Source organism: Bacillus sp. MSP13 (assembly GCF_000815295.1).
Lineage (GTDB): Bacteria > Bacillota > Bacilli > Bacillales > Bacillaceae > Bacillus > Bacillus vallismortis.
Genome location: NZ_JXAQ01000016.1, coordinates 1 through 56368 on the forward strand (window position 1 = coordinate 1; position 56368 = coordinate 56368).

Annotated in this window: 71 protein-coding genes and 2 other annotated features (1 of these 73 cut by a window edge); of the genes, 70 read left to right on the plus strand and 1 reads right to left on the minus strand. The window is 42.7% G+C overall.

Annotated features, from left to right (window positions below):
• Positions 1-248: 248 nt before the first annotated feature.
• From ctsR to rpsI, 68 genes are all read left to right on the plus strand, one after another.
• Entirely contained in the window at positions 249-713 is a 465-nt protein-coding gene (gene ctsR / locus SC79_RS18645) for a transcriptional regulator CtsR (RefSeq protein WP_010327701.1), read from the plus strand.
• A 13-nt stretch (positions 714-726) separates the two neighbouring features.
• The gene (mcsA, locus tag SC79_RS18650; protein WP_039076372.1) at positions 727-1284 is read left to right on the plus strand and encodes a protein-arginine kinase activator protein McsA; all 558 of its coding nucleotides are present in this window, start codon (positions 727-729) and stop codon (positions 1282-1284) included.
• On the plus strand, positions 1284-2375 hold the full coding sequence (locus SC79_RS18655; RefSeq protein ID WP_039076373.1) for a protein arginine kinase: 1092 nt from the start codon (positions 1284-1286) through the stop codon (positions 2373-2375). Before mcsA ends, SC79_RS18655 begins: the two co-directional genes overlap by 1 nt.
• On the plus strand, positions 2372-4804 hold the full coding sequence (gene clpC / locus SC79_RS18660; RefSeq protein ID WP_039076374.1) for an ATP-dependent protease ATP-binding subunit ClpC: 2433 nt from the start codon (positions 2372-2374) through the stop codon (positions 4802-4804). Before SC79_RS18655 ends, clpC begins: the two co-directional genes overlap by 4 nt.
• 91 nt (positions 4805-4895) lie before the next feature.
• A complete protein-coding gene (gene radA / locus SC79_RS18665) occupies positions 4896-6275 on the plus strand; it encodes a DNA repair protein RadA (RefSeq protein ID WP_039076375.1) in 1380 nt (459 codons plus the stop codon).
• Positions 6276-7358, plus strand: a complete 1083-nt coding sequence (gene disA, locus SC79_RS18670) for a DNA integrity scanning diadenylate cyclase DisA (protein WP_039076376.1) — start codon at positions 6276-6278, stop codon at positions 7356-7358. It abuts the gene before it with no gap.
• A gap of 114 nt (positions 7359-7472) precedes the next feature.
• Positions 7473-8573 carry a PIN/TRAM domain-containing protein gene (locus SC79_RS18675; RefSeq protein ID WP_010327707.1) on the plus strand — a complete coding sequence of 367 codons (1101 nt, stop codon included), beginning with the start codon at positions 7473-7475 and terminating at the stop codon, positions 8571-8573.
• A 14-nt stretch (positions 8574-8587) separates the two neighbouring features.
• Positions 8588-9286 (plus strand): 2-C-methyl-D-erythritol 4-phosphate cytidylyltransferase, encoded by a 699-nt coding sequence (gene ispD / locus SC79_RS18680; RefSeq protein ID WP_039076377.1) that lies wholly within the window; start codon positions 8588-8590, stop codon positions 9284-9286.
• Positions 9279-9755 (plus strand): 2-C-methyl-D-erythritol 2,4-cyclodiphosphate synthase, encoded by a 477-nt coding sequence (gene ispF / locus SC79_RS18685; RefSeq protein ID WP_010327709.1) that lies wholly within the window; start codon positions 9279-9281, stop codon positions 9753-9755. Before ispD ends, ispF begins: the two co-directional genes overlap by 8 nt.
• A gap of 89 nt (positions 9756-9844) precedes the next feature.
• Positions 9845-11296: a glutamate--tRNA ligase gene (gltX, locus tag SC79_RS18690; protein ID WP_039076378.1), complete on the plus strand. Its 1452-nt coding sequence runs from the start codon at positions 9845-9847 to the stop codon at positions 11294-11296.
• A 2-nt stretch (positions 11297-11298) separates the two neighbouring features.
• Positions 11299-11529: a binding site (T-box leader), on the plus strand.
• Between the two features lie 70 nt (positions 11530-11599).
• Positions 11600-12253, plus strand: coding sequence for a serine O-acetyltransferase (gene cysE, locus SC79_RS18695; protein WP_039076418.1), 654 nt, complete (start codon positions 11600-11602; stop codon positions 12251-12253).
• On the plus strand, positions 12250-13650 hold the full coding sequence (gene cysS, locus SC79_RS18700) for a cysteine--tRNA ligase (protein WP_010327712.1): 1401 nt from the start codon (positions 12250-12252) through the stop codon (positions 13648-13650). Before cysE ends, cysS begins: the two co-directional genes overlap by 4 nt.
• Positions 13651-13654: 4 nt before the next feature.
• Positions 13655-14086, plus strand: a complete 432-nt coding sequence (locus SC79_RS18705) for a mini-ribonuclease 3 (RefSeq protein WP_039076379.1) — start codon at positions 13655-13657, stop codon at positions 14084-14086.
• Entirely contained in the window at positions 14070-14819 is a 750-nt protein-coding gene (gene rlmB / locus SC79_RS18710) for a 23S rRNA (guanosine(2251)-2'-O)-methyltransferase RlmB (protein WP_039076380.1), read from the plus strand. The genes SC79_RS18705 and rlmB overlap by 17 nt, the downstream gene beginning before the upstream one ends.
• 6 nt (positions 14820-14825) lie before the next feature.
• Positions 14826-15338, plus strand: coding sequence for a ribosome-dependent mRNA decay endonuclease Rae1/YacP (gene rae1 / locus SC79_RS18715; protein WP_010327714.1), 513 nt, complete (start codon positions 14826-14828; stop codon positions 15336-15338).
• 62 nt (positions 15339-15400) lie between these two features.
• A complete protein-coding gene (gene sigH / locus SC79_RS18720; RefSeq protein WP_010327715.1) occupies positions 15401-16057 on the plus strand; it encodes an RNA polymerase sporulation sigma factor SigH in 657 nt (218 codons plus the stop codon).
• Between the two features lie 93 nt (positions 16058-16150).
• A complete protein-coding gene (gene rpmG / locus SC79_RS20295) occupies positions 16151-16300 on the plus strand; it encodes a 50S ribosomal protein L33 (protein WP_003156421.1) in 150 nt (49 codons plus the stop codon).
• A 32-nt stretch (positions 16301-16332) separates the two neighbouring features.
• Positions 16333-16512 (plus strand): preprotein translocase subunit SecE, encoded by a 180-nt coding sequence (gene secE, locus SC79_RS18725; RefSeq protein WP_039076381.1) that lies wholly within the window; start codon positions 16333-16335, stop codon positions 16510-16512.
• Between the two features lie 176 nt (positions 16513-16688).
• Positions 16689-17222, plus strand: a complete 534-nt coding sequence (gene nusG / locus SC79_RS18730; protein WP_010327717.1) for a transcription termination/antitermination protein NusG — start codon at positions 16689-16691, stop codon at positions 17220-17222.
• A 167-nt stretch (positions 17223-17389) separates the two neighbouring features.
• A complete protein-coding gene (gene rplK / locus SC79_RS18735; RefSeq protein WP_003156430.1) occupies positions 17390-17815 on the plus strand; it encodes a 50S ribosomal protein L11 in 426 nt (141 codons plus the stop codon).
• A 94-nt stretch (positions 17816-17909) separates the two neighbouring features.
• The gene (rplA, locus tag SC79_RS18740) at positions 17910-18608 is read left to right on the plus strand and encodes a 50S ribosomal protein L1 (protein WP_039076382.1); all 699 of its coding nucleotides are present in this window, start codon (positions 17910-17912) and stop codon (positions 18606-18608) included.
• Positions 18609-18653: 45 nt separating this feature from the next.
• Positions 18654-18794: a sequence feature (ribosomal protein L10 leader region), on the plus strand.
• Positions 18795-18859: 65 nt separating this feature from the next.
• Positions 18860-19360 carry a 50S ribosomal protein L10 gene (rplJ, locus tag SC79_RS18745; protein WP_039076383.1) on the plus strand — a complete coding sequence of 167 codons (501 nt, stop codon included), beginning with the start codon at positions 18860-18862 and terminating at the stop codon, positions 19358-19360.
• 45 nt (positions 19361-19405) lie between these two features.
• The gene (gene rplL / locus SC79_RS18750; RefSeq protein ID WP_039076384.1) at positions 19406-19777 is read left to right on the plus strand and encodes a 50S ribosomal protein L7/L12; all 372 of its coding nucleotides are present in this window, start codon (positions 19406-19408) and stop codon (positions 19775-19777) included.
• Positions 19778-19866: 89 nt separating this feature from the next.
• Positions 19867-20472: a class I SAM-dependent methyltransferase gene (locus SC79_RS18755; protein WP_039076385.1), complete on the plus strand. Its 606-nt coding sequence runs from the start codon at positions 19867-19869 to the stop codon at positions 20470-20472.
• 245 nt (positions 20473-20717) lie between these two features.
• The gene (gene rpoB / locus SC79_RS18760) at positions 20718-24299 is read left to right on the plus strand and encodes a DNA-directed RNA polymerase subunit beta (RefSeq protein ID WP_039076386.1); all 3582 of its coding nucleotides are present in this window, start codon (positions 20718-20720) and stop codon (positions 24297-24299) included.
• A 61-nt stretch (positions 24300-24360) separates the two neighbouring features.
• Positions 24361-27960, plus strand: a complete 3600-nt coding sequence (rpoC, locus tag SC79_RS18765) for a DNA-directed RNA polymerase subunit beta' (protein WP_039076387.1) — start codon at positions 24361-24363, stop codon at positions 27958-27960.
• Between the two features lie 176 nt (positions 27961-28136).
• Positions 28137-28385, plus strand: coding sequence for a 50S ribosomal protein L7ae-like protein (locus SC79_RS18770; RefSeq protein ID WP_039076388.1), 249 nt, complete (start codon positions 28137-28139; stop codon positions 28383-28385).
• A gap of 113 nt (positions 28386-28498) precedes the next feature.
• Positions 28499-28915 carry a 30S ribosomal protein S12 gene (gene rpsL / locus SC79_RS18775; protein WP_003156445.1) on the plus strand — a complete coding sequence of 139 codons (417 nt, stop codon included), beginning with the start codon at positions 28499-28501 and terminating at the stop codon, positions 28913-28915.
• 41 nt (positions 28916-28956) lie between these two features.
• A complete protein-coding gene (rpsG, locus tag SC79_RS18780) occupies positions 28957-29427 on the plus strand; it encodes a 30S ribosomal protein S7 (protein WP_003156447.1) in 471 nt (156 codons plus the stop codon).
• Between the two features lie 51 nt (positions 29428-29478).
• Positions 29479-31557, plus strand: a complete 2079-nt coding sequence (gene fusA / locus SC79_RS18785; RefSeq protein ID WP_039076389.1) for an elongation factor G — start codon at positions 29479-29481, stop codon at positions 31555-31557.
• Positions 31558-31676: 119 nt separating this feature from the next.
• A complete protein-coding gene (gene tuf, locus SC79_RS18790; protein WP_039076390.1) occupies positions 31677-32867 on the plus strand; it encodes an elongation factor Tu in 1191 nt (396 codons plus the stop codon).
• Between the two features lie 99 nt (positions 32868-32966).
• Positions 32967-33923: an alpha/beta fold hydrolase gene (locus SC79_RS18795; protein ID WP_039076391.1), complete on the plus strand. Its 957-nt coding sequence runs from the start codon at positions 32967-32969 to the stop codon at positions 33921-33923.
• A gap of 236 nt (positions 33924-34159) precedes the next feature.
• A complete protein-coding gene (gene rpsJ, locus SC79_RS18800) occupies positions 34160-34468 on the plus strand; it encodes a 30S ribosomal protein S10 (protein ID WP_003156464.1) in 309 nt (102 codons plus the stop codon).
• A gap of 39 nt (positions 34469-34507) precedes the next feature.
• Entirely contained in the window at positions 34508-35137 is a 630-nt protein-coding gene (rplC, locus tag SC79_RS18805) for a 50S ribosomal protein L3 (RefSeq protein WP_039076392.1), read from the plus strand.
• Between the two features lie 27 nt (positions 35138-35164).
• Positions 35165-35788 (plus strand): 50S ribosomal protein L4, encoded by a 624-nt coding sequence (gene rplD / locus SC79_RS18810; RefSeq protein WP_039076393.1) that lies wholly within the window; start codon positions 35165-35167, stop codon positions 35786-35788.
• Positions 35788-36075, plus strand: a complete 288-nt coding sequence (gene rplW, locus SC79_RS18815) for a 50S ribosomal protein L23 (RefSeq protein ID WP_003225793.1) — start codon at positions 35788-35790, stop codon at positions 36073-36075. The genes rplD and rplW overlap by 1 nt, the downstream gene beginning before the upstream one ends.
• Positions 36076-36106: 31 nt before the next feature.
• Positions 36107-36940, plus strand: coding sequence for a 50S ribosomal protein L2 (rplB, locus tag SC79_RS18820; protein WP_039076394.1), 834 nt, complete (start codon positions 36107-36109; stop codon positions 36938-36940).
• A 57-nt stretch (positions 36941-36997) separates the two neighbouring features.
• On the plus strand, positions 36998-37276 hold the full coding sequence (gene rpsS, locus SC79_RS18825) for a 30S ribosomal protein S19 (protein ID WP_039076395.1): 279 nt from the start codon (positions 36998-37000) through the stop codon (positions 37274-37276).
• A 16-nt stretch (positions 37277-37292) separates the two neighbouring features.
• Positions 37293-37634: a 50S ribosomal protein L22 gene (gene rplV, locus SC79_RS18830; protein ID WP_014662532.1), complete on the plus strand. Its 342-nt coding sequence runs from the start codon at positions 37293-37295 to the stop codon at positions 37632-37634.
• 3 nt (positions 37635-37637) lie between these two features.
• Positions 37638-38294, plus strand: coding sequence for a 30S ribosomal protein S3 (gene rpsC, locus SC79_RS18835; protein ID WP_003242001.1), 657 nt, complete (start codon positions 37638-37640; stop codon positions 38292-38294).
• Position 38295: 1 nt separating this feature from the next.
• A complete protein-coding gene (gene rplP / locus SC79_RS18840) occupies positions 38296-38730 on the plus strand; it encodes a 50S ribosomal protein L16 (RefSeq protein WP_003225801.1) in 435 nt (144 codons plus the stop codon).
• Positions 38720-38920 (plus strand): 50S ribosomal protein L29, encoded by a 201-nt coding sequence (gene rpmC / locus SC79_RS18845; protein WP_003156482.1) that lies wholly within the window; start codon positions 38720-38722, stop codon positions 38918-38920. The genes rplP and rpmC overlap by 11 nt, the downstream gene beginning before the upstream one ends.
• A 22-nt stretch (positions 38921-38942) precedes the next feature.
• Positions 38943-39206: a 30S ribosomal protein S17 gene (rpsQ, locus tag SC79_RS18850; RefSeq protein ID WP_003225804.1), complete on the plus strand. Its 264-nt coding sequence runs from the start codon at positions 38943-38945 to the stop codon at positions 39204-39206.
• A 40-nt stretch (positions 39207-39246) separates the two neighbouring features.
• Positions 39247-39615 (plus strand): 50S ribosomal protein L14, encoded by a 369-nt coding sequence (rplN, locus tag SC79_RS18855; RefSeq protein ID WP_003156485.1) that lies wholly within the window; start codon positions 39247-39249, stop codon positions 39613-39615.
• Positions 39616-39651: 36 nt separating this feature from the next.
• Entirely contained in the window at positions 39652-39963 is a 312-nt protein-coding gene (gene rplX, locus SC79_RS18860; RefSeq protein WP_003156486.1) for a 50S ribosomal protein L24, read from the plus strand.
• 26 nt (positions 39964-39989) lie between these two features.
• On the plus strand, positions 39990-40529 hold the full coding sequence (gene rplE / locus SC79_RS18865; protein WP_039076396.1) for a 50S ribosomal protein L5: 540 nt from the start codon (positions 39990-39992) through the stop codon (positions 40527-40529).
• A 22-nt stretch (positions 40530-40551) separates the two neighbouring features.
• Entirely contained in the window at positions 40552-40737 is a 186-nt protein-coding gene (rpsN, locus tag SC79_RS18870; protein WP_003156488.1) for a 30S ribosomal protein S14, read from the plus strand.
• Positions 40738-40768: 31 nt separating this feature from the next.
• Entirely contained in the window at positions 40769-41167 is a 399-nt protein-coding gene (rpsH, locus tag SC79_RS18875) for a 30S ribosomal protein S8 (protein ID WP_003241998.1), read from the plus strand.
• Positions 41168-41196: 29 nt separating this feature from the next.
• Positions 41197-41736, plus strand: a complete 540-nt coding sequence (gene rplF / locus SC79_RS18880) for a 50S ribosomal protein L6 (protein ID WP_039076397.1) — start codon at positions 41197-41199, stop codon at positions 41734-41736.
• Positions 41737-41768: 32 nt separating this feature from the next.
• The gene (gene rplR / locus SC79_RS18885; protein WP_039076398.1) at positions 41769-42131 is read left to right on the plus strand and encodes a 50S ribosomal protein L18; all 363 of its coding nucleotides are present in this window, start codon (positions 41769-41771) and stop codon (positions 42129-42131) included.
• 24 nt (positions 42132-42155) lie between these two features.
• Positions 42156-42656 carry a 30S ribosomal protein S5 gene (gene rpsE / locus SC79_RS18890; RefSeq protein ID WP_003328273.1) on the plus strand — a complete coding sequence of 167 codons (501 nt, stop codon included), beginning with the start codon at positions 42156-42158 and terminating at the stop codon, positions 42654-42656.
• Between the two features lie 13 nt (positions 42657-42669).
• Positions 42670-42849 (plus strand): 50S ribosomal protein L30, encoded by a 180-nt coding sequence (rpmD, locus tag SC79_RS18895; RefSeq protein WP_003156497.1) that lies wholly within the window; start codon positions 42670-42672, stop codon positions 42847-42849.
• A 30-nt stretch (positions 42850-42879) separates the two neighbouring features.
• A complete protein-coding gene (gene rplO / locus SC79_RS18900; RefSeq protein WP_003225819.1) occupies positions 42880-43320 on the plus strand; it encodes a 50S ribosomal protein L15 in 441 nt (146 codons plus the stop codon).
• 1 nt (position 43321) lies between these two features.
• Complete coding sequence (gene secY, locus SC79_RS18905) at positions 43322-44617, plus strand: preprotein translocase subunit SecY (protein ID WP_039076399.1); 1296 nt, start codon at positions 43322-43324, stop codon at positions 44615-44617.
• Between the two features lie 54 nt (positions 44618-44671).
• Positions 44672-45325, plus strand: coding sequence for an adenylate kinase (locus SC79_RS18910; RefSeq protein WP_019713058.1), 654 nt, complete (start codon positions 44672-44674; stop codon positions 45323-45325).
• Positions 45322-46068, plus strand: a complete 747-nt coding sequence (gene map, locus SC79_RS18915; protein WP_039076400.1) for a type I methionyl aminopeptidase — start codon at positions 45322-45324, stop codon at positions 46066-46068. The genes SC79_RS18910 and map overlap by 4 nt, the downstream gene beginning before the upstream one ends.
• A 312-nt stretch (positions 46069-46380) precedes the next feature.
• Complete coding sequence (gene infA / locus SC79_RS18920; protein WP_003156508.1) at positions 46381-46599, plus strand: translation initiation factor IF-1; 219 nt, start codon at positions 46381-46383, stop codon at positions 46597-46599.
• Between the two features lie 33 nt (positions 46600-46632).
• A complete protein-coding gene (gene rpmJ / locus SC79_RS18925) occupies positions 46633-46746 on the plus strand; it encodes a 50S ribosomal protein L36 (RefSeq protein ID WP_003156543.1) in 114 nt (37 codons plus the stop codon).
• Between the two features lie 22 nt (positions 46747-46768).
• The gene (gene rpsM / locus SC79_RS18930; RefSeq protein WP_003156545.1) at positions 46769-47134 is read left to right on the plus strand and encodes a 30S ribosomal protein S13; all 366 of its coding nucleotides are present in this window, start codon (positions 46769-46771) and stop codon (positions 47132-47134) included.
• A 20-nt stretch (positions 47135-47154) separates the two neighbouring features.
• Positions 47155-47550, plus strand: a complete 396-nt coding sequence (gene rpsK / locus SC79_RS18935) for a 30S ribosomal protein S11 (RefSeq protein WP_010332782.1) — start codon at positions 47155-47157, stop codon at positions 47548-47550.
• Between the two features lie 176 nt (positions 47551-47726).
• The gene (locus tag SC79_RS18940) at positions 47727-48671 is read left to right on the plus strand and encodes a DNA-directed RNA polymerase subunit alpha (protein WP_003225835.1); all 945 of its coding nucleotides are present in this window, start codon (positions 47727-47729) and stop codon (positions 48669-48671) included.
• A gap of 75 nt (positions 48672-48746) precedes the next feature.
• Positions 48747-49109, plus strand: a complete 363-nt coding sequence (rplQ, locus tag SC79_RS18945; protein WP_003225836.1) for a 50S ribosomal protein L17 — start codon at positions 48747-48749, stop codon at positions 49107-49109.
• A gap of 131 nt (positions 49110-49240) precedes the next feature.
• The gene (locus SC79_RS18950) at positions 49241-50086 is read left to right on the plus strand and encodes an energy-coupling factor ABC transporter ATP-binding protein (protein ID WP_039076401.1); all 846 of its coding nucleotides are present in this window, start codon (positions 49241-49243) and stop codon (positions 50084-50086) included.
• The gene (locus tag SC79_RS18955; protein ID WP_039076402.1) at positions 50062-50931 is read left to right on the plus strand and encodes an energy-coupling factor ABC transporter ATP-binding protein; all 870 of its coding nucleotides are present in this window, start codon (positions 50062-50064) and stop codon (positions 50929-50931) included. The genes SC79_RS18950 and SC79_RS18955 overlap by 25 nt, the downstream gene beginning before the upstream one ends.
• Positions 50928-51725 carry an energy-coupling factor transporter transmembrane component T family protein gene (locus SC79_RS18960; RefSeq protein WP_039076403.1) on the plus strand — a complete coding sequence of 266 codons (798 nt, stop codon included), beginning with the start codon at positions 50928-50930 and terminating at the stop codon, positions 51723-51725. The genes SC79_RS18955 and SC79_RS18960 overlap by 4 nt, the downstream gene beginning before the upstream one ends.
• A gap of 10 nt (positions 51726-51735) precedes the next feature.
• Positions 51736-52479 (plus strand): tRNA pseudouridine(38-40) synthase TruA, encoded by a 744-nt coding sequence (gene truA, locus SC79_RS18965; RefSeq protein ID WP_039076404.1) that lies wholly within the window; start codon positions 51736-51738, stop codon positions 52477-52479.
• Between the two features lie 161 nt (positions 52480-52640).
• On the plus strand, positions 52641-53078 hold the full coding sequence (rplM, locus tag SC79_RS18970; RefSeq protein ID WP_003225844.1) for a 50S ribosomal protein L13: 438 nt from the start codon (positions 52641-52643) through the stop codon (positions 53076-53078).
• Between the two features lie 20 nt (positions 53079-53098).
• A complete protein-coding gene (gene rpsI, locus SC79_RS18975; RefSeq protein WP_003225846.1) occupies positions 53099-53491 on the plus strand; it encodes a 30S ribosomal protein S9 in 393 nt (130 codons plus the stop codon).
• Between the two features lie 92 nt (positions 53492-53583).
• Here rpsI and SC79_RS18980 read toward each other — a convergent pair whose 3' ends face one another.
• Entirely contained in the window at positions 53584-54324 is a 741-nt protein-coding gene (locus SC79_RS18980; protein ID WP_039076405.1) for a gamma-glutamyl-gamma-aminobutyrate hydrolase family protein, read from the minus strand.
• 150 nt (positions 54325-54474) lie between these two features.
• Here SC79_RS18980 and SC79_RS18985 point away from each other — a divergent pair, with 150 nt between their 5' ends.
• On the plus strand, positions 54475-56052 hold the full coding sequence (locus tag SC79_RS18985) for a glutathione ABC transporter substrate-binding protein (RefSeq protein WP_039076406.1): 1578 nt from the start codon (positions 54475-54477) through the stop codon (positions 56050-56052).
• A 91-nt stretch (positions 56053-56143) separates the two neighbouring features.
• Positions 56144-56368, plus strand: partial view of a glutathione ABC transporter permease GsiC gene (gene gsiC, locus SC79_RS18990; protein WP_039076407.1) — the 5' portion only. The gene runs 699 nt beyond the window's last position; 225 of the gene's 924 nt are visible here — the first part of the coding sequence; it begins with the start codon at positions 56144-56146; the stop codon falls past the right edge of the window.

The following is a 56368-nucleotide window of genomic DNA, read 5'->3' on the forward strand; positions in this document are numbered from 1 at the left end:
CAAGTAATTGAAAAAGAGCAGCTCATCAGAGCTGCTCTTTTTTGTATTCTGGTTTGTTGTATCATAAAATTTGATTTGATTGTATAATATAATAACTTTACCCTGAATTTTAAAACGGCAATCAGGTTTTATAGGCCGGTAAAGTGGAAATAATAAAGGATAGAGCGAGAAAGTTGAAAATTCTCGAGAAACGCCTTATAGTAAGATTAAAGTCAAATATAGTCAAAGTCAGTAAAGGAGGGGGTTGAGTGGGACATAATATTTCTGACATCATTGAGCAATATTTAAAACGCGTGTTAGATCAAAATGGCAAGGAAATTTTAGAGATTAAACGAAGCGAAATTGCAGATAAATTTCAATGCGTTCCTTCCCAAATAAATTATGTCATCAACACCAGATTTACAAGCGAGAGAGGATATATTGTTGAGAGCAAACGCGGGGGCGGCGGTTATATCAGAATCATTAAGATTAAAATGAATAGTGAAGTTGTCCTGATCAATAATATTATTTCTCAAATTAATACCCATTTGTCTCAAGCAGCCTCTGATGATATTATTTTAAGGCTATTAGAAGACAAGGTGATTTCAGAAAGAGAAGCAAAAATGATGGTCAGCGTGATGGACCGCTCGGTTTTACACATTGACTTGCCTGAACGTGATGAATTAAGAGCGAGAATGATGAAGGCTATGCTGACTTCTTTAAAATTAAAATAAGCAGGTGAAAAGATTGATTTGTCAAGAGTGCCACGAGAGACCAGCCACTTTTCACTTTACAAAGGTTGATAACGGAGAAAAAAAGGAAGTTCATATTTGTGAACATTGTGCCAAAGAAAATAGTGATTCATATGGTATAAGTGCAAATCACGGTTTCTCTATTCATAATTTACTTTCGGGTTTGCTGAACATGGATTCTTCGTTCCAAAAAGCAGGAACTCAAATGTTCAGTCAATCGGAACAAATCTCTGCTTGTCCAAAATGCGGAATGACCTTTCAGCAATTTAGAAAAACGGGCCGTTTTGGATGCTCTGAATGTTATAAAACATTTCATAGCAACATTACACCTATCTTACGTAAAGTGCACAGCGGAAACACCATTCATGCTGGAAAAATACCGACACGTATCGGAGGCAATCTTCATGTCAGACGGCAGATTGACATGCTGAAAAAAGAATTAGAATCCTTAATACATCAAGAAGAATTTGAAAACGCAGCTCATGTGAGAGATCAAATTCGTTCATTAGAACAATCACTCAAGAGTACAGATAGTGAGGAGGAACAGGGGTAATGTCGCTAAAGCATTTTATTCAGGACGCACTGAGCAGTTGGATGAAGCAGAAAGGACCTGAAAGTGACATTGTACTCAGCAGCCGCATACGTTTAGCAAGGAACTTTGAACATATACGGTTCCCTACGCGGTATTCCAATGAAGAGGCCTCATCCATCATACAGCAGTTTGAAGATCAGTTTTCAGAACAAGAAATTCCCGGAATCGGCAAATTCGTTTTGATTAGAATGCATGAAGCACAGCCTTTAGAAAAGCGTGTGCTTGTTGAAAAACATCTCATAAGCCCCAACCTGACAGAATCTCCATTTGGAGGTTGTTTGCTTTCTGAAAATGAGGAAGTAAGCGTCATGTTAAACGAAGAGGACCATATTAGAATTCAGTGTCTTTTTCCCGGCTTTCAGCTATTAGAAGCGATGAAAGCCGCAAACCAGGTTGACGACTGGATTGAAGAGAAAGTTGATTATGCATTTAATGAACAAAGAGGGTACTTAACCAGCTGTCCTACAAATGTAGGTACGGGTTTAAGGGCTTCAGTCATGATGCATCTGCCGGCATTGGTTTTGACTAGGCAAATAAATCGAATTATACCGGCAATAAATCAATTAGGCTTAGTTGTTAGAGGAATTTATGGGGAAGGCAGCGAAGCAGTAGGGAATATCTTTCAAATTTCAAATCAGATCACGCTTGGTAAGTCAGAGCAGGATATTGTAGATGACCTTAACAGTGTTGCTGCACAGCTGATTGAACAAGAACGTTCTGCCCGAGAAGCCCTTTATCAAACCTCTAAGATTGAACTTGAGGATCGTGTGTATCGTTCTTACGGGGTCTTGTCCAATTGCCGGATGATAGAAACGAAAGAGACTGCAAAGTGCCTTTCAGATGTCCGATTAGGCATAGATCTAGGCATTATTAAAGGACTTTCAAGCAACATACTTAATGAACTAATGATTTTGACACAGCCAGGATTTTTACAGCAGTATTCGGGAGGCGCTTTGCGTCCAAATGAAAGGGACATTCGAAGAGCAGCTCTCATCAGAGAACGGCTTCACTTAGAAATGAACGGGAAAAGACAGGAGGATGAATCGATATGATGTTTGGAAGATTTACAGAACGAGCTCAAAAAGTATTGGCGCTTGCACAGGAAGAAGCACTTCGATTAGGTCATAATAACATTGGCACTGAGCATATTTTATTAGGACTGGTACGAGAAGGAGAAGGGATTGCTGCTAAAGCTCTAGAAGCACTTGGACTTGGTTCAGATAAAATTCAAAAAGAAGTTGAAAGTTTGATCGGTCGCGGACAGGAAATGTCCCAAACGATTCATTACACTCCTAGGGCTAAGAAAGTCATTGAGCTTTCAATGGATGAGGCAAGAAAACTCGGTCATTCTTATGTTGGAACAGAACATATTCTTCTTGGGCTGATTCGCGAAGGAGAAGGTGTTGCTGCAAGAGTTCTGAATAATCTTGGTGTCAGCTTAAATAAAGCAAGACAGCAAGTCCTCCAGCTTCTTGGAAGCAATGAAACAGGATCATCAGCGACAGGAACAAACAGCAATGCGAATACGCCTACGCTTGACAGCTTGGCAAGGGACTTAACTGCTATTGCGAAGGAAGACAGCCTAGATCCTGTAATCGGCAGAAGCAAGGAAATTCAGCGTGTGATCGAAGTGTTAAGCCGCAGAACGAAAAACAACCCTGTACTCATTGGTGAGCCAGGTGTAGGTAAAACGGCAATCGCGGAAGGGTTGGCACAGCAAATTATTAATAACGAGGTTCCAGAAATCTTACGTGATAAACGTGTGATGACATTAGACATGGGAACAGTTGTTGCCGGCACTAAATATCGCGGTGAATTTGAGGATCGCCTGAAGAAAGTCATGGATGAAATTCGCCAGGCAGGAAACATCATTTTATTCATCGATGAACTCCATACCTTAATCGGAGCGGGTGGAGCAGAGGGTGCCATTGATGCGTCTAACATTTTAAAACCTTCACTTGCTCGCGGCGAACTTCAATGTATCGGAGCGACGACTCTTGATGAGTACCGTAAATATATTGAAAAAGATGCAGCATTGGAACGCCGTTTTCAGCCGATCCAGGTTGATCAGCCATCTGCAGATGAAAGTATTCAAATTTTACAAGGTCTGCGTGACAGATATGAAGCCCACCACCGCGTTTCTATCACTGATGAAGCCATTGAAGCTGCGGTTAAGCTTTCTGACAGATATATTTCTGACCGCTTCCTTCCAGATAAAGCAATTGACTTGATTGACGAAGCGGGCTCAAAGGTTAGACTCCGCTCATTTACAACACCTCCTAACTTAAAAGAGCTTGAACAGAAGCTTGATGAGGTTCGTAAAGAGAAGGATGCGGCCGTCCAAAGCCAAGAGTTTGAAAAAGCGGCTTCCTTGCGTGATACTGAGCAGCGCTTGCGCGAGCAAGTAGAGGATACGAAAAAATCATGGAAAGAGAAGCAAGGGCAGGAAAACTCAGAGGTTACTGTTGATGATATTGCGATGGTTGTAGCCAGCTGGACTGGGGTGCCTGTATCTAAAATCGCCCAAACGGAAACCGATAAGCTTCTCAATATGGAGAGCATCCTTCACTCCCGTGTCATCGGCCAGGATGAAGCGGTTGTCGCCGTTGCAAAAGCAGTCAGACGCGCAAGAGCAGGGTTAAAAGACCCTAAACGCCCAATCGGCTCATTCGTTTTCTTAGGCCCTACAGGTGTGGGGAAAACAGAGCTTGCGCGAGCACTTGCTGAATCTATTTTCGGTGATGAAGAAGCCATGATCAGAATTGATATGTCGGAATACATGGAAAAACACTCTACTTCAAGACTTGTCGGTTCACCTCCAGGATATGTGGGATATGATGAAGGCGGCCAATTAACAGAGAAAGTCAGAAGAAAACCTTACTCTGTCGTGCTTCTTGATGAGATTGAAAAAGCACACCCTGATGTCTTCAATATTCTGCTGCAAGTTCTTGAAGATGGGCGATTGACGGATTCTAAAGGACGTACAGTCGATTTCCGCAACACGATCCTGATTATGACGTCAAACGTCGGGGCAAGTGAGCTGAAACGCAATAAATATGTCGGCTTCAATGTTCAGGATGAGACGCAAAATCATAAAGACATGAAAGATAAAGTGATGGGTGAACTGAAACGCGCGTTCAGACCGGAGTTTATCAACCGGATTGATGAAATCATCGTCTTCCATTCACTTGAGAAAAAACACCTGACTGAAATCGTTTCATTAATGTCTGATCAATTGACGAAACGCTTGAAAGAGCAGGACCTTTCTATCGAATTGACAGATGCTGCAAAAGCAAAAGTAGCGGAAGAGGGTGTTGATCTGGAATACGGTGCCCGTCCGTTAAGAAGAGCTATCCAAAAACATGTCGAGGACCGTTTATCTGAAGAACTCCTAAGAGGAAATATTCATAAAGGACAGCACATCGTTCTCGATGTAGAAGACGGCGAATTTGTCGTAAAAACGACTGCTAAAACGAATTAATATAGAAGACGAAAATGAGGCATACAGCATGTAAGTGTATGCCTCACTTTCATATCATGAAATAGAACAAGGGAGAGGTCTTACACTATATATGGCTAAAACAAAATCGAAATTCATCTGCCAATCCTGCGGTTACGAGTCTCCAAAATGGATGGGGAAATGTCCGGGCTGCGGTGCTTGGAATACAATGGTGGAAGAAATGATGAAAAAGGCACCTGCCAATCGAAGAGCGGCTTTTTCTCATTCTGTTCAAACTGTACAGAAACCTTCACCTATTACAACAATCGAAACATCAGAAGAACCCCGTGTTAAAACCCAGCTTGGCGAATTTAACAGGGTGCTCGGCGGGGGGGTCGTTAAAGGCTCACTCGTGTTAATCGGCGGTGATCCCGGTATCGGAAAGTCCACGTTGTTACTGCAAGTTTCAGCTGAATTATCAGATTCATCGAACAGTGTGTTGTACATTTCGGGAGAAGAATCGGTTAAACAAACGAAACTGAGAGCAGATCGTCTCGGCATTAATAATCCGTCGCTGCATGTTTTATCTGAAACCGATATGGAGTATATTTCGTCTGCTATAGAAGAGATGAATCCAGCGTTTGTCGTTGTTGACTCTATTCAAACGGTTTACCAAAGCGATATCACATCGGCTCCCGGCAGTGTGTCACAGGTCAGAGAGTGTACGGCTGAGCTGATGAAAATTGCCAAAACAAAAGGCATTCCGATCTTTATCGTAGGACACGTAACAAAAGAAGGGTCTATTGCAGGGCCGAGATTGCTGGAGCATATGGTTGACACTGTTTTATACTTTGAAGGAGAACGTCACCATACTTTTCGTATATTGAGAGCAGTAAAAAACCGTTTTGGTTCTACAAACGAAATGGGTATTTTCGAAATGCGTGAAGAGGGACTCACCGAGGTTTTGAACCCTTCAGAAATTTTCTTGGAAGAACGCTCAGCAGGATCTGCTGGCTCTAGCATAACTGCCTCTATGGAAGGCACGAGGCCGATTCTCGTTGAAATTCAGGCGCTCATCTCGCCGACAAGTTTTGGAAATCCGCGGCGTATGGCAACGGGTATAGACCATAACAGGGTTTCGCTGTTAATGGCTGTGTTAGAAAAAAGAGTTGGGCTGCTGCTGCAAAATCAGGATGCCTATTTGAAAGTAGCTGGCGGCGTAAAGCTTGATGAACCGGCAATTGATCTTGCCATTGCGATCAGCATCGCGTCCAGTTTTAGAGACACACCCCCAAATCCTGCTGATTGTTTTATAGGTGAAGTGGGATTAACCGGAGAAGTCCGGCGGGTTTCTAGAATTGAACAGCGTGTGAAAGAAGCGGCTAAGCTTGGTTTCAAACGCATGATCATACCCGCGGCAAATCTGGAAGGCTGGACAAAACCAAAAGGGATTGAGGTTATCGGAGTAGCAAATGTTGCAGAGGCGCTTCGTACTTCATTAGGAGGATCATAGATGGAAAAAGAGAAAAAAGGGGCGAAACAAGAGTTAGACCTGTCATCTATATTGCAGTTTGTTGCTCCGGGTACACCGCTCAGAGCGGGTATGGAAAACGTTTTGAGGGCAAATACAGGCGGTCTGATTGTTGTTGGATATAATGATAAAGTAAAAGAAGTGGTGGACGGCGGTTTTCACATAAACACGGCTTTTTCTCCTGCTCACTTATATGAGCTGGCTAAAATGGATGGAGCGATCATTTTAAGTGATTCCGGGCAAAAAATCCTTTATGCCAATACACAGCTAATGCCTGATGCCACAATTTCTTCGTCAGAAACAGGAATGCGGCACCGTACTGCCGAAAGAGTAGCTAAGCAAACCGGCTGTCTCGTGATCGCCATTTCTGAAAGAAGAAATGTTATAACCTTATATCAGGAAAACATGAAGTATACATTAAAAGACATAGGATTTATTTTAACCAAAGCGAACCAAGCAATACAAACACTTGAAAAGTATAAGACAATCCTCGACAAAACGATAAACGCACTGAATGCATTGGAATTTGAGGAGCTTGTTACCTTCAGTGATGTCTTGTCTGTCATGCATCGTTATGAAATGGTGCTGCGAATCAAAAATGAAATCAACATGTATATCAAAGAGCTGGGAACAGAAGGCCATTTGATCAAACTGCAAGTCATTGAATTGATTACGGATATGGAAGAAGAGGCCGCTTTATTTATCAAGGATTATGTGAAAGAAAAAATTAAAGATCCATTTGTTCTCTTGAAAGAGCTGCAGGATATGTCCAGTTATGATCTGCTGGATGATTCCATTGTTTATAAACTCCTCGGCTATCCAGCTTCTACAAATCTTGATGATTATGTATTGGCTAGAGGATACAGGCTGTTAAATAAAATTCCGCGTCTTCCAATGCCGATTGTTGAAAATGTTGTAGAAGCGTTTGGTGTTCTCCCAAGGATTATTGAGGCGAGTGCAGAAGAATTAGATGAAGTAGAGGGAATCGGTGAAGTACGAGCCCAAAAGATTAAAAAAGGATTAAAACGGCTGCAAGAGAAGCATTATTTAGACAGACAGCTGTGATTTCGGTTAAAACCTTATGAATACGGGTATATTACTGTTGGTTTTTGTTTATTCTGATATTCGTAGGATGCATAAAGCCTTGTGAAAATAAAATGTTAAAAAGGAGGTGGGGGTATGTTAAAACGAATAGTTCAGGCGTTCTTCATTATTTTCGGCGGCGTTGTTGGTATATTTTTAATACCTGAATTGTTTGTACTGTTAAGTATACAGGACATACCTTTAATAACAAACGCATATACGTCTGCGGCAATAGGAGCAATTATCTTTTTTCTCATCAGTATATGGGGTACAGATTATGTTGTGAACTGGATGAAGTGGGTAGAGGATTCATTGTTAAAGGCGCCGGTTCCAGATTTGTTGTTTGGAAGCCTTGGCCTGGTTTTTGGACTTATAATCGCTTATCTTATCGTAAATGTTATCCCTTTAGACAATATACCTTACCGCATATTCAGTACAATCATCCCTGTGTTTTTGGCTTTCTTCCTCGGGTATCTAGGCTTCCAGGTGGGCTTTAAGAAGAAGGATGAATTGATCAGCCTGTTTTCCATTTCCGCCAGAATGCAAAAGAAAAAAGGAACAGCAGATGAAGAACATGAGGTTCAGGACAAGAAGCTGAAAATTTTGGACACAAGTGTTATTATTGATGGGAGAATTGCGGATATTTGTCAGACTGGGTTTTTAGAGGGAATTATTGTGATTCCGCAGTTTGTCCTTGAGGAATTACAGCATATTGCTGATTCTTCAGATGTTCTAAAACGGAACAGAGGACGCCGCGGTCTTGATATCCTGAACCGCATTCAGAAAGAATTAGACATTGAAGTTGAAATTTATGAAGGCGACTTTGAAGATATACAAGAGGTTGACAGCAAGCTCGTCAAACTCGCTAAGCTGACATCCGGGGTCGTCGTGACGAATGATTTTAATTTAAATAAAGTATGCGAGCTTCAGAAGGTAGCGGTATTAAACATTAATGACCTTGCCAATGCGGTCAAGCCTGTCGTGCTTCCTGGCGAGGAAATGAATGTTCAGGTCATTAAGGACGGGAAAGAGCATAATCAGGGAGTTGCCTACTTGGATGACGGTACGATGATTGTCGTTGAAGAAGGACGCAATTATATCGGCAAGCATATTGATGTACTCGTTACAAGTGTGTTGCAGACAGCAGCGGGACGAATGATTTTTGCCAAGCCCAAGCTGTTGGAGAAGGCGCTGTAAAGGGAGAAAAAACAATGAGTTATGATGTGGTGATTCTTGCGGCCGGACAGGGAAAACGGATGAAGGCAGGGAGAAATAAACTGTTCATTGAGCTGAAAGGAGACCCTGTGATCATACACACGTTAAGGGTGTTTGACAGCCACCGGCCATGCGAAAAAATCATTTTGGTGATTAACGAGCGGGAGCGGGAGGATTTTGAGCAATTGCTGACCAATTATCCGTTTCAAACCGCTATTGAGCTTGTTGCAGGCGGAGATGAGCGTCAGCACAGTGTTTATAAGGGGCTGAAAGCCGTGAAACAAGAAAAGATAGTCCTCGTTCACGACGGCGCCCGGCCTTTTATAAAGCATGAACAAATTGACGAACTGATCGCTGAAGCGGTACAGGCAGGAGCGGCCATCCTTGCTGTTCCGGTAAAAGATACGATTAAACGCGTTCAAGATTTACAAGTCAGAGAGACGATTGAACGTTCAAGCTTGTGGGCTGTCCAAACTCCACAAGCTTTTCGTCTTTCTTTATTGATGAAGGCGCATGCTGAGGCCGAACACAAGGGATTTTTAGGGACGGATGACGCCAGCCTCGTTGAAGAGATGGAAGGCGGTTCGGTCCGTGTTGTAGAAGGCAGCTATACAAATATTAAGTTGACGACGCCAGACGACTTGACGTCAGCTGAAGCGATCATGGAATCAGAAAGTGGGAATAAATATGTTTAGAATCGGACAAGGATTTGATGTGCATCAATTAGTGGCGGACCGTCCTCTGATAATTGGCGGAATCGAAATCCCATATGAAAAAGGGCTGCTCGGCCATTCTGACGCAGATGTCTTGCTGCATACCGTTGCTGATGCCTGCCTCGGAGCTGTTGGAGAAGGCGACATCGGCAAGCATTTTCCTGACACTGATCCCGAGTTCAAGGACGCTGACTCTTTCAAATTACTTCAGCATGTCTGGGGGATCGTGAAACAGAAGGGGTATGTTCTTGGAAACATTGACTGCACCATTATTGCACAAAAGCCGAAGATGCTGCCGTACATAGAAGATATGAGAAAAAGGATCGCTGAAGGCCTTGAAGCAGACGTTTCTCAAGTGAATGTAAAAGCAACAACGACAGAAAAGCTTGGATTTACAGGCCGAGCGGAAGGAATAGCGGCTCAAGCGACAGTACTGATACAAAAAGGCTAACTTGCTTTGATGCCGGGTCTATTTGGTGGTAGAATAGATTCATACATTTAGCCAGAGGCCATACATGACATGAAAGGAAGTATTTGAAAATGGGAAACGAAGTACGCGTCCGTTATGCACCGAGTCCAACAGGACATTTGCATATTGGAAATGCCAGAACGGCGCTTTTTAATTATTTATTTGCCCGCAATCAAGGTGGTAAGTTTATTATTCGTGTTGAGGACACTGATAAAAAGCGCAATATTGAGGGCGGAGAACAAAGCCAGCTGAATTATCTGAAATGGCTCGGTATTGACTGGGATGAGAGTGTCGATGTCGGCGGTGAATACGGTCCATATCGTCAGTCAGAACGTAACGATATCTATAAAGTGTACTATGAAGAGCTTCTTGAAAAAGGGCTTGCTTATAAATGTTACTGTACGGAAGAAGAGCTTGAAAAAGAACGAGAAGAACAGATTGCCCGCGGAGAAATGCCGCGTTATTCCGGAAAACACAGAAACCTGACTCAGGAAGAACAGGATACATTTATCGCTGAAGGCAGAAAGCCAAGTATTCGTTTCCGCGTGCCGGAAGGAAAAATCATCGCCTTCAACGATATCGTAAAGAGCGAAATTACTTTCGAGACAGATGGCATCGGCGACTTTGTTATTGTTAAAAAGGACGGAACACCAACCTATAACTTCGCGGTAGCGATTGATGACTACTTAATGAAAATGACACACGTGCTGCGCGGTGAGGATCATATTTCTAACACACCGAAACAGATTATGATCTATCAAGCATTCGGATGGGATATACCTCAGTTCGGACACATGACGCTAATCGTAAATGAAAGCCGTAAAAAGCTCAGCAAACGCGATGAGTCTATTATTCAATTCATCGAACAGTATAAAGAGCTTGGCTACTTGCCAGAAGCGCTGTTCAACTTTATCGGCCTGCTTGGCTGGTCACCGGTTGGAGAAGAAGAGCTATTCACAAAAGAACAGTTTATTGACATTTTTGATGTAAACCGTTTATCTAAATCACCAGCTTTGTTTGATATGCATAAGCTAAAATGGGTTAACAACCAATACGTGAAGAAACTGGGTCTTGATCAGGTTGTTGAATTGACGCTTCCACATTTACAAAAGGCCGGAAAAGTCGGCGCTGAGCTTTCTGCTGAAGAACAAGAATGGGTTCGCAAACTGATTTCACTTTATCATGAGCAATTAAGCTACGGAGCGGAAATTGTTGAGCTGACTGATTTGTTCTTTACTGATAAGATCGAGTATAATCAAGAAGCAAAAGCTGTTCTGGAAGAGGAACAGGTTCCTGAGGTGCTCAGCACATTCGCTGCGAAGCTTGAAGAGCTTGAGGAGTTCACTCCGGATAACATTAAAGCATCGATCAAAGCAGTGCAGAAAGAAACTGGCCATAAAGGTAAAAAACTGTTTATGCCGATCCGTGTTGCTGTAACGGGTCAGACTCACGGTCCGGAACTGCCGCAATCCATTGAATTGATCGGAAAAGAGATCGCGATTCAGCGTTTAAAAAACATCTAAATAGATGATTGTTGACAGGGAAGAGTATAAAGCTTTAGGCCATTACAGAAAGGATCTTCATTGGCTGAGAGAGATCCATGAGCCGGGTTTTAGAAGTGCGCCCTTAAGACCTTTGAAGAACATTTTTTGAAATCAGTATTCAAAGGCGGCCGCCGCCGTTACAGGCTGAAGTTGGGAGAGCAGGAGTCTGCTTTTCAAACAGAGTGGAACCGCGCGGTTAAAGCGTCTCTGTCATGTTTACATGCAGAGGCGCTTTTTTTATTGGCGATAGAGGGAATCAGACAGAGAAACGGGGGGAAGCATGTGTTTTTTAAAATGCTCAAAGAAGACATTGATACAGTGTTCGATCAAGATCCTGCAGCAAGAAGCTATTTTGAAGTGATTTTAACTTATTCCGGTTTACATGCTATATGGGCGCATCGGATTGCACATGCTTTATATAAACGAAAATTTTATTTCCTTGCACGCCTAATATCTCAAGTAAGCCGATTTTTTACCGGGATCGAAATCCATCCCGGCGCTACAATTGGGAGAAAATTTTTCATAGATCACGGTATGGGAGTTGTCATTGGGGAGACATGTGAAATCGGCAATAACGTCACCGTTTTTCAGGGGGTTACCCTCGGGGGGACGGGGAAAGAAAAGGGAAAAAGACACCCAACGATTAAAGATGACGCATTGATAGCCACAGGTGCTAAAGTGCTTGGTTCAATTACTGTCGGTGAAGGCTCAAAAATTGGTGCCGGTTCAGTAGTGCTGCATGATGTTCCTGATTTTTCAACAGTTGTCGGCATCCCTGGACGGGTCGTTGTACAAAATGGCAAGAAAGTAAGACGCGATTTGAACCATCAGGATTTACCCGATCCGGTTGCTGATCGATTTAAATTTTTGGAAGAGCAGATTTTAGAGCTGAAGGCAGAAATTGAAGACAGAAAAGAAAGGATCAATCAAAAATGACAATCACTCTTTATAATACATTGACTAGACAGAAGGAAACGTTTGTTCCTCTTGAAGAGGGAAAAGTGAAAATGTACGTGTGCGGTCCGACGGTTTACAATTACATTCACATCGGGAACGCGCGTCCTGCTATTGTTTATGATACAGTTCGAAACTATCTGGAATATAAAGGATATGATGTGCAGTATGTTTCTAACTTTACAGACGTAGACGATAAATTAATTAAAGCGGCGAATGAACTTGGTGACGATGTACCTGCCATTTCAGAGCGTTTTATTAAAGCGTACTTTGAAGATGTAGGTGCGCTCGGATGCCGTAAAGCCGACCTTCATCCGCGAGTGATGGAAAATATGGATGCGATTATCGAATTCGTAGATCAGCTCGTGAAAAAGGGCTACGCTTATGAATCAGAAGGTGACGTTTATTTCAAAACACGAGCATTTGAAGGGTACGGAAAGCTTTCTCAGCAATCAATTGATGAACTGAGATCAGGTGCACGCATCCGGGTCGGCGAGAAAAAAGAAGATGCTCTTGATTTCGCGCTGTGGAAAGCGGCAAAAGACGGAGAAATCTCTTGGGAAAGCCCTTGGGGAAAAGGGCGTCCGGGCTGGCATATTGAATGCTCAGCGATGGTGAAAAAGTATCTGGGTGACCAAATTGATATTCATGCGGGTGGTCAGGATTTAACATTTCCACACCATGAAAACGAAATCGCGCAATCTGAGGCACTGACAGGCAAAACATTTGCGAAGTACTGGCTTCATAATGGCTATATCAATATTGATAATGAAAAAATGTCAAAATCACTAGGCAACTTTGTGCTTGTGCATGACATCATTAAACAGCATGATCCGAAGCTTCTGAGATTTTTTATGCTTTCTGTTCATTATCGCCATCCGATTAACTATTCAGAAGAGCTTTTAGAGAATACAAAAAGTGCGTTCAACCGATTAAAAACAGCGTACAGCAACCTGAAGCACCGTCTGAACAGCAGTACGAATTTAACGGAAGATGACGATCAATGGCTTGAGAAAGTAGAGGACCACCGCAAAGCATTCGAAGAAGCGATGGATGATGATTTTAATACGGCGAATGCCATTTCTGTTTTATTCGACTTGGCGAAGCATGCTAATTATTATCTTCAGAAAGATCATACGGCTGACCATGTGATTACAGCATTTGTTGAGATGTTTGACCGCATTGTTGCTGTCCTCGGCTTTTCATTGGGTGAGCAGGAACTGCTTGATCAAGAGATTGAAGACTTAATTGAAAAAAGAAATGAAGCGCGCCGGAACCGCGATTTTGCATTATCAGATCAGATCCGCGACCAGCTGAAAAGCATGAATATCATTCTTGAAGATACGGCTCAAGGCACTCGCTGGAAACGGGGAGAATAGTCGGATGCTTGATTTTGAGACGGTAAAAGATTCTAAGCAGCTCAACGGTCTTGCGCTTGCTTATATAGGTGATGCCATATTTGAAGTGTATGTCAGGCATCACCTGCTTAAGCAGGGCTTTACGAAACCAAATGATCTTCATAAGAAATCAAGCCGGATTGTTTCGGCAAAGTCACAGGCTGAAATCCTATTCTTTCTGCAGGATCAATCATTTTTTACGGAAGAAGAGGAAGCGGTGCTGAAAAGGGGCAGAAATGCTAAGTCTGGAACGACACCTAAAAATACAGATGTTCAGACGTATCGCTACAGTACAGCATTTGAAGCGCTGCTGGGTTACCTCTTTCTGGAGAAAAAAGAAGAAAGACTTAGTCAGCTCGTTGCCGAAGCTATACAATTCGGGACGTCAGGGAGGAAAACAAATGAGTCAGCAACATGATTACGTCATAGGGAAAAATGCAGTGATCGAAACGTTAAAATCAGATCGTAAGCTGTATAAGCTGTGGATGGCGGAAAACACCGTAAAGGGACAAGCACAGCAGGTGATTGAGCTTGCGAAAAAGCAGGGAATCACGATTCAATATGTCCCGAGAAAAAAACTCGATCAAATGGTGACAGGGCAGCATCAAGGCGTAGTGGCACAGGTTGCCGCTTATGAATATGCGGAACTGGATGATTTATACAAAGCGGCTGAAGAAAGAAATGAACAGCCTTTCTTCCTCATTTTGGACGAGCTTGAAGATCCTCATAATCTTGGTTCGATTATGAGAACAGCGGATGCGGTCGGCGCCCATGGCATCGTGATTCCCAAACGGAGAGCTGTCGGTCTGACAACAACAGTGGCCAAAGCTTCAACAGGGGCAATTGAGCACATTCCTGTAGTAAAAGTCACCAATTTGGCGCGGACGTTAGAAGAAATGAAAGAGCGGGGTATCTGGGTTGTCGGAACGGATGCATCAGCAAGCGAGGACTACCGCAATATGGACGGCAATATGCCTTTGGCATTAGTTATCGGAAGTGAAGGAAAAGGGATGGGCCGCCTTGTGAAAGAAAAGTGTGATTTTCTCATTAAACTCCCGATGGCCGGGAAGGTAACTTCACTGAATGCATCAGTCGCGGCAGGTCTTTTGATGTATGAAGTATACCGGAAGCGAAACCCTCTGGGAGAATAAAGACCCATGGATATCCTGTTAGTAGACGGATACAACATGATTGGAGCTTGGCCGCAGCTGAAGGATTTAAAAGCGAACAGTTTTGAAGAGGCGAGAAACGTACTGATTCAGAAAATGGCGGAATATCAATCGTATACAGGAAACAGGGTTATTGTTGTTTTTGACGCGCATCTCGTAAAAGGGCTTGAGAAAAAACAGACCAATCACAGAGTTGAAGTGATTTTTACAAAAGAAAATGAGACGGCTGATGAGCGGATAGAAAAGCTTGCTCAGGCTTTGAATAATATTGCAACTCAGATTCATGTTGCGACCTCTGACTACACTGAGCAGTGGGCGATTTTCGGACAGGGAGCATTGCGAAAATCGGCCCGGGAGCTTTTGAGAGAGGTTGAAGCGATCGAAAGGCGAATACAGAGACGGGTCAGAAAAATCACTTCCGAAAAGCCGGCGGGTAAAATTGCTTTATCGGAAGAGGTTTTGAAAACGTTTGAAAAGTGGAGGCGAGGGGACTTAGATTAAGTTGACGCTTTTTTGCCCAATACTGTATAATATTTCTATCTACGTGCGCCGGGGGGATCGGAGTGAATCTACAGAACAACAAGGGAAAATTCAACAAAGAGCAGTTTTGCCAGTTGGAGGACGAGCAGGTCATTGAAAAGGTTCATGTTGGGGACAGTGATGCGTTAGATTACTTGATTACGAAGTACCGAAACTTTGTTCGAGCAAAAGCAAGATCTTATTTTTTGATAGGAGCGGACAGAGAGGATATTATTCAGGAAGGAATGATAGGCCTCTATAAGTCTATTCGCGACTTTAAAGAGGACAAGCTTACCTCATTCAAAGCTTTCGCAGAATTATGTATTACCCGCCAAATTATTACCGCAATAAAGACAGCTACTCGCCAGAAACACATTCCTTTGAATTCCTACGTCTCATTAGATAAACCGATTTTTGATGAAGAATCAGACCGAACGCTGCTTGATGTCATTTCAGGAGCAAAAACTTTAAATCCTGAAGAAATGATTATCAATCAGGAAGAATTTGATGATATTGAAATGAAAATGGGAGAACTGTTAAGTGATTTAGAGAGAAAAGTACTTGTTTTATATCTTGACGGGAGAAGTTACCAAGAGATTTCTGATGAATTGAATCGGCATGTGAAATCGATTGATAACGCCCTTCAGCGTGTGAAACGCAAACTGGAGAAGTACTTGGAAATTCGCGAAATTAGTTTGTAATAGGGATTTTCGTTATATTGACAGTATTTTTCTGACTATGATATGTTACTAACGATAAGAACTAATGTCTATTTAGGAAAAAGGTGTAATGACATGAGAAAAAAGATTACGCTAGCATGCAAGACATGCGGAAACCGTAATTATACGACAATGAAGAGCTCTGCATCAGCGGCTGAGCGTTTAGAAGTAAAGAAATACTGCAGTACTTGCAATTCACATACAGCTCATCTTGAAACAAAATAGTTTTTCGCTTTTAAATTGTGGAGGTCTTTTACATGCGTATTATGAGATTCTTTAAAGATGTTGGGAAAGAAATGAAAAAGGTAAGCTGGCCTAAAGGAAAAGAGTTAACGCGTTATACCATTACGGTAATTTTAACAGTTATCTTTTTTATTATCTTTTTTGCCCTCCTTGACACAGGAATTTCTCAATTAATTCGTTTAATAGTTGAATAATGATCAGCAATACGTGCTATAATAGATCATAATATCACTTGCCAAAACCCGTTCAGCGGGTTTTTTATTGTGGCTTAAAATGAAAGTTATCATAGGCTTGCCGCCTATTTTTGAGCGTTATGGTAATTCACTAAAACCAAATGCGGGGAGGGAAGGACTGGACAGTCCTGAAGAGAATGGAAAAGAATTGGTATGTTGTTCACACGTACTCTGGTTACGAGAATAAAGTAAAAGCCAACTTGGAAAAACGTGTTGAATCAATGGGGATGCAAGATAAAATTTTCCGTGTAGTCGTACCTGAAGAAGAAGAAACGGATATCAAAAACGGCAAGAAAAAAGTTGTGAAAAAGAAAGTATTCCCTGGTTATGTGCTTGTTGAAATTGTAATGACAGACGACTCTTGGTATGTTGTCCGCAACACGCCGGGCGTTACAGGTTTCGTAGGATCTGCCGGCTCTGGTTCAAAACCGACGGCGCTTCTTCCGGGCGAAGCAGAAACCATTCTGAAGAGAATGGGCATGGACGAACGCAAAACGGACATTGACTTTGAACTGAAAGAGACAGTAAAAGTAATAGACGGGCCTTTTGCTAACTTTACTGGATCAATTGAAGAGATTGATTATGATAAAAACAAGGTCAAAGTTTTCGTTAATATGTTCGGCCGCGAAACGCCGGTTGAGCTGGAATTTACTCAAATCGATAAATTGTAATGTGAAAAAACTTGAAATTGCTATATATAAATGATAATATAGCAAAGGTACGTCTTGGACTTATCCAAGGCAACTAGCTTGATATTTCGTCATTCATATAAAGAATGAAACCTTGAGTGGGAGGGTTTACCCTATTACCACATCACGGACTTAAGGAGGTGTGTCTCGTGGCTAAAAAAGTAGTTAAAGTTGTAAAATTGCAAATTCCTGCTGGAAAAGCTAACCCAGCACCACCAGTTGGACCTGCACTTGGTCAAGCCGGTGTTAACATCATGGGATTCTGTAAGGAGTTTAACGCTCGTACAGCTGACCAAGCTGGTTTAATCATTCCTGTTGAAATTTCGGTTTACGAAGACCGTTCATTTACATTTATTACAAAAACTCCGCCTGCTGCAGTATTGCTTAAAAAAGCAGCTGGAATTGAGTCTGGTTCTGGTGAACCAAACCGTAATAAAGTGGCAACCGTTAAGCGCGATAAAGTACGCGAAATCGCTGAAACAAAAATGCCTGACTTAAACGCAGCAGACGTTGAAGCGGCAATGCGCATGGTTGAAGGTACTGCCCGCAGTATGGGTATTGTAATCGAGGATTAATTTGTTTCTTGTCGGGTTGCGAGTTTTAACAAGTTCGCAACCCTTATTCGTGGGAGGTTATTCCGCTATAACCACATAAGGAGGAAATTTTAAAATGGCTAAAAAAGGTAAAAAGTACGCTGAAGCTGCTAAGCTTGTAGATCGTTCAAAAGCTTACGACGTTTCTGAAGCAGTAGCTCTCGTTAAAAAAACAAACACAGCTAAATTCGACGCTACAGTTGAAGTGGCTTTCCGTCTAGGGGTTGACCCTCGTAAAAACGACCAGCAAATCCGTGGAGCAGTTGTTCTTCCAAACGGAACTGGTAAAACTCAGCGCGTTCTCGTTTTCGCAAAAGGCGAAAAAGCGAAAGAAGCTGAAGCTGCTGGTGCAGATTTCGTTGGCGATACTGACTACATCAACAAAATTCAACAAGGTTGGTTCGATTTCGATGTAATCGTAGCTACACCTGACATGATGGGTGAAGTTGGTAAAATCGGTCGTGTTCTTGGACCAAAAGGTTTAATGCCAAACCCTAAAACTGGAACAGTTACTTTCGAAGTTGAAAAAGCAATTGGCGAAATCAAAGCTGGTAAAGTTGAATACCGTGTTGATAAAGCTGGAAACATTCATGTTCCTATCGGTAAAGTTTCTTTCGAGGATGAAAAACTTGTTGAGAACTTCACAACTATGTACGATACAATCCTGAAAGCAAAACCTTCTGCAGCAAAAGGCGTTTACGTGAAAAATGTTGCCGTTACTTCTACTATGGGACCTGGTGTCAAAGTAGACTCTTCAACTTTTAACGTAAAATAATATTGACACGACATCAACATTCTGATATGATTCAAAATGTTGTAAAATAGAATATCATTTATACCGCAGACAGTAGGGGCCTGACGGCTTAATTATCCTACCGAGGTGTATATTATCACAGCTATTACGTTACGTATGCTTGTATATACAGCCTCCATGTCTCATGGAGGCTTTTTATATGGAATCCGTCGTCTCGGTCGTGATCACCTAACGGTATAAGTGTTACACAAGAATCTACAGGAGGTGTAACCATGAGCAGCGCAATTGAAACAAAAAAAGTTGTTGTTGAAGAAATTGCTTCTAAACTGAAAGAAAGTAAATCAACGATCATCGTTGACTATCGCGGACTTAGCGTTTCTGAAGTAACAGAACTTCGTAAACAGCTTCGCGAAGCTAACGTTGAGTTCAAAGTTTACAAAAATACGATGACTCGCCGTGCAGTTGAACAAGCTGAGCTTAATGGTTTGAATGATTTCTTAACTGGACCGAACGCGATCGCATTCAGCACTGAAGATGTTGTCGCTCCGGCTAAAGTTCTTAATGAGTTCGCTAAAAACCACGAAGCTCTTGAAATCAAAGCTGGCGTTATCGAAGGTAATGTCTCTACTGTTGAAGAAGTGAAAGCTCTTGCTGAACTTCCATCACGCGATGGCTTACTTTCTATGTTGCTTAGCGTACTTCAAGCTCCAGTTCGCAACTTTGCTCTTGCTGCAAAAGCTGTGGCAGAACAAAAAGAAGAACAAGGCGCTTAATCTAATCAGTTTTTCATAAATTAAAACAAAATGGAGGAATTACAAATGGCTTTAAATATCGAAGAAATCATTGCTTCCGTTAAAGAAGCAACTGTACTTGAACTGAACGACCTAGTAAAAGCAATCGAAGAAGAATTTGGCGTAACTGCTGCTGCTCCTGTAGCTGTAGCTGGCGGAGCTGCTGCTGGCGGCGCTGCTGAAGAGCAAAGCGAATTCGACCTTGTCCTTGCTGGTGCAGGATCTCAAAAAATCAAAGTTATCAAAGTTGTACGTGAAATCACTGGTCTTGGCTTGAAAGAAGCTAAAGAACTTGTTGACAACACTCCAAAACCACTTAAAGAAGGTATTGCTAAAGAAGAAGCTGAAGAGCTTAAAGCTAAACTTGAAGAAGTTGGCGCTTCTGTAGAAGTTAAGTAATCTTCACTTACCTGTAGGGGGAGCTCGCTTTTATGAGGCGGGCTTTTTCTTTGCCATTCTTTATGCCATAACAAAGGGAGGTTCTAATAATGAGTGAGCACTATTATTCAGATAAACCTTCAGTGAAAAGCAACAAGCAAACCTGGTCTTTTAGGCTTCGTGATAAAGATTTCATGTTTACCAGCGATAGCGGGGTTTTTTCTAAAAAGGAAGTTGATTTCGGTTCCCGTCTGCTGATTGATTCTTTTGAAGAGCCTGAAGTTGAGGGCGGCATTCTGGATGTTGGCTGTGGATATGGCCCGATTGGTTTATCACTAGCCAACGCCTTTAAAGACCGGACCATCCACATGATTGACGTTAATGAGAGAGCCGTAGAGTTATCAAATGAAAATGCGGAACAAAATGGAATAACAAACGTTAAGATTTATCAGAGTGATTTGTTTTCGAACGTTGATTCTGCTGAAACATTTGCTTCTATTCTTACAAATCCCCCAATCCGAGCCGGAAAAAAAGTTGTCCATGCTATCTTTGAGAAAAGCGCTGAACACTTAAAAACTTCAGGTGAGTTGTGGATCGTCATACAGAAAAAACAAGGCGCGCCTTCTGCCATTGAAAAGCTCGAGGAACTGTTCGGTGAAGTTTCTGTCGTTCAAAAAAAGAAAGGCTATTATATCATAAAAGCAAAAAAAGTTTGACTCGGTATTTTAGCTATGTTAATATTATAAAATGCCAATGTATATATTTTGCTTGATATGATCTATTGTCAATATCTATGTATAAATTATACAAGTATGGAAATGCTAATAAAATCGGTATTTGTTTTTGGATGTGGTTTTCTTAATTAGAAACCCTTTTTTCTTTTGTCTTGTAAAAGTATTTTCTTTCTTTGGAAGAAATGCTTATTACACATATAATACGCATGATTTGAGGGGTGAATCAGTTGACAGGTCAACTAGTTCAGTATGGACGACACCGCCAGCGCAGAAGCTATGCTCGCATTAGCGAAGTGTTAGAATTACCAAATCTCATTGAAATTCAAACCTCTTCTTATCAGTGGTTTCTTGATGAGGGTCTTAGAGAGATGTTTCAAGACATATCGCCAATTGAGGATTTCACTGGTAACCTCTCTCTTGAGTTCATTGATTATAGTTTAGGCGATCCTAAATATCCTGTAGAGGAATCAAAAGAACGTGATGTGACTTACTCAGCTCCGCTAAGAGTGAAGGTTCGTTTAATTAACAAAGAAACTGGAGAGGTAAAAGACCAAGATGTCTTCATGGGTGATTTCCCGATTATGACAGATACAGGTACTTTTATCATTAATGGTGCGGAACGCGTAATCGTTTCTCAGCTTGTTCGGTCTCCAAGTGTATATTTCAGTGGTAAAGTAGACAAAAACGGTAAAAAAGGTTTTACCGCAACTGTCATTCCAAACCGTGGCGCATGGTTAGAATACGAAACTGATGCGAAAGATGTTGTTTATGTCCGCATTGATCGCACACGTAAGTTGCCGGTTACGGTTCTTTTGCGTGCTCTCGGCTTCGGTTCCGATCAAGAGATTCTTGATCTCGTAGGAGAAAATGAATACCTGCGAAATACGCTTGATAAAGATAACACAGAAAATAGCGACAAAGCGTTGCTTGAAATTTACGAACGTCTCCGTCCTGGAGAGCCGCCTACAGTAGAAAATGCGAAAAGCTTGCTTGATTCTCGTTTCTTTGATCCGAAACGATACGATCTTGCCAATGTAGGACGCTATAAAATTAATAAAAAACTTCATATCAAGAATCGCCTCTTTAATCAGAGACTTGCAGAAACGCTTGTTGATCCTGAAACAGGAGAAATCCTGGCTGAAAAAGGCCAGATCCTTGATAGAAGAACGCTTGATAAAGTACTGCCATACTTAGAAAACGGAATCGGTTTCAGAAAGCTGTATCCGAATGGCGGCGTTGTTGAAGATGAAGTAACTCTTCAATCGATTAAAATCTTTGCTCCGACTGATCAAGAAGGAGAACAGGTTATTAATGTAATCGGAAATGCTTACACCGAAGAAGAGATTAAAAACATTACGCCTGCTGATATTATTTCTTCTATCAGCTACTTCTTCAACCTGCTGCACGGGGTAGGCGACACAGATGATATCGATCATCTTGGAAACCGCCGTTTACGTTCTGTAGGTGAGCTTCTCCAGAACCAATTCCGTATCGGTTTAAGCCGTATGGAGCGTGTGGTTCGTGAGAGAATGTCAATTCAAGATACGAATACAATTACACCTCAGCAGCTGATCAATATTCGTCCTGTTATTGCGTCCATTAAAGAGTTCTTTGGAAGCTCTCAGCTTTCTCAATTCATGGACCAGACGAACCCGCTAGCTGAATTAACGCATAAGCGCCGTCTGTCAGCATTAGGACCGGGCGGATTGACACGTGAGCGTGCCGGAATGGAAGTGCGTGACGTTCACTACTCCCACTATGGCCGTATGTGTCCGATCGAAACGCCTGAGGGTCCGAACATCGGTTTGATCAACTCGCTTTCATCTTATGCAAAAGTAAACCGTTTTGGCTTTATCGAAACACCATATCGCCGTGTTGACCCTGAAACAGGGAAGGTAACGGGCAGAATCGATTACTTAACTGCTGATGAAGAGGATAACTATGTTGTCGCTCAAGCGAACGCTCGTCTTGATGACGATGGCTCATTTATTGATGACAGCATCGTAGCCCGTTTCCGAGGGGAAAACACCGTTGTTTCCAGAAACCGTGTGGACTACATGGATGTATCACCTAAACAGGTTGTTTCTGCTGCGACAGCATGTATCCCGTTCCTGGAAAACGATGACTCCAACCGTGCCCTAATGGGAGCGAACATGCAACGTCAGGCTGTGCCTTTGATGCAGCCGGAAGCGCCGTTCGTTGGAACTGGTATGGAATACGTATCAGGTAAAGACTCTGGTGCCGCTGTTATTTGTAAACACCCTGGTATCGTTGAACGCGTAGAAGCGAAAAACGTTTGGGTTCGCCGTTATGAAGAAGTAGACGGTCAAAAGGTAAAAGGAAACCTGGATAAATACAGCATGCTGAAATTTGTCCGCTCCAACCAAGGTACGTGCTACAACCAGCGCCCGATCGTAAGTGTCGGCGATGAAGTGGTAAAAGGAGAAATCCTTGCTGACGGTCCTTCTATGGAGCTTGGTGAACTTGCGCTTGGCCGTAACGTAATGGTCGGCTTCATGACTTGGGATGGTTACAACTATGAGGATGCCATTATCATGAGTGAACGCCTTGTGAAGGATGATGTTTATACATCTATTCACATTGAAGAATATGAATCAGAAGCACGCGATACGAAACTTGGACCTGAAGAAATCACTCGCGATATTCCAAACGTCGGTGAAGATGCGCTTCGCAATCTTGATGACCGCGGAATCATTCGTATTGGGGCAGAAGTGAAAGACGGAGATCTTCTTGTTGGTAAAGTAACGCCTAAAGGTGTAACAGAACTGACTGCTGAAGAACGCCTGCTTCACGCCATCTTTGGTGAAAAGGCCCGCGAGGTTCGTGATACTTCTCTTCGTGTGCCTCACGGCGGCGGCGGAATTATCCACGACGTTAAAGTCTTCAACCGTGAAGACGGAGATGAACTTCCTCCAGGCGTTAACCAATTGGTACGTGTGTATATCGTTCAGAAACGTAAGATTTCTGAAGGGGATAAAATGGCCGGTCGTCACGGTAACAAAGGTGTTATCTCTAAGATTCTTCCTGAAGAGGATATGCCTTACCTTCCTGACGGCACACCAATTGATATCATGCTTAACCCGCTGGGCGTACCATCACGTATGAACATCGGGCAGGTACTGGAGCTTCACATGGGTATGGCCGCTCGTTATCTCGGCATCCACATTGCGTCACCGGTATTTGACGGTGCGCGTGAAGAGGATGTTTGGGAAACACTTGAAGAAGCTGGTATGTCTCGCGACGCCAAAACCGTTCTTTACGATGGGCGTAGCGGAGAGCCGTTTGATAACCGTGTGTCTGTCGGTATCATGTACATGATTAAACTGGCCCACATGGTTGACGATAAACTTCATGCGCGTTCTACAGGTCCTTACTCACTTGTTACGCAGCAGCCTCTCGGCGGTAAAGCGCAATTTGGCGGACAGCGTTTTGGTGAGATGGAGGTTTGGGCACTTGAAGCTTACGGTGCGGCTTACACTCTTCAAGAGATTCTGACTGTTAAGTCTGATGACGTGGTCGGACGTGTGAAAACATACGAAGCCATCGTTAAAGGCGACAACGTTCCTGAACCAGGTGTTCCGGAATCATTCAAAGTATTAATCAAAGAACTTCAAAGCTTAGGTATGGATGTGAAAATCCTTTCCGGTGATGAAGAAGAAATAGAAATGAGAGATTTAGAAGACGAAGAAGATGCGAAACAAGCTGACGGCCTGGCATTATCAGGTGATGAAGAGCCGGAGGAAACAGCATCAGCAGACGTTGAACGAGATGTAGTAACAAAAGAATAATCTCTAGTTATAAAGGCAAGTGACATCGGTTAATCCGAAGATAAAAAGGGAGGTAGGCCCCTTGCTAGATGTGAACAATTTTGAGTATATGAACATCGGTCTTGCTTCACCGGATAAAATCCGTTCATGGTCTTTTGGTGAAGTGAAAAAGCCTGAAACGATAAACTATCGTACGTTAAAACCTGAAAAGGACGGTCTATTCTGCGAACGCATTTTCGGACCGACTAAAGACTGGGAATGTCATTGCGGGAAGTACAAGCGAGTTCGTTATAAAGGCGTAGTTTGTGACCGCTGCGGAGTCGAAGTAACACGGGCTAAAGTCCGTCGTGAGAGAATGGGGCACATTGAACTGGCTGCCCCAGTTTCCCACATTTGGTATTTCAAAGGTATTCCAAGCCGTATGGGTCTTGTGCTGGATATGTCACCTCGTGCTTTAGAAGAAGTCATTTACTTTGCTTCTTACGTTGTAACTGACCCGGCAAACACACCGCTTGAAAAGAAACAGCTTCTGTCTGAGAAAGAATACCGCGCTTATCTCGATAAATACGGTAATAAATTCCAAGCATCTATGGGTGCAGAAGCGATTCATAAACTTCTTCAAGATATTGATCTTGTAAAAGAAGTAGATATGTTAAAAGAAGAGCTGAAAACATCACAAGGACAACGCCGTACTCGTGCGATCAAGCGCCTTGAAGTTTTAGAAGCCTTCCGTAACTCAGGTAACAAGCCTTCTTGGATGATCCTTGATGTGCTTCCTGTTATTCCTCCTGAGCTTAGACCGATGGTTCAGCTTGATGGCGGACGTTTTGCGACTTCTGATTTGAACGATCTTTATCGTCGTGTCATCAACCGTAACAATCGTTTGAAACGTCTTTTGGACCTTGGCGCGCCTAGCATTATTGTTCAAAATGAGAAGCGTATGCTTCAAGAGGCTGTCGATGCCTTAATTGACAACGGCCGCCGCGGACGTCCTGTGACAGGTCCTGGTAACAGGCCGTTAAAATCTCTTTCCCACATGCTGAAAGGGAAGCAAGGCCGTTTCCGTCAAAACCTTCTTGGTAAACGTGTCGATTACTCCGGACGTTCTGTAATCGTTGTTGGTCCTCATTTGAAAATGTACCAATGCGGATTACCGAAGGAAATGGCGCTTGAACTTTTCAAACCTTTCGTTATGAAAGAGCTTGTTGAAAAAGGTCTTGCCCACAACATTAAGAGTGCGAAACGCAAAATTGAGCGCGTACAGCCTGAGGTATGGGATGTACTAGAATCAGTTATCAAGGAGCACCCGGTACTTCTGAACCGTGCCCCTACGCTTCACAGATTAGGTATCCAAGCGTTTGAACCAACACTTGTTGAAGGACGCGCGATCCGTCTTCATCCGCTCGTATGTACAGCTTATAACGCTGACTTTGACGGTGACCAAATGGCGGTTCACGTACCATTATCTGCAGAAGCTCAAGCTGAAGCACGCATCTTGATGCTTGCCGCTCAAAACATCTTGAACCCTAAAGATGGTAAACCGGTTGTAACACCGTCTCAGGATATGGTACTGGGTAACTATTACCTGACACTTGAACGTGCCGGTGCTGTCGGTGAAGGTATGGTTTTCAAGAATACAGACGAGGCGCTGCTCGCTTATCAAAATGGATATGTCCACCTTCATACGAGAGTAGCTGTCGCAGCCAACTCCCTTAAGAATGTGACATTTACAGAAGAACAGCGCTCAAAATTGTTAATTACAACTGTCGGTAAGCTTGTCTTCAATGAAATTCTTCCGGAATCATTCCCTTACATGAATGAACCGACGAAGAGCAACATTGAAGAAAAAACACCTGACCGTTTCTTCTTAGAAAAAGGTGCCGATGTTAAAGCTGCTATTGCAGAGCAGCCAATCAATGCACCGTTTAAAAAAGGTATTCTGGGTAAAATCATCGCGGAAATCTTTAAACGATTCCATATCACGGAAACGTCTAAAATGCTTGACCGCATGAAAAACCTAGGCTTTAGATACTCTACAAAAGCTGGTATTACAGTTGGGGTTTCTGACATCGTCGTTCTCGATGATAAGCAAGAAATTCTTGAAGAAGCACAAGGCAAAGTTGATAACGTCTTGAAGCAATTCCGACGTGGTCTAATCACTGAAGAAGAACGCTATGAGAGAGTTATTTCTATCTGGAGTGCTGCGAAAGACGTTATCCAGGGCAAACTGATGCAATCACTGGATGAGCTTAACCCGATCTACATGATGAGTGACTCTGGTGCCCGTGGTAACGCGTCTAACTTTACACAGCTTGCCGGAATGCGCGGTCTGATGGCCAACCCGGCTGGACGTATCATTGAGTTACCGATCAAATCAAGTTTCCGTGAAGGTCTGACGGTATTGGAGTACTTTATCTCCACTCACGGTGCGCGTAAAGGTCTTGCCGATACGGCACTTAAAACCGCTGACTCAGGTTACCTTACACGTCGTCTCGTTGACGTTGCACAGGATGTTATCATCCGTGAAACTGATTGTGGAACTGACCGAGGCATACTCGCTCAGCCTCTTAAAGAAGGAACTGAAACAATTGAGCGCTTAGAAGAACGCTTAATCGGCCGTTTTGCACGAAAACAAGTAAAGCACCCTGAAACAGGTGAAGTACTTATCAATGAAAACGAACTGATTGATGAAGATAAAGCACTAGAGATTGTAGAAGCCGGCATTGAAGAAGTGTGGATCCGTTCTGCCTTCACATGCAATACGCCTCATGGTGTATGTAAAAGATGCTATGGCCGAAATCTTGCAACTGGCTCTGATGTTGAAGTCGGCGAGGCTGTCGGTATCATTGCTGCCCAATCAATCGGTGAGCCTGGTACACAGTTAACAATGCGTACATTCCATACAGGCGGGGTTGCCGGAGACGATATCACACAGGGTCTTCCGCGTATCCAAGAGCTTTTCGAAGCGCGTAATCCGAAAGGTCAGGCAACAATTACAGAAATCGACGGTACAGTCGTTGAGATCAATGAAGTTCGTGATAAGCAACAGGAAATTGTGGTTCAAGGCGCAGTGGAAACACGTTCATATACGGCACCTTATAACTCCCGCTTGAAAGTAGCGGAAGGAGACAAAATTACTCGAGGCCAAGTGCTGACAGAGGGTTCAATCGATCCGAAAGAGCTTCTGAAAGTGACTGACCTGACGACTGTTCAAGAGTATCTTCTCCATGAGGTTCAAAAGGTTTACCGTATGCAGGGTGTTGAAATCGGTGATAAACACGTAGAAGTTATGGTTCGCCAGATGCTTCGCAAAGTCCGCGTGATTGACGCCGGTGACACTGATGTGCTTCCAGGTACATTGCTTGATATTCACCAATTTACTGAAGCGAACAAAAAGGTACTGCTTGAAGGCAATCGTCCTGCTACAGGCCGTCCTGTCTTACTCGGTATTACAAAAGCTTCTCTTGAAACTGATTCATTCTTATCTGCTGCCTCCTTCCAGGAAACAACACGTGTTCTTACAGATGCAGCGATCAAAGGTAAGCGTGATGAGCTTCTCGGCTTGAAAGAGAATGTGATCATCGGTAAGCTTGTTCCGGCTGGTACTGGCATGATGAAATACCGTAAAGTAAAACCAGTTTCAAATGTTCAGCCGACTGATGACATGGTTCCGGTTGAATAACTGATTTAAGCTGCTGAAAGACTGCCAAAACAGTCTTTCAGCAGATATATTTAATAAAATAATACGCTATGAGAAGAACGAAACTAAAAATGTCATACCATGTTGACAATCGTCTCCTAGAATGATAATATAACCAAGGTGCTCGAAATAAACCTGTTACTTTGGAGGATATGTTCATGTCTTATGATAAAGTATCACAGGCCAAATCAATTATTATTGGTACGAAGCAAACAGTGAAAGCTCTAAAACGAGGTTCAGTAAAGGAAGTAGTCGTTGCAAAAGATGCAGATCCAGTGCTCACGACAAGTGTTGTTTCACTTGCGGAAGATCAAGGTATCTCTGTCTTAATGGTTGAATCCATGAAAAAGCTCGGCAAAGCCTGCGGAATTGAAGTAGGAGCAGCCGCTGTTGCCATTATTTTATAGCGTACTTTTGTTTTTGCGTAAGATTTCATCTTGTGTAAAGACATTGTTTTTTGCCTTTTAATGAACCACCTGGGTATGTGGGTTATAAAACGTAATGAAGGGAGGAAAAAATAATGCCTACAATTAATCAGCTAATTCGCAAAGGACGCGTGAGTAAAGTAGAAAACTCAAAGTCTCCTGCACTTAACAAAGGATACAACAGCTTTAAAAAAGAGCACACTAACGTATCTTCTCCACAAAAACGCGGGGTATGTACTCGTGTTGGTACAATGACACCGAAAAAACCGAACTCAGCACTTCGTAAATATGCTCGTGTTCGTTTGACTAACGGAATCGAGGTTACGGCTTACATTCCTGGTATCGGTCACAACCTGCAAGAGCACAGCGTTGTACTCATCCGCGGCGGACGTGTAAAAGATTTACCAGGGGTACGTTACCACATCGTTCGTGGTGCGCTTGACACTGCTGGAGTAGAAAACCGTGCGCAAGGCCGTTCTAAATACGGAACTAAACGCCCTAAAGCAAAATAATAAACATAAAAACGTAAAATTAATGAAGGGAGGATATTCAGATGCCACGTAAAGGTCCTGTAGCAAAAAGAGATGTTTTACCTGATCCGCTTTATAATTCTAAGCTTGTATCTCGTTTAATCAACAAAATGATGATCGATGGTAAAAAAGGTAAGTCTCAAACAATCCTATACAAGTCATTCGATATCATTAAAGAACGTACTGGCAATGATGCAATGGAGGTTTTCGAACAAGCATTGAAAAACATCATGCCTGTACTTGAAGTTAAAGCACGCCGTGTTGGTGGTGCAAACTACCAAGTTCCTGTAGAAGTTCGTCCTGAACGTCGTACTACTCTCGGACTTCGCTGGTTAGTAAACTATGCTCGTCTTCGTGGAGAAAAAACGATGGAAGAGCGTTTGGCTAACGAAATCCTTGACGCAGCTAACAATACCGGTGCTGCTGTTAAGAAACGCGAAGATACTCATAAGATGGCTGAAGCAAACAAAGCATTTGCTCACTATCGCTGGTAGGATTTATATACTAAAAACACAATTTCCCAATAAGGAAGGAGAAATTACCCAATGGCAAGAGAGTTCTCCTTAGATAAAACTCGTAATATCGGGATCATGGCTCACATTGATGCCGGTAAAACGACTACTACAGAACGTATCTTGTTCTACACAGGCCGTATCCACAAAATTGGCGAAACTCATGAAGGAGCTTCCCAAATGGACTGGATGGAGCAGGAACAAGAACGCGGTATCACAATCACATCCGCTGCGACAACTGCACAGTGGAAAGGATACCGCGTAAACATCATCGACACTCCAGGACACGTAGACTTCACAGTTGAAGTTGAACGTTCTCTTCGTGTACTTGATGGTGCGGTTGCCGTGCTTGATGCACAATCAGGCGTTGAGCCTCAAACAGAAACAGTATGGCGCCAAGCAACAACTTACGGAGTACCGCGTGTCGTATTTGTCAACAAAATGGACAAAATCGGCGCAGACTTCCTTTACTCTGTAGGCACTTTAAGAGACCGTCTTCAAGCTAATGCCCATGCAATCCAATTGCCAATCGGTGCTGAAGACAACTTCGAAGGCATCATCGACCTTGTAGAAAACGTTGCGTATTTCTACGAAGATGATCTTGGAACTCGTTCTGATGCGAAAGAAATCCCTGAAGAGTACAAAGAACAAGCTGAAGAGCATCGCAACAGCTTAATTGAAGCTGTTGCTGAGCTTGATGAAGAGCTTATGGAAAAGTACCTCGAAGGTGAAGAAATCACAATCGACGAGCTGAAAGCTGCAATCCGTAAAGGTACTTTGAATGTTGAATTCTACCCAGTACTTGTCGGTTCTGCTTTCAAAAACAAAGGTGTTCAGCTTGTACTTGATGCAGTTCTTGACTACCTTCCTGCACCAACTGATGTTGCTGCAATCAAAGGTGTACGTCCGGATACGGATGAAGAGATTGTTCGTCATTCTTCTGATGAAGAGCCATTCTCTGCACTTGCATTTAAAGTAATGACTGACCCATATGTTGGTAAACTGACGTTCTTCCGTGTGTACTCTGGAACGCTCGATTCCGGTTCATACGTGAAAAACTCAACAAAAGGCAAGCGTGAGCGTGTCGGACGTATCCTGCAAATGCATGCCAACAGCCGTGAAGAGATCGCTACTGTTTACGCAGGAGATATTGCAGCTGCTGTAGGTCTAAAAGATACATCTACTGGAGATACTCTATGTGACGAAAAGGATCTTGTAATCCTTGAATCAATGGAATTCCCAGAGCCGGTTATCGATGTTGCGATTGAGCCTAAATCAAAAGCTGACCAAGATAAAATGGGTATCGCTTTAGCGAAACTTGCTGAAGAAGATCCTACATTCCGTACTCAAACAAATCCGGAAACTGGTCAGACGATCATCTCTGGTATGGGTGAACTTCACCTTGATATCATTGTTGACCGTATGAAGCGTGAATTCAAAGTAGAAGCTAACGTAGGTGCTCCTCAAGTTGCGTACCGTGAAACATTCCGTTCAGGTGCAAAAGTTGAAGGTAAATTCGTACGTCAATCTGGTGGACGCGGTCAGTTCGGACACGTTTGGATTGAATTCGAACCTAACGAAGAAGGCGCTGGATTTGAATTCGAAAACGCAATCGTCGGTGGTGTTGTTCCTCGTGAATACATCCCAGCCGTACAAGCAGGTCTTGAAGACTCTCTTGAAAATGGTGTCTTAGCAGGTTTCCCTCTAATTGACATCAAGGCAAAACTTTTCGATGGTTCTTACCATGATGTTGACTCAAACGAAATGGCGTTTAAAGTCGCTGCTTCAATGGCATTGAAAAATGCAGTCAGCAAATGTAACCCTGTTCTTCTTGAACCAATTATGAAAGTTGAAGTTGTTATTCCTGAAGAATACATGGGAGACATCATGGGTGATGTTACTTCTCGTCGCGGACGCGTAGAAGGTATGGAAGCTCGCGGTAACGCACAAGTTGTTCGCGCGATGGTTCCTCTTGCTGAAATGTTCGGTTACGCTACTGCACTTCGTTCTAATACGCAAGGTCGCGGTACGTTCACTATGTTCATGGATCACTACGAAGAAGTGCCGAAGAGCATTGCTGAAGAAATTATCAAAAAAAATAAAGGCGAATAATTGATTTTGCCTCTTAACTCAAGTATAACTACTATTGTAAGATGAGGAAGTGAAAGCTTTCTTTCACTTCCTATCACACTATACATTACTAATTAAAAGCTCTTAAGGAGGATTTTAGAATGGCTAAAGAAAAATTCGACCGTTCCAAATCACATGCCAATATTGGTACAATTGGACACGTTGACCATGGTAAAACAACATTAACTGCTGCTATCACAACAGTACTTCATAAGAAATCTGGTAAAGGTACAGCTATGGCGTACGATCAAATTGATGGTGCACCAGAAGAGCGCGAGCGCGGAATCACAATCTCTACTGCACACGTAGAGTACGAAACTGATACTCGTCACTATGCACACGTTGACTGCCCAGGACACGCTGACTATGTTAAAAACATGATCACTGGTGCTGCGCAAATGGACGGAGCTATCCTTGTAGTATCTGCTGCTGATGGCCCAATGCCACAAACTCGTGAGCACATCCTTCTTTCTAAAAACGTTGGTGTACCATACATCGTTGTATTCTTAAACAAATGCGACATGGTAGACGACGAAGAGCTTCTTGAACTAGTTGAAATGGAAGTTCGCGATCTTCTTAGCGAATACGACTTCCCTGGTGATGATGTACCAGTAATCAAAGGTTCTGCTCTTAAAGCACTTGAAGGTGACGCTGATTACGAAGCGAAAATCTTCGAACTTATGGATGCGGTTGATGAGTACATCCCAACTCCAGAGCGTGACACTGAAAAACCATTCATGATGCCAGTTGAGGACGTATTCTCAATCACTGGTCGTGGTACAGTTGCTACTGGACGTGTTGAGCGTGGACAAGTTAAAGTCGGTGACGAAGTAGAAATCATCGGTCTTCAAGAAGAAAACAAGAAAACAACTGTTACAGGTGTTGAAATGTTCCGTAAGCTTCTTGATTACGCTGAAGCTGGAGACAACATTGGAGCCCTTCTTCGTGGTGTAGCTCGTGAAGATATCCAACGTGGTCAAGTACTTGCTAAACCAGGTACAATCACTCCACACAGCAAATTCAAAGCTGAAGTTTACGTTCTTTCTAAAGAAGAGGGTGGACGTCATACTCCATTCTTCTCTAACTACCGTCCTCAGTTCTACTTCCGTACAACTGACGTAACTGGTATCATCCAACTTCCAGAAGGCGTAGAAATGGTTATGCCTGGAGACAACACAGAAATGATCGTTGAACTTATCTCTACAATCGCTATCGAAGAAGGAACTCGTTTCTCTATTCGTGAAGGCGGACGTACTGTTGGTTCAGGCGTTGTTTCTACAATCACTGAGTAATCGTATGATTAAAAACGGGACCCCCTGCGGGTCTCGTTTTTTGTTTAGTCATCTTTTTCTTGTATAATAGGATCTATCATATTCGAGGGGCTAATTTTTATGATTCCAGAAAAGAAATCAATCGCGATCATGAAAGAACTGAGCATTGATAAAACGAAGCAAATGCTGATGATTAGTGGGGCTGATATAAATAATCCATTGCTGCTTTTTTTACATGGCGGACCGGGTACCCCTCAAATCGGATATGTTAGGCATTATCAAAAAGAGCTGGAAAAGCATTTTACTATCGTACATTGGGATCAAAGAGGAGCCGGACTTTCTTATTCAAAACAAATTCCTCAGCACTCCATGACAATCAGTCATTTCATTAGTGACGCAATTCAAGTGGCTCAATGGGTTCTACACCAGTTTTCAAAAACAAAACTATATCTTGCTGGCCATTCGTGGGGATCACTGCTAGCTCTTCATGTACTGCAGCAGCGTCCTGATTTGTTTTACGCCTATTATGGAATCAGTCAGGTTGTTAACCCTTGCAATGAAGAAACAGCTGCTTATCAATCTATTCGAGAAATGTCTGGTGCGAGGCGTGCCAGTATAGTATCCAAGGCCATACGTTTAATTGGCGCTCCACCTTGGGATAAGGATATCTATCATCATATCTATCGGTTTTGTGTCGAGATGAGCAGGGGAGGATTCACTCACCAACGTCGTCAGTCCCTAGCACTATTTTTTCAAATGCTTACAGGAAAAGAGTATGGTGTGAAAAATATGCACAAGTTTCTCAATGGCCAGCGTTTTAGTAAAAAACATTTAACTGATGAGATGTACCGTTTTAATGGATTCACATCAATTCCTTCTATTAAATTGCCGTGTTTTTTCATTTCGGGGAGACATGATCTCATTGTTCCTGCTGAAATATCGAAACAGTATTACCAACGGCTTGAGGCACCTGAAAAGCGATGGATTCAATTTGAGAATTCCGCGCACACCCCGCACATCGAAGAGCCATCTCTATTTGCGAGTATACTGAGGCGCCACGCGCTGTACCACTTATGATAGGTCCTTGAAAAATAAGAAAAACACCTGTATAATAAAAAAAGTGTGCAAATCATGCATATCTTAAATAAGTCTTGCAACATACGTCTATTTTCTGTATAATGGTGTATGTTGGTCTTTGACTGCGATGAAGTGAGAGGTTGCTGACACACCCGGCCGCTTTGCCATGGCAAGGTGTTCAGGTTTTTCTCACGGAGAACTGTCTAACGTGATGTAGGCGAAAAGGAGGGAAAATAATGGCAAAACAAAAAATTCGTATTCGTTTGAAAGCATATGATCATAGAATCCTTGATCAATCTGCAGAGAAGATTGTTGAAACGGCAAAACGTTCTGGTGCCAGCGTATCTGGTCCGATCCCGTTGCCAACTGAAAAATCAGTTTACACAATCCTTCGTGCGGTGCACAAATACAAAGATTCTCGTGAGCAATTTGAAATGCGTACACATAAACGTCTAATCGACATTGTGAACCCAACACCACAAACTGTTGATGCTCTTATGCGATTAGATTTACCATCTGGTGTCGATATCGAAATTAAACTTTAATTCTAAAATATAGAATGATCTTAATAGGAGGTGTGACGAATGACCAAAGGAATCTTAGGAAGAAAAATTGGTATGACGCAAGTGTTCGCAGAAAACGGTGATCTTATTCCGGTAACTGTTATTGAAGCTGCTCCAAACGTTGTTCTTCAAAAGAAATCAGCTGAAAACGATGGCTACGAGGCTATCCAGCTTGGTTTTGACGACAAACGTGAAAAGCTTTCTAACAAACCAGAAAAAGGACACGTTGCAAAAGCGGAAACTGCTCCTAAGCGCTTCGTTAAAGAATTACGCGGAGTGGAAATGGATGCGTATGAAGTTGGTCAGGAAGTCAAGGTTGAAATTTTCTCTGCTGGAGAAATCGTAGATGTAACAGGAGTATCTAAAGGTAAAGGTTTCCAAGGTGCGATCAAGCGCCACGGACAATCTCGCGGACCTATGTCTCACGGTTCACGCTACCACCGTCGTCCTGGTTCAATGGGACCTGTAGATCCTAACCGTGTATTCAAAGGCAAATTATTACCTGGACGTATGGGCGGAGATCAAATCACTGTTCAAAACCTTGAAATCGTTAAAGTTGATGCAGAGCGCAATCTTCTTTTGATCAAAGGTAACGTACCTGGTCCGAAGAAAACTTTAATCACTGTTAAAAGTGCTGTTAAATCTAAATAACTCTCTTAGGAAAGGAGGAAATTGATCATGCCAAAAGTAGCATTATACAACCAAAACGGTTCTACTGCTGGTGACATCGAATTAAACGCTTCTGTATTTGGTATCGAGCCAAATGAGAGTGTTGTATTCGACGCTATTCTTATGCAAAGAGCTTCCTTACGTCAAGGATCTCACAAAGTAAAAAATCGTTCTGAAGTACGCGGCGGAGGTCGTAAACCATGGCGTCAAAAAGGTACTGGACGTGCCCGTCAAGGTTCCATCCGTTCACCGCAATGGCGCGGAGGTGGTGTCGTATTCGGCCCAACACCACGCAGCTATTCTTACAAATTACCTAAAAAAGTTCGCCGCTTGGCAATCAAATCAGTATTGTCTTCTAAAGTGATCGACAACAACATCATCGTACTTGAAGATCTTACTCTTGATACGGCTAAAACAAAAGAAATGGCAGCTGTCCTTAAAGGATTATCTGTTGAGAAAAAAGCTTTAATCGTAACTGCGGATGCTAACGAAGCAGTCGCTTTATCTGCACGCAACATTCCAGGAGTTACTGTTGTTGAAGCGAACGGAATCAACGTTTTAGACGTTGTCAACCACGAGAAGCTTCTGATTACAAAAGCAGCGGTTGAAAAAGTAGAGGAGGTGCTTGCATAATGAAAGATCCTCGTGATGTTCTAAAGCGCCCCGTCATTACTGAACGTTCTGCTGATTTAATGGCTGAAAAGAAATATACGTTTGAAGTTGATGTAAGAGCTAACAAAACAGAAGTGAAAGACGCGGTTGAAAGCATCTTTGGAGTGAAAGTTGATAAAGTCAACATCATGAACTACAAAGGTAAATCAAAACGTGTTGGACGCTACACTGGTATGACTAGCCGTCGCAGAAAAGCGATCGTAAAACTTACTGCAGACAGCAAAGAAATCGAAATTTTTGAAGCTTAATTATCTGTAAAAAGAAGGAGGGAAATTCAAAATGGCGATTAAAAAGTATAAACCGACCTCTAATGGACGTCGTGGCATGACAACTTCAGATTTTGCTGAAATCACGACTGACAAGCCGGAAAAATCCTTGCTTGCTCCCCTTCACAAAAAAGGCGGACGTAATAACCAAGGTAAATTGACTGTACGTCACCAAGGTGGCGGACATAAACGCCAATACCGTGTTATCGACTTCAAGCGCGATAAAGATGGTATACCTGGACGCGTTGCTACAGTTGAATACGATCCAAACCGTTCAGCTAACATCGCTCTAATCAACTATGCAGACGGAGAAAAACGTTACATTCTTGCTCCTAAAGGAATTCAAGTGGGTACTGAAATCATGTCAGGTCCTGAAGCTGACATCAAAGTAGGTAATGCACTTCCACTTATCAACATCCCTGTTGGTACAGTTGTGCACAACATTGAATTAAAACCTGGTAAAGGCGGACAGCTTGTACGTTCAGCTGGTACATCTGCTCAGGTTCTTGGTAAAGAAGGTAAATACGTTCTTGTACGTCTTAACTCTGGTGAAGTTCGCATGATTCTTTCTGCTTGCCGTGCATCTATCGGTCAAGTAGGTAACGAACAGCACGAACTTATCAACGTTGGTAAAGCTGGACGTTCTCGCTGGAAAGGCATCCGCCCTACAGTTCGTGGTTCTGTAATGAACCCTAACGATCACCCACACGGTGGTGGTGAAGGACGTGCGCCAATCGGACGTAAATCACCAATGTCTCCTTGGGGCAAACCAACTCTTGGATTCAAGACACGTAAGAAAAAGAACAAATCTGATAAATTTATCGTACGTCGTCGCAAAAATAAATAACGGGGTTGTCTACGGTTCATTTCGGACCGTAGTGCAATCACGAAGGGAGGTTCCAAAATGGCTCGCAGCTTGAAAAAAGGACCATTTGTCGATGGACACTTGATGACAAAAATCGAGAAATTAAACGAATCAGACAAGAAACAAGTGGTAAAAACTTGGTCTCGTCGTTCTACTATTTTCCCACAGTTTATTGGTCACACAATCGCAGTCTATGACGGACGTAAACACGTGCCTGTTTTCATCTCTGAAGATATGGTAGGGCACAAGTTGGGTGAATTCGCTCCAACTCGTACGTACAAAGGCCATGCTAGTGATGACAAAAAAACAAGACGCTAAGAGAGGAGGCTTTTAAATGCAAGCTAAAGCTGTTGCAAGAACAGTCCGAATTGCTCCTCGTAAAGCACGTCTAGTAATGGACCTGATTCGAGGCAAGCAAGTAGGTGAGGCAGTATCAATCTTGAACCTTACACCAAGAGCTGCTTCTCCAATTATCGAGAAAGTATTAAAATCCGCTATTGCAAATGCTGAGCATAACTATGAAATGGACGTTAACAACCTTGTTATTTCTCAAGCATTCGTTGACGAAGGCCCTACGTTAAAAAGATTCCGCCCACGTGCTATGGGACGTGCGAGCCAAATCAACAAACGTACGAGCCACATTACAATCGTTGTATCAGAAAAGAAGGAGGGATAAGTAGTGGGTCAAAAGGTAAATCCAGTCGGTCTTCGTATCGGAGTCATTCGTGATTGGGAATCTAAGTGGTACGCTGGTAAAGATTACGCTGACTTCCTGCACGAAGATTTAAAAATTCGTGAATACATTAGCAAACGCCTTTCTGACGCTTCTGTTTCTAAAGTGGAAATCGAGCGTGCGGCAAATCGCGTTAACATTACGATCCACACAGCTAAGCCTGGTATGGTTATCGGTAAAGGCGGTTCTGAAGTTGAAGCACTTCGCAAAGCCCTTAACAGCCTTACTGGCAAGCGTGTACACATTAACATTCTTGAAATCAAAAGAGCAGATCTTGATGCACAGCTAGTAGCTGACAACATCGCTCGTCAATTAGAAAACCGTGTTTCTTTCCGCCGTGCGCAGAAACAACAAATCCAACGTACTATGCGTGCTGGAGCACAAGGTGTGAAAACAATGGTTTCTGGTCGTCTTGGCGGTGCAGATATCGCTCGTTCTGAATACTACAGTGAAGGAACTGTTCCATTGCACACATTACGTGCGGATATTGACTATGCAACATCTGAAGCTGACACTACTTACGGTAAGCTTGGTGTGAAAGTCTGGATCTATCGTGGAGAGGTTCTTCCTACTAAGAAGAAAACTGAGGAAGGAGGAAAATAATATGTTATTACCAAAACGCGTTAAATATCGCAGAGAGCATCGCGGAAAAATGCGTGGCCGTGCGAAAGGCGGTACTGAAGTACATTTCGGTGAGTTCGGTATCCAAGCTCTTGAAGCTTCTTGGATCACTAACCGTCAAATCGAAGCTGCACGTATTGCGATGACTCGTTACATGAAACGTGGCGGTAAAGTTTGGATCAAAATTTTCCCTTCTAAACCTTACACTGCTAAACCACTTGAGGTACGTATGGGATCCGGTAAAGGGGCTCCAGAAGGTTGGGTAGCTGTTGTAAAACCGGGCAAAGTTTTATTTGAGATTTCTGGTGTGTCTGAAGAGGTAGCTCGTGAAGCGCTTCGTCTTGCATCTCACAAATTGCCAATTAAAACGAAGTTCGTAAAACGTGAAGAAATTGGTGGTGAATCAAATGAAAGCTAATGAAATTCGTGACCTTACCACTGCTGAAATTGAACAAAAAGTAAAGTCTCTTAAAGAAGAACTTTTCAATCTTCGCTTTCAATTAGCGACAGGACAACTTGAAAATACTGCTCGCATTCGTGAAGTGCGCAAAGCTATCGCGCGCATGAAAACTGTGATTCGTGAAAGAGAAATTGCTGCTAATAAATAATCACTGAGGGGAGGTCGTGAGCATGAGCGAACGTAACCAGCGCAAAGTTTACCAAGGCCGTGTAGTTTCTGACAAAATGGATAAAACCATCACTGTTGTTGTTGAAACATACAAAAAACATACACTTTACGGTAAACGCGTAAAATACTCAAAAAAATTCAAAGCACATGATGAAAATAATCAAGCTAAAATCGGTGACATCGTAAAGATCATGGAAACTCGTCCATTGTCTGCAACTAAGCGTTTCCGTCTAGTTGAAGTTGTCGAAGAAGCTGTTATTATCTAATAAAGTTCGGAATTCTTTTTCCGAAGGGAGGTAACAAATAATGATTCAACAAGAGACTCGTTTAAAAGTAGCTGACAACTCTGGCGCTCGTGAAGTGCTTACTATTAAAGTTCTCGGTGGTTCTGGACGCAAAACAGCTAACATTGGTGATGTCATTGTTTGCACGGTTAAACAAGCAACACCAGGAGGCGTTGTCAAAAAAGGTGAAGTCGTAAGAGCTGTTATCGTTCGCACGAAAAGCGGAGCACGCAGAAGCGACGGTTCATACATCAGCTTCGATGAGAATGCATGTGTTATCATCCGTGACGACAAGAGCCCACGTGGAACTCGTATCTTCGGACCAGTTGCTCGTGAGTTGCGTGAAAACAACTTTATGAAAATTGTTTCTCTAGCTCCAGAAGTTATCTAATGAAATAAATGCCTTAGTCAAGGAGGTGCGATCAGGATGCATGTTAAAAAAGGCGATAAAGTAATGGTTATCTCTGGTAAAGATAAAGGCAAACAAGGAACAATCCTTGCTGCTTTCCCTAAAAAGGACCGCGTTTTAGTTGAAGGTGTGAACATGGTGAAGAAGCACTCTAAACCAACTCAAGCTAACCCTCAAGGCGGTATTTCTAATCAAGAGGCGCCAATTCATGTATCAAACGTTATGCCGCTCGATCCTAAAACAGGTGAAGTGACTCGCGTAGGATACAAAGTGGAAGATGGCAAAAAAGTTCGTGTAGCAAAAAAATCTGGGCAAGTTCTAGATAAATAGTATTAAAAGGAAGGGAGGTCTATCTCATGAACCGCCTTAAAGAAAAGTACAATAAAGAAATTGCACCTGCTTTAATGACAAAGTTCAACTATGATTCTGTCATGCAAGTGCCTAAAATCGAAAAAATCGTAATCAACATGGGTGTTGGTGACGCTGTTCAAAACGCGAAAGCAATCGACAGTGCTGTTGAAGAATTAACGTTTATCGCAGGTCAAAAACCTGTCGTTACTCGTGCGAAGAAATCAATTGCTGGATTCCGTCTACGTGAAGGAATGCCTATCGGTGCGAAAGTAACTCTTCGCGGAGAGCGCATGTATGATTTCCTTGATAAACTTATTTCTGTATCTTTACCGCGTGTACGTGACTTCCGCGGGGTTTCTAAAAAATCTTTCGACGGTCGCGGTAACTACACACTTGGTGTGAAAGAACAGTTAATCTTCCCTGAAATTGACTACGATAAAGTAACTAAGGTTCGCGGAATGGACATCGTTATCGTAACAACTGCTAATACTGACGAAGAAGCTCGTGAGCTATTAACTCAAGTAGGTATGCCGTTCCAGAAATAATCAATGAAAGGGAGGCGAAATCGTGGCTAAAAAGTCTATGATTGCGAAACAACAACGTACACCAAAGTTTAAAGTACAAGAGTACACACGCTGTGAACGCTGCGGACGTCCGCATTCAGTCATTCGTAAATTTAAACTTTGCCGTATTTGTTTCCGTGAGCTTGCATATAAAGGACAAATTCCTGGCGTGAAAAAAGCCAGCTGGTAATCCCCAAGAAAGGGAAGGAGGTAATTATATAATGGTTATGACAGATCCAATTGCAGATATGCTAACTCGTATTCGCAATGCAAACATGGTACGTCATGAGAAGCTTGAAATTCCTGCTTCTAAATTGAAAAGAGAAATTGCTGAAATTTTAAAGCGTGAAGGTTTCATTCGTGACGTTGAGTTCGTAGAAGACAGCAAACAAGGTATCATCCGCGTTTTCTTGAAATACGGACAAAACAACGAGCGTGTTATCACTGGTCTTAAAAGAATCAGCAAGCCTGGTTTGCGTGTTTATGCTAAATCTAATGAAGTACCTCGCGTACTTAACGGTCTTGGAATTGCGATTATTTCTACATCACAAGGTGTTTTAACGGACAAAGAAGCCCGTGCAAAACAAGCTGGTGGAGAAGTTCTAGCATACGTTTGGTAAGAAGTTTAACATGAATGGAGGTGTTTGGTATGTCTCGTGTAGGTAAGAAGTTACTTGAGATTCCTTCTGATGTTACAGTAACGTTTAACGATAACAATACTGTAGCTGTGAAAGGACCAAAAGGAGAATTAACTCGTACGTTTCACCCTGATATGGAGATTAAAGTAGAGGACAATGTGCTTACAGTCGCTCGTCCTTCTGATCATAAAGAGCACCGTGCGCTGCATGGTACGACTCGCAGTCTGCTTGGCAACATGGTTGAAGGTGTATCTAAAGGATTTGAAAGAGGTTTGGAATTAGTTGGTGTCGGTTACCGTGCGTCTAAATCCGGAAATAAACTTGTTTTAAACGTTGGATACTCTCACCCTGTTGAGATCGTTCCTGAAGAAGGCATCGAAATCGAAGTTCCTTCTCAAACTAAAGTAGTTGTAAAAGGAACAGACAAAGAACGTGTAGGAGCTATTGCTGCTAACATTCGCGCTGTCCGTTCTCCAGAGCCTTACAAAGGTAAAGGAATCCGCTACGAAGGTGAAGTTGTTCGCCGCAAAGAAGGTAAATCTGCTAAGTAAGATCGCTTAAAGTGAAGAAAGGAGTGACCTAGATGATTACGAAAACTAGCAAAAATGCTGCTCGTCTTAAAAGACACGCTCGTGTTCGCGCTAAACTTTCCGGTACTGCTGAAAGACCGCGTCTGAACGTTTTCCGTTCTAACAAGCACATCTACGCTCAAATCATCGATGATGTAAATGGTGTAACAATTGCTAGTGCATCTACTCTCGATAAAGACTTGAATGTTGAAAGCACTGGAGATACTTCTGCTGCTACTAAAGTTGGAGAATTAGTTGCAAAACGCGCTGCTGAAAAAGGCGTTTCTGACGTAGTATTTGACCGTGGCGGATACTTATACCATGGACGTGTAAAAGCTTTGGCTGATGCTGCTCGTGAAGCTGGACTTAAATTTTAATAAAAGAAGGAGGGACACATGATTATGCGTCGTATTGACCCAAGCAAATTAGAGTTAGAAGAACGCTTAGTTACGGTTAACCGCGTAGCGAAAGTTGTTAAAGGTGGTCGTCGTTTCCGCTTTGCAGCTCTAGTCGTTGTCGGTGACAAAAACGGACACGTAGGATTCGGTACTGGTAAAGCACAAGAAGTACCAGAAGCGATCCGCAAAGCTGTTGAAGATGCGAAAAAGAATTTAATTGAAGTACCAATGGTTGGAACTACAATTCCACACGAAATCATCGGACGTTTCGGTGCAGGTAACATCTTGTTAAAACCTGCTTCTGAAGGTACTGGAGTTATCGCTGGAGGCCCTGTACGTGCGGTACTTGAGCTTGCTGGTGTAGCTGATATCCTTTCTAAGTCTTTAGGTTCTAACACACCGATCAACATGATTCGTGCAACTCTTCAAGGCTTAAGTGAACTTAAACGCGCTGAAGACGTTGCGAAGCTTCGTGGAAAATCTGTAGAAGAACTGTTAGGATAAGGAGGGAACATTAATGGCTAAATTAGAAATTACCCTCAAACGAAGTGTAATCGGTCGTCCGGAAGATCAACGCGTTACTGTGAGAACACTCGGTTTAAAGAAAACAAACCAAACTGTTGTTCACGAAGACAACGCTGCGATCCGCGGTATGATTAATAAAGTATCTCATTTAGTTTCTGTTAAAGAACAATAAAAATAATTGATTGGATAAGGAGGTGTCCTAATGAAACTTCATGAATTAAAACCTTCAGAAGGTTCACGCAAAACGCGTAATCGCGTAGGTCGTGGTATTGGTTCTGGCAACGGTAAAACAGCTGGTAAAGGTCACAAAGGTCAAAACGCTCGTTCTGGCGGTGGTGTACGCCCAGGATTCGAGGGGGGACAAATGCCTTTATTCCAACGTCTTCCTAAACGCGGTTTCACTAACATTAACCGCAAGGAATACGCTGTAGTCAACCTAGACAAATTGAACGGTTTTGCAGAAGGAACGGAAGTCACTCCTGAACTTCTTCTTGAGACTGGTGTTATTAGCAAACTTAATGCAGGAGTAAAGATTCTTGGCAACGGTAAATTAGAGAAAAAATTAACTGTAAAAGCCAATAAATTCTCTGCTTCTGCGAAAGAAGCTGTTGAAGCTGCTGGCGGTACAGCTGAGGTGATCTAACTTGTTTAAAACAATCTCCAACTTTATGCGTGTGAGTGATATCAGGAATAAAATCATATTCACTTTACTCATGCTTATCGTCTTTCGCATAGGTGCGTTTATTCCTGTGCCTTATGTTAACGCTGAAGTGTTACAGGCACAGTCTCAAATGGGTGTTTTTGATCTCCTTAATACATTTGGCGGCGGTGCGCTTTACCAATTTTCTATTTTCGCAATGGGAATTACTCCTTATATCACGGCTTCGATCATCATTCAGCTGCTTCAGATGGATGTGGTGCCGAAGTTTACCGAGTGGTCTAAGCAAGGTGAAGTTGGCCGCCGTAAATTAGCTCAGTTCACAAGGTACTTTACGATTGTACTTGGTTTCATCCAAGCGTTAGGTATGTCATACGGATTCAACAATCTGGCAAACGGTATGCTGATCGAAAAATCCGGTGTATCGACATATCTTATTATTGCTTTAGTGCTCACTGGCGGAACTGCCTTTTTAATGTGGCTTGGAGAGCAAATTACGTCTCATGGAGTAGGCAACGGAATATCGATCATTATCTTCGCGGGGATTGTGGCTAGTATTCCAAAAACGATTGGACAAATATATGAGACTCAATTTGTCGGCAGCGACGATCAGTTGTTTATTCATATTGTGAAAATCGCACTTCTTGTGATTGCGATTTTAGCAGTTATTGTTGGAGTTATTTTCATTCAGCAAGCCGTACGGAAAATTGCGATTCAATATGCTAAAGGCACAGGTCGTTCACCTGCTGGCGGTGGACAGTCTACTCACCTTCCATTGAAAGTAAACCCTGCAGGGGTTATTCCGGTCATCTTTGCAGTTGCGTTTTTGATAACGCCGCGGACGATCGCTTCATTCTTTGGAACAAACGATGTGACAAAGTGGATTCAAAACTACTTTGATAACACACATCCGGTGGGTATGGCGATATATGTTGCGTTGATTATTGCCTTTACGTACTTTTATGCTTTTGTACAGGTTAATCCTGAACAAATGGCTGATAACCTTAAAAAACAGGGTGGCTATATCCCGGGGGTTCGTCCAGGGAAAATGACTCAAGATAGAATTACGAGCATTTTGTATCGACTTACGTTTGTGGGTTCTATATTCTTAGCCGTGATTTCCATTCTTCCTATCTTTTTCATTCAATTCGCTGGATTGCCTCAAAGTGCACAAATTGGCGGAACATCTTTGTTAATTGTTGTCGGGGTAGCCTTAGAGACAATGAAACAACTAGAAAGCCAGTTGGTGAAACGAAACTACCGTGGATTTATGAAAAACTAGAGGAAATGGATTTATCCATTCCCTCTTAATAAAGAGAGGACGGGGGAAATCCGAATGAACTTAGTCTTAATGGGGCTTCCTGGTGCCGGTAAAGGTACACAGGGCGAACGAATTGTTGAGGATTATGGGATTCCTCATATCTCAACAGGAGATATGTTCCGTGCTGCTATGAAAGAAGAAACACCACTCGGACTCGAAGCAAAATCTTATATTGATAAGGGAGAGCTCGTACCTGACGAAGTCACAATCGGAATTGTCAAAGAAAGACTTGGCAAAGATGATTGTGAAAGAGGTTTTCTTCTGGACGGATTTCCGCGAACAGTCGCTCAAGCCGAAGCTCTTGAAGAAATTCTTGAGGAATACGGCAAGCCGATTGATTATGTCATTAACATTGAAGTCGACAAAGACGCTCTAATGGAACGTCTGACTGGACGCAGAATTTGCAGTGTTTGCGGCACAACCTATCATTTAATCTTTAATCCGCCGAAAACGCCGGGTGTTTGTGATAAAGACGGAGGCGAACTCTATCAACGGGCAGATGATAATGAGGAAACCGTCTCTAAACGGCTTGAGGTAAACATGAAGCAAACTCAGCCTTTACTCGATTTTTATTCTGAGAAAGGTTATCTTGCAAACGTGAATGGCCAACAGGACATTCAAGACGTTTATGCAGATGTGAAGGATCTTCTTGGAGGATTAAAAAAATGATTATCTGTAAAACCCCACGTGAACTTGATATCATGCGGGAAGCAGGGCGAATCGTGGCTTTAACTCATGAAGAGTTAAAAAAGCACATTAAACCAGGAATCTCGACAAAAGAATTGGATCAAATTGCCGAACGTTTTATTAAGAAGCAGGGTGCAATCCCATCTTTTAAGGGGTATAATGGGTTTCGCGGGAGCATTTGCGTATCAGTTAATGAAGAACTCGTTCACGGTATTCCTGGCAGCAGGGTGCTAAAGGACGGAGACATCATCAGTATTGATATCGGTGCTAAATTAAATGGTTATCATGGTGACTCTGCATGGACATATCCGGTAGGAAACATCAGCGATGCTGACAAAAAACTTCTGGAAGTGACAGAGGAGTCTTTATATAAAGGCTTGCAGGAAGCAAAACCAGGTGAACGTTTGTCGAATATTTCCCACGCAATACAAACGTATGTCGAAAATGAGCAGTTTTCAGTTGTTAGGGAGTATGTTGGACATGGTGTTGGTCAAGACTTGCATGAGGACCCGCAAATTCCTCATTACGGTCCGCCCAACAAAGGACCACGGCTTAAACCTGGCATGGTTCTCGCTATTGAACCTATGGTGAACGCTGGCAGCCGCTACGTGAAAACATTGGCTGATAACTGGACGGTTGTAACGGTAGATGGGAAAAAGTGTGCTCATTTTGAACATACAATTGCGATTACGGAAACGGGTTTTGATATACTGACGAGAGTCTAGGTGATGAAAATAATTCCGAAGACAGGTGTTTTTTTCAGGCTTGATAGGGCAGAAAGTTTGGATGAACACTGGCAGGACCGAATTCATCTTGCTGTTGTCATTGGAATTGTTACCCATCATCATTGTACTAACAACAGACGGAGAAAAGCGTACATTTCATTCTCCTGAGAAAAAAATATCAATCATTTAACCCTTTATGATTGCGTATCTCCGGAAGTTCAGAACAGTATAAACGAAACAGGGCGTGTGACAAACTTCTTTTGAAATTTGTCAGAAAGCAAGTTACTGATTTGAAGAAGGGAGAACACTTGAATGGCGAAAGACGATGTAATTGAAGTGGAAGGTACTATAGTCGAAACACTGCCAAACGCGATGTTCAAAGTTGAACTTGAGAATGGCCACACTGTTTTGGCTCACGTATCTGGTAAAATCCGCATGCACTTCATTCGCATTTTACCTGGAGACAAAGTTACGGTAGAATTATCTCCATATGACTTAACTCGTGGCAGGATTACGTACCGTTACAAATAAAGCACTCCGGAAACTGAAGGAGGTTGGAAACACATGAAAGTGAGACCATCAGTTAAACCAATCTGCGAAAAATGTAAAGTTATTCGCAGAAAAGGAAAAGTAATGGTGATCTGTGAAAATCCAAAGCATAAACAAAAACAAGGATAATTTATAAGGAGGTGCCCAGAGAATGGCTCGTATTGCTGGTGTAGATATCCCACGTGACAAACGTGTTGTTATTTCTTTAACATATGTCTTCGGAATTGGCCGTACAACGGCTCAGCAAGTCTTGAAAGAGGCTGGTGTTTCAGAAGATACTCGTGTGCGTGATCTTACTGAAGAAGAACTTGGTAAAATCCGTGATGTTATTGACAAACTGAAAGTAGAAGGTGACCTTCGCCGTGAAGTTTCTCTTAACATTAAGCGTCTGATCGAAATCGGAAGCTACCGCGGAATCCGCCATCGCAGAGGATTGCCTGTTCGCGGACAAAACTCTAAAAACAATGCGCGTACTCGTAAAGGTCCGCGTCGTACTGTAGCTAACAAGAAAAAATAAGTAAGGGAGGTACCTAAACAATGGCTGCTGCTCGTAAATCTAACACGCGTAAACGTCGCGTGAAAAAGAATATTGAGTCTGGAATTGCTCATATTCGTTCAACTTTCAATAACACGATCGTTACGATCACTGACACTCATGGTAATGCTCTTTCTTGGTCTAGTGCTGGAGCTCTAGGATTCAGAGGTTCTCGTAAATCTACTCCTTTTGCTGCGCAAATGGCTGCAGAAACAGCTGCTAAAGGTTCAATCGAACATGGTCTTAAAACTCTTGAGGTTACTGTTAAAGGCCCTGGTTCAGGCCGTGAAGCTGCAATTCGTGCACTTCAAGCTGCTGGACTAGAAGTCACTGCTATCAGAGACGTAACTCCTGTTCCTCATAACGGATGCCGTCCACCAAAACGTCGCCGCGTGTAATTTGTTTGTATAGATTTTGTGTCCCTGTCAATAATGGGTTATGATACAGTTATTTATGAAACGAATGCACCGACTCGTTGCCTGAGCACATACGGGACTAAACAATGGGGAATTTCGGATGGAATCTCATATGATTCTATTCGAGGTTTCGACGTTTTGAAGGAGGGTTTTAAGTAATGATCGAGATTGAAAAACCAAAAATCGAAACGGTTGAAATCAGCGACGATGCCAAATTTGGTAAGTTTGTCGTAGAGCCACTTGAGCGTGGATATGGTACAACTCTGGGTAACTCCTTACGTCGTATCCTCTTATCCTCACTCCCTGGTGCCGCTGTAACATCAATCCAGATAGATGGTGTACTGCACGAATTCTCGACAATTGAAGGCGTTGTGGAAGATGTTACAACGATTATCTTACACATTAAAAAGCTTGCATTGAAAATCTACTCTGATGAAGAGAAGACGCTAGAAATTGATGTACAGGGCGAAGGAACTGTAACGGCAGCTGATATTACACACGATAGTGATGTAGAGATCTTAAATCCTGATCTTCATATCGCGACTCTTGGTGAGAATGCGAGTTTCCGAGTTCGCCTTACTGCTCAAAGAGGACGTGGGTATACGCCTGCTGACGCAAACAAGAGAGACGATCAGCCAATCGGCGTGATTCCGATCGATTCTATCTATACACCAGTTTCTCGTGTATCTTATCAGGTAGAGAACACTCGTGTAGGCCAAGTTGCAAACTATGATAAACTTACACTTGATGTTTGGACTGATGGAAGCACTGGACCGAAAGAAGCCATTGCGCTTGGTTCAAAGATTTTAACTGAACACCTTAATATATTCGTTGGTTTAACTGACGAAGCTCAGCATGCTGAAATCATGGTTGAAAAAGAAGAAGATCAAAAAGAGAAAGTTCTTGAAATGACAATTGAAGAATTGGATCTTTCAGTTCGTTCTTACAACTGCCTAAAGCGTGCGGGTATTAACACGGTTCAAGAGCTTGCGAACAAGACGGAAGAAGATATGATGAAAGTTCGTAACCTAGGACGCAAATCACTTGAAGAAGTGAAAGCGAAACTAGAAGAACTTGGACTCGGACTTCGCAAAGACGATTGACTAGTTTCCCATGTGAACTAGGATTTTCGTGTGTTTATTATCAGAACAGCATTCCAATAAAGGAGGGGACATCATATGTCATACAGAAAACTAGGACGTACGAGTGCACAGCGTAAAGCTATGCTTCGTGATCTTACAACTGATTTGATCATCAATGAAAGAATCGAAACAACTGAAACACGTGCGAAAGAACTTCGCTCTGTAGTTGAAAAAATGATCACGCTTGGCAAACGCGGCGATCTTCACGCTCGCCGTCAAGCTGCTGCATACATCCGCAACGAGGTTGCTAACGAAGAAAATAACCAAGATGCACTTCAAAAATTATTCTCTGACATTGCAACTCGTTACGAGGAGCGCCAAGGTGGATACACACGTATTATGAAGCTTGGTCCTCGCCGTGGTGACGGAGCACCAATGGCAATTATCGAATTGGTTTAATATCACATATTTTTGTGTATCTAAAGAAGGGCGGGACAGTTTCTAACTGGATCTATGCCCTTTTTTTAGATACTGCAACTTTTTATATAGAGAGAATAGCAGAGCGTTAGCTGAGAGGAGGCCGGTTTTCCATGAATCAAAATCAGTTGATATCGGTAGAGGATATCGTATTTCGATATCGGAAAGACGCAGAAAGACGGGCACTAGACGGCGTCTCACTGCAGGTGTATGAGGGTGAATGGCTTGCTATTGTAGGTCATAACGGTTCAGGGAAATCAACACTGGCCCGGGCTTTGAATGGCTTAATCCTTCCTGAATCAGGCGACATTGAGGTTGCTGGGATTCAATTGACAGAGGAATCCGTTTGGGAAGTGCGTAAAAAGATTGGTATGGTCTTTCAAAATCCGGACAACCAATTTGTCGGAACGACGGTTCGCGATGATGTGGCTTTTGGTTTAGAAAACAATGGTGTACCGCGGGAAGAAATGATTGAGAGAGTAGACTGGGCAGTAAAACAGGTGAATATGCAAGATTTTCTCGATCAAGAGCCGCACCATCTCTCCGGGGGCCAAAAGCAGAGAGTTGCGATTGCGGGAGTGATTGCCGCACGTCCTGATATTATGATCTTAGATGAAGCAACATCTATGCTTGACCCGATCGGGCGAGAAGAAGTGCTTGAAACGGTAAGGCACTTAAAGGAACAGGGCATGGCTACTGTCATTTCTATCACACATGATTTAGATGAAGCAGCAAAAGCAGACCGGATCATTGTGATGAATGGCGGGAAGAAATATGCCGAAGGGACGCCTGATGAGATTTTTAAATTGAATAAGCAACTTGTTCAAATCGGGCTTGATTTACCCTTCTCATTCCAGCTCAGCCAGCTTTTACGGAAAAATGGACTGGCGCTGGAGGAAAATCATTTGACTCAGGAAGGGCTGGTGAAAGAGCTATGGACATTACAATCAAAGATGTAGAGCATCGTTATCAGATGAAGACGCCGTTTGAGCGCCTTGCACTGTATGACATCAATGCATCGATTAAAGAAGGAAGCTATGTAGCCGTTATCGGGCATACAGGCTCTGGCAAGTCCACTCTTCTTCAGCACTTGAATGGCCTACTGAAACCGACAAAGGGACAGATTTCACTAGGCAGCACTGTTATCCAGGCAGGGAAAAAGAATAAACAGCTGAAAGCCCTTCGTAAAAAAGTCGGAATCGTTTTCCAATTTCCTGAGCATCAATTATTCGAAGAAACAGTTCTCAAAGATATTTCGTTCGGACCTATGAATTTTGGTGTGAAAAAAGAGGCTGCTGAACAAAGAGCGAGAGAGATGCTAAAGCTCGTTGGTTTATCAGAAGAGCTTCTGGACAGATCGCCTTTTGAATTAAGCGGGGGACAAATGCGCAGAGTTGCAATTGCCGGCGTACTTGCAATGGACCCTGAAGTGCTTGTTTTGGATGAACCGACTGCTGGGTTGGATCCAAGAGGACGAAAAGAGATAATGGACATGTTTTATGAGCTCCATCAACGGGGGAACCTGACGACGATCCTTGTAACACACAGCATGGAAGACGCAGCTGCATACGCTGATGAAATGATTGTCATGCATAAAGGAACGATACAAGCTTCAGGCAGTCCGCGTGATTTGTTTTCAAAAGGTGAAGAGATGGCTGGCTGGGGGCTGGACCTTCCGGAAACGATCAAATTTCAAAGGCAGCTTGAAGCTGCACTTGGCGTTACATTTAAAGAGCCTATGCTCACCATTGAAGAGGCTGCTAGTGAAATCCGTACTCTCTTTCAGGGGGAGAAAACCTTATGATGGACAGCATGATTATCGGCAAGTATGTACCGGGCTCTTCACTTGTGCATCGGCTTGACCCCAGAACAAAACTCATCACGATCTTTTTATTTGTTTGTATCGTATTTTTGGCCAATAATGTGCAGACATATGCGCTGCTTGGATTGTTTACAATGGGTGTCGTTTCTTTAACACGAGTTCCTTTCCCTTTTTTGCTAAAAGGGTTAAAGCCTATCATCTGGATTGTCCTTTTCACGTTCCTTCTTCACATATTCATGACACACGAAGGACCGGTTCTCTTTCAATTAGGTGTTTTCAAAGTCTATGAGGGCGGTTTGGTTCAAGGGATATTTATTTCTCTTAGATTCGTTTATCTCATATTAATCACAACCTTATTAACACTGACGACAACTCCGATTGAGATTACCGATGGAATGGAACAGCTGCTGAATCCATTTAAAAAAATAAAACTTCCTGTTCACGAGCTCGCTCTTATGATGTCCATTTCATTACGGTTTATCCCGACCTTGATGGAGGAGACAGATAAGATCATGAAGGCTCAGATGGCGAGAGGCGTTGATTTTACAAGCGGCCCTGTCAAAGACAGAGTGAAGGCGATTGTACCCCTTCTTGTCCCTCTCTTCGTCAGTGCATTCAAACGCGCTGAAGAGCTTGCGGTGGCAATGGAAGCAAGGGGTTATCAAAGCGGAGAGGGACGCACGAAATACAGAAAGCTTGTATGGACAGGAAAAGACACTTCTGTCATTGTCAGCTTGATGGTATTGGCTGCTTTGTTATTTTTGTTAAGGGCTTAGAGGTGCTGGTATGAGAATGAAATGCACGATTTCTTATGACGGACATTTGTTTTATGGTTATCAGGTTCAGCCAGGCAAACGAACGGTTCAAAACGAACTGGAGAAGGCTTTAGCTGTCCTGCATAAGTCGAAAGAAAGAATTCCGGTCGTTTCGTCAGGAAGAACAGACAGCGGGGTTCACGCAGCCGGACAGGTGATCCATTTTGATACACCACTGTCTATCCCGGCAGAGAGATGGCCGTATGCCTTAAATGCACTGCTTCCGGACGACATCGCAGTCAAACAGGCAGAAATTGCGGATGATGGGTTCCATGCACGATTTAGCGCAGTGAAAAAAGAATATCGCTACTTTGTTTACACGGAGAAACACCCGGACGTATTTAAACGGCATTACACTTACCATTTTTCATATCACCTTAATGTGCAGAACATGAAAGAAGCGGCAACGCATCTTTTAGGGACACATGATTTTACGAGCTTTTGCGCGGTGAAAACAGAAGTACAGGACAAGGTAAGGACGATTTACGAACTTGATTGGACTGAGACGAATGACGGCCTGCAAATGCGGATCATAGGCAGTGGTTTCTTATATAATATGGTTAGAATTATAGCGGGTACTTTGCTTGATGCAGGTATTGGTAAAATTTCTCCCGATGATGTGAAGTCTATGCTGGAAGCGAAGGATCGCGAAGCAGCAGGGCGCACAGCGCCGGGGCACGGGCTATATTTATGGAACGTTTGCTATGACAACTAAACCAGGTGTGTAATATTTTCTTGACAGAGTCTGCATAAAGTTATAAGATATCATATGGTATGTATTTCAACCCCACGATAAGCCCCGGAACTTATTGTGTTGTGAAATAGAACGTAATCGAAGTTTATTGAAAATGACAGATCATTTAGGAGGGAAATTCAATGCGTACAACACCTATGGCTAACGCAAGTACTATTGAACGCAAGTGGTTAGTTGTTGATGCTGCTGGCAAGACTCTAGGACGTCTTTCTACAGAAGTTGCATCTATCCTTCGCGGGAAACACAAACCAACTTATACACCGCACGTTGATACAGGAGATCATGTGATCATCATCAACGCTGAAAAAATCGAGTTAACTGGTAAAAAGTTAACTGACAAAATCTACTACCGTCACACTCAACATCCAGGCGGATTAAAATCAAGAACTGCTCTTGAAATGCGTACAAACTACCCTGAGAAAATGCTTGAGCTTGCTATCAAAGGCATGCTTCCAAAAGGTTCTCTAGGTCGTCAAATGTTCAAGAAATTGAACGTATACCGTGGTTCTGAGCATCCACATGAAGCACAAAAACCTGAAGTTTACGAACTTCGCGGTTAATTAAAAAGGAGGTTACCAATTTGGCACAGGTTCAATATTACGGTACTGGCCGTCGTAAAAGTTCTGTAGCGCGTGTGCGCTTAGTTCCAGGAGAAGGTCGTATCGTCGTTAATAATCGTGAAATCAGCGAGCACATCCCATCTCCAGCTCTAATCGAAGATATCAAACAACCATTAACTTTGACTGAAACAGCTGGTACTTATGATGTTTTAGTAAACGTACATGGAGGCGGCTTATCTGGTCAAGCTGGAGCAATCCGTCATGGTATCGCTCGTGCTTTGCTTGAAGCAGATCCAGAATACCGTGCAACACTTAAACGTGCAGGTCTTCTGACTCGTGACGCTCGTATGAAAGAACGTAAAAAATACGGTCTTAAAGGCGCTCGTCGTGCACCTCAGTTCTCAAAACGTTAATTTTGCGTTTTCAAAGCTCTCAACCTTGCGTTGGGAGCTTTTTTATATGTTCAAAAAAGCAGAAGCCTGTATGAATGCTTCTGCTTTTTGCTTTATAAAACGACCGCTTTTTGCTGCTCAGCTTTCTCCACTAAAGTTTCGAATAACTTCAGCATGAGCGGATACCCTTTTGTCAACATCTCTGGATGCCACTGAACCCCAAGCACAAATGTGCTGCTCTCCATTTCGATTGCTTCAATGACTTTATCTCGTGCCCGTGCAGATATGAGAAACCCGGGAGCCACATCTTTAATCGCTTGGTGATGGAACGAATTGACCAGCGCTCTATCCCCAAATATAGAATGGAGGTGCGTACCCGTTTGAATGTCAATGGTATGAGTGGGAACCTCGGTATTATTGTACTGATCATGTTTAATAGAGGCATTCTCAATATAAGATAGATCCTGGTAAATAGAGCCGCCAAACGCGACATTCAAAATTTGCAATCCTCTGCAAATGGCAAATACGGGTTTGCCGGCTGCTATGGCTTTTTTTATTAGTAATTGATCAAATTCATCTCGCTCGGGAAAAACTGAACCTTGTTTAGCAAGAGGCTCCTCACCATACAGGAGGGGATTAACATCATGTCCTCCTGACATCACAAGCCCATCTATTTGCTGTATCATCTGATCGATCGTTTCTTCATCATTTACAACAGGCACGATAAAAGGGACGCCTCCCGCATCTAAAACAGATTGAACGTATGTATCATTCACATAGGCGCGCTTGTAACCTGGGAAACGCCCGCCTTGATCAATGATGATACTTCCTGATATGCCGATAACAGGTTTCATCTATAATCATTCCTTCCAACTGACTCTACTGCAGACTGCCATAAAGCTCATTAAACTGATCAGCATTATTGACAATCTCACGCTTCTCTTGTAGTATACACTATTGTTCAATTAGTTTAAATTTTAACAATTTTATATGGGGGGTTTAAAGTGAAAAAGCGGTTTATATTCAGCTTATCATTTGTTCTCATAGCCAGTATTTTCTTAGCGGCGTGCGGCAACAACGATAAAAATGATAAAGCTTCAGAGAGTAAGGGTTCATCTCGTGATACATTCACGGTTGCTTTAGAAAGTGATGTGACAACGCTTGATCCTCATGATACAAACGATAATGCCTCTTATACGGCTGAATCAGCTATTATGGAAGGACTTTTAGGCTTTGATAAGGATAACAAAGTCATTCCCGTCCTAGCCGAAAGCTATGAGGTAAACAAAGATTCGACTGAGTTCACATTCAAACTGAAGAAAGGAATCAAGTTCCAAGACGGAACGGCCTTTAATGCCGAAGCGGTGAAAACGAACATTGACCGTCTTGCCGATCCTGACTCCAAGCTAAAACGACATAGTTTATTTGAGCTAGTAAAAGAAACGAAAGTAATAGACGATCATACAGTGCGTGTGACTTTACGTAAGCCATTTGCGGCCATGATCAACAACTTTGCCCATCCGGCAGCTATGATGATCAGTCCTGATGCGATTAAAAAATATGGCGATAAAGTATCACAGCACCCGGTCGGAACAGGACCGTTTACATTTGAAAAATGGCAGCACGGCGAATATCTTAAATTAACTGCCAATAAAGATTACTGGAACAAGGACCTTCCAAAGGTACATAACATGGTCTTTAAGCCTGTTCCTGAAAATGGGGCACGAATTGCGATGCTTCAAACGGGAGAAGCCGATTTCATCTATCCGGTACCACCGACAGATACAAAAACGATTGAGAACACCGACGGACTGTCATTGGTTACAAAGCCGTCTTTAATTGTGAAGTACTTTTCAATGAATACAATGAAAAAGCCTTTTAATGATGTGAAAGTCCGCCAGGCTATTAACTATGCAATTGATAAAGAAGCTTTCCTGAAAGTTGTATATAACGGATATGCTTCTGAAACGAAGTCATCTATTGCACCTGATACACAGTTTTACGCTGAACAAACACCATACGAATATAACATCAAAAAAGCAAAGCAGCTTTTAAAAGAAGCGGGTTATCCAAATGGGTTTGAGGCAACAATCTGGGGCGGAAACAGCTCTGATAAGGTTAAAATGATGGAATTTTATAAACAGCAGCTTGATAAAGTAGGAATTACATTAAAAACAGTTCCTATGGAAAGCGGTACAATCGGGGATAAAATCTGGGGCGTTACAAATGCGAAAGATGCTGATCTAGAGCTTTATAATGGCGGATGGTCTCCGTCTACTGGTGATGCCGACTGGGGTCTCCGTCCAGTCTTTGGCGGAGAAGAAGCATTCCCGCCGAATTCTTATAACACGTCTTACTACCAAAGTGATACTGTAAACAGTCTTCTGAACCAAGCGTTACAAACTTCTGACACGGCGAAACGCAAAGAATTATATGGAAAGGCACAGCAACAGATTTGGGAAGATGCGCCATGGGTTTTCCTTGCTGTACCAGATTTAATTTATGCGAAAAAAGAAAGTGTCGATGGAGTGGTAATGCAGCCATCAGGTGTGATGGATGTTCGCGGGGCAGAAAAAAAATAATGCTGGCGCTTGGGTGACGCCCATCCAGCGTGTTCCGGAGGCAGACTCATATGGGTCAGCCTCCTTTTATTGAAGTCAAGGAGGGCGCCAAATGATAAAGTACTCAATCAAACGTTTATTGCTGATGATTCCTCTCTTGTTCATTATTACTGTTATTGTCTTTATGTTCGTGCATATGATTCCCGGAGACCCTGCCCGGTTAATCGCAGGCAGTGATGCAACAATTGATGAAATCAAATTAGTTAGAGAGAAATATGGTTTAGATCAGCCTTTATATCAACAATACATCTCATATATGTCCAATCTCTTTCAAGGA

Excerpts from the sequence above, each read along its gene's own strand:
- rplP (WP_003225801.1), top strand. The coding sequence starts at position 38,296 with ATGTTATTACCAAAACGCGTTAAATATCGCAGAGAGCATCGCGGAAAA.
- SC79_RS18675 (WP_010327707.1), top strand. The coding sequence starts at position 7,473 with ATGTTAAAACGAATAGTTCAGGCGTTCTTCATTATTTTCGGCGGCGTT.
- map (WP_039076400.1), top strand. The coding sequence starts at position 45,322 with ATGATTATCTGTAAAACCCCACGTGAACTTGATATCATGCGGGAAGCA.
- rpmD (WP_003156497.1), top strand. The coding sequence starts at position 42,670 with ATGGCTAAATTAGAAATTACCCTCAAACGAAGTGTAATCGGTCGTCCG.
- rpsL (WP_003156445.1), top strand. The coding sequence starts at position 28,499 with ATGCCTACAATTAATCAGCTAATTCGCAAAGGACGCGTGAGTAAAGTA.
- rplF (WP_039076397.1), top strand. The coding sequence starts at position 41,197 with ATGTCTCGTGTAGGTAAGAAGTTACTTGAGATTCCTTCTGATGTTACA.
- fusA (WP_039076389.1), top strand. The coding sequence starts at position 29,479 with ATGGCAAGAGAGTTCTCCTTAGATAAAACTCGTAATATCGGGATCATG.
- rplM (WP_003225844.1), top strand. The coding sequence starts at position 52,641 with ATGCGTACAACACCTATGGCTAACGCAAGTACTATTGAACGCAAGTGG.
- rpsQ (WP_003225804.1), top strand. The coding sequence starts at position 38,943 with ATGAGCGAACGTAACCAGCGCAAAGTTTACCAAGGCCGTGTAGTTTCT.
- rpmJ (WP_003156543.1), top strand. The coding sequence starts at position 46,633 with ATGAAAGTGAGACCATCAGTTAAACCAATCTGCGAAAAATGTAAAGTT.
- rplX (WP_003156486.1), top strand. The coding sequence starts at position 39,652 with ATGCATGTTAAAAAAGGCGATAAAGTAATGGTTATCTCTGGTAAAGAT.
- truA (WP_039076404.1), top strand. The coding sequence starts at position 51,736 with ATGAGAATGAAATGCACGATTTCTTATGACGGACATTTGTTTTATGGT.
- rpsM (WP_003156545.1), top strand. The coding sequence starts at position 46,769 with ATGGCTCGTATTGCTGGTGTAGATATCCCACGTGACAAACGTGTTGTT.
- SC79_RS18910 (WP_019713058.1), top strand. The coding sequence starts at position 44,672 with ATGAACTTAGTCTTAATGGGGCTTCCTGGTGCCGGTAAAGGTACACAG.
- nusG (WP_010327717.1), top strand. The coding sequence starts at position 16,689 with ATGGAAAAGAATTGGTATGTTGTTCACACGTACTCTGGTTACGAGAAT.
- rplQ (WP_003225836.1), top strand. The coding sequence starts at position 48,747 with ATGTCATACAGAAAACTAGGACGTACGAGTGCACAGCGTAAAGCTATG.
- rplV (WP_014662532.1), top strand. The coding sequence starts at position 37,293 with ATGCAAGCTAAAGCTGTTGCAAGAACAGTCCGAATTGCTCCTCGTAAA.
- SC79_RS18980 (WP_039076405.1), bottom strand. The coding sequence starts at position 54,324 with ATGAAACCTGTTATCGGCATATCAGGAAGTATCATCATTGATCAAGGC.
- cysS (WP_010327712.1), top strand. The coding sequence starts at position 12,250 with ATGACAATCACTCTTTATAATACATTGACTAGACAGAAGGAAACGTTT.
- SC79_RS18655 (WP_039076373.1), top strand. The coding sequence starts at position 1,284 with ATGTCGCTAAAGCATTTTATTCAGGACGCACTGAGCAGTTGGATGAAG.
- rplW (WP_003225793.1), top strand. The coding sequence starts at position 35,788 with ATGAAAGATCCTCGTGATGTTCTAAAGCGCCCCGTCATTACTGAACGT.
- SC79_RS18795 (WP_039076391.1), top strand. The coding sequence starts at position 32,967 with ATGATTCCAGAAAAGAAATCAATCGCGATCATGAAAGAACTGAGCATT.
- SC79_RS18950 (WP_039076401.1), top strand. The coding sequence starts at position 49,241 with ATGAATCAAAATCAGTTGATATCGGTAGAGGATATCGTATTTCGATAT.
- rplL (WP_039076384.1), top strand. The coding sequence starts at position 19,406 with ATGGCTTTAAATATCGAAGAAATCATTGCTTCCGTTAAAGAAGCAACT.
- rpsJ (WP_003156464.1), top strand. The coding sequence starts at position 34,160 with ATGGCAAAACAAAAAATTCGTATTCGTTTGAAAGCATATGATCATAGA.
- rpmC (WP_003156482.1), top strand. The coding sequence starts at position 38,720 with ATGAAAGCTAATGAAATTCGTGACCTTACCACTGCTGAAATTGAACAA.
- SC79_RS18770 (WP_039076388.1), top strand. The coding sequence starts at position 28,137 with ATGTCTTATGATAAAGTATCACAGGCCAAATCAATTATTATTGGTACG.
- rplE (WP_039076396.1), top strand. The coding sequence starts at position 39,990 with ATGAACCGCCTTAAAGAAAAGTACAATAAAGAAATTGCACCTGCTTTA.
- rlmB (WP_039076380.1), top strand. The coding sequence starts at position 14,070 with ATGAGTCAGCAACATGATTACGTCATAGGGAAAAATGCAGTGATCGAA.
- SC79_RS18955 (WP_039076402.1), top strand. The coding sequence starts at position 50,062 with ATGGACATTACAATCAAAGATGTAGAGCATCGTTATCAGATGAAGACG.
- secE (WP_039076381.1), top strand. The coding sequence starts at position 16,333 with ATGCGTATTATGAGATTCTTTAAAGATGTTGGGAAAGAAATGAAAAAG.
- rplO (WP_003225819.1), top strand. The coding sequence starts at position 42,880 with ATGAAACTTCATGAATTAAAACCTTCAGAAGGTTCACGCAAAACGCGT.
- tuf (WP_039076390.1), top strand. The coding sequence starts at position 31,677 with ATGGCTAAAGAAAAATTCGACCGTTCCAAATCACATGCCAATATTGGT.
- rplC (WP_039076392.1), top strand. The coding sequence starts at position 34,508 with ATGACCAAAGGAATCTTAGGAAGAAAAATTGGTATGACGCAAGTGTTC.
- rplJ (WP_039076383.1), top strand. The coding sequence starts at position 18,860 with ATGAGCAGCGCAATTGAAACAAAAAAAGTTGTTGTTGAAGAAATTGCT.
- rpsE (WP_003328273.1), top strand. The coding sequence starts at position 42,156 with ATGCGTCGTATTGACCCAAGCAAATTAGAGTTAGAAGAACGCTTAGTT.
- rpmG (WP_003156421.1), top strand. The coding sequence starts at position 16,151 with ATGAGAAAAAAGATTACGCTAGCATGCAAGACATGCGGAAACCGTAAT.
- ispD (WP_039076377.1), top strand. The coding sequence starts at position 8,588 with ATGAGTTATGATGTGGTGATTCTTGCGGCCGGACAGGGAAAACGGATG.
- rplN (WP_003156485.1), top strand. The coding sequence starts at position 39,247 with ATGATTCAACAAGAGACTCGTTTAAAAGTAGCTGACAACTCTGGCGCT.
- rplB (WP_039076394.1), top strand. The coding sequence starts at position 36,107 with ATGGCGATTAAAAAGTATAAACCGACCTCTAATGGACGTCGTGGCATG.
- rpsH (WP_003241998.1), top strand. The coding sequence starts at position 40,769 with ATGGTTATGACAGATCCAATTGCAGATATGCTAACTCGTATTCGCAAT.
- ispF (WP_010327709.1), top strand. The coding sequence starts at position 9,279 with ATGTTTAGAATCGGACAAGGATTTGATGTGCATCAATTAGTGGCGGAC.
- rpsS (WP_039076395.1), top strand. The coding sequence starts at position 36,998 with ATGGCTCGCAGCTTGAAAAAAGGACCATTTGTCGATGGACACTTGATG.
- gltX (WP_039076378.1), top strand. The coding sequence starts at position 9,845 with ATGGGAAACGAAGTACGCGTCCGTTATGCACCGAGTCCAACAGGACAT.
- rplA (WP_039076382.1), top strand. The coding sequence starts at position 17,910 with ATGGCTAAAAAAGGTAAAAAGTACGCTGAAGCTGCTAAGCTTGTAGAT.
- rae1 (WP_010327714.1), top strand. The coding sequence starts at position 14,826 with ATGGATATCCTGTTAGTAGACGGATACAACATGATTGGAGCTTGGCCG.
- rplD (WP_039076393.1), top strand. The coding sequence starts at position 35,165 with ATGCCAAAAGTAGCATTATACAACCAAAACGGTTCTACTGCTGGTGAC.
- radA (WP_039076375.1), top strand. The coding sequence starts at position 4,896 with ATGGCTAAAACAAAATCGAAATTCATCTGCCAATCCTGCGGTTACGAG.
- infA (WP_003156508.1), top strand. The coding sequence starts at position 46,381 with ATGGCGAAAGACGATGTAATTGAAGTGGAAGGTACTATAGTCGAAACA.
- SC79_RS18705 (WP_039076379.1), top strand. The coding sequence starts at position 13,655 with ATGCTTGATTTTGAGACGGTAAAAGATTCTAAGCAGCTCAACGGTCTT.
- disA (WP_039076376.1), top strand. The coding sequence starts at position 6,276 with ATGGAAAAAGAGAAAAAAGGGGCGAAACAAGAGTTAGACCTGTCATCT.
- SC79_RS18960 (WP_039076403.1), top strand. The coding sequence starts at position 50,928 with ATGATGGACAGCATGATTATCGGCAAGTATGTACCGGGCTCTTCACTT.
- SC79_RS18940 (WP_003225835.1), top strand. The coding sequence starts at position 47,727 with ATGATCGAGATTGAAAAACCAAAAATCGAAACGGTTGAAATCAGCGAC.
- rpsK (WP_010332782.1), top strand. The coding sequence starts at position 47,155 with ATGGCTGCTGCTCGTAAATCTAACACGCGTAAACGTCGCGTGAAAAAG.
- clpC (WP_039076374.1), top strand. The coding sequence starts at position 2,372 with ATGATGTTTGGAAGATTTACAGAACGAGCTCAAAAAGTATTGGCGCTT.
- rpsG (WP_003156447.1), top strand. The coding sequence starts at position 28,957 with ATGCCACGTAAAGGTCCTGTAGCAAAAAGAGATGTTTTACCTGATCCG.
- rplR (WP_039076398.1), top strand. The coding sequence starts at position 41,769 with ATGATTACGAAAACTAGCAAAAATGCTGCTCGTCTTAAAAGACACGCT.
- SC79_RS18755 (WP_039076385.1), top strand. The coding sequence starts at position 19,867 with ATGAGTGAGCACTATTATTCAGATAAACCTTCAGTGAAAAGCAACAAG.